At 59.6% G+C, this 56603-nt stretch carries 54 protein-coding genes and 4 pseudogenes (1 of these 58 running past the window's edge); 25 read left to right on the top strand and 33 right to left on the bottom strand.

Annotated features, from left to right (window positions below; all coding sequences use genetic code 11):
- From NKJ09_RS24155 to otnC, 11 genes are all read right to left on the bottom strand, one after another.
- Nucleotides 1–784 carry the 5' portion of a MurR/RpiR family transcriptional regulator gene (locus NKJ09_RS24155; RefSeq protein WP_352763973.1) on the bottom strand. Its footprint begins 167 nt before the window's first position, so the window shows 784 of its 951 coding nt (coding positions 1–784); it begins with the start codon at nt 782–784; its stop codon lies beyond the left edge, outside the window.
- Nucleotides 785–901: 117 nt separating this feature from the next.
- The gene (locus tag NKJ09_RS24150; RefSeq protein ID WP_051409654.1) at nt 902–1651 is read right to left on the bottom strand and encodes a GntR family transcriptional regulator; all 750 of its coding nucleotides are present in this window, start codon (nt 1649–1651) and stop codon (nt 902–904) included.
- 95 nt (nt 1652–1746) lie between these two features.
- Nucleotides 1747–2133: a Rid family hydrolase gene (locus NKJ09_RS24145; RefSeq protein WP_352494527.1), complete on the bottom strand. Its 387-nt coding sequence runs from the start codon at nt 2131–2133 to the stop codon at nt 1747–1749.
- Between the two features lie 104 nt (nt 2134–2237).
- Nucleotides 2238–2999, bottom strand: a complete 762-nt coding sequence (locus NKJ09_RS24140; RefSeq protein WP_023718645.1) for an SDR family NAD(P)-dependent oxidoreductase — start codon at nt 2997–2999, stop codon at nt 2238–2240.
- Nucleotides 3000–3035: 36 nt separating this feature from the next.
- Nucleotides 3036–3794: an amino acid ABC transporter ATP-binding protein gene (locus NKJ09_RS24135; protein WP_023718646.1), complete on the bottom strand. Its 759-nt coding sequence runs from the start codon at nt 3792–3794 to the stop codon at nt 3036–3038.
- On the bottom strand, nt 3791–4447 hold the full coding sequence (locus tag NKJ09_RS24130) for an amino acid ABC transporter permease (protein ID WP_023718647.1): 657 nt from the start codon (nt 4445–4447) through the stop codon (nt 3791–3793). Before NKJ09_RS24130 ends, NKJ09_RS24135 begins: the two co-directional genes overlap by 4 nt.
- Nucleotides 4448–4449: 2 nt before the next feature.
- Nucleotides 4450–5112 (bottom strand): amino acid ABC transporter permease, encoded by a 663-nt coding sequence (locus NKJ09_RS24125; protein ID WP_352494528.1) that lies wholly within the window; start codon nt 5110–5112, stop codon nt 4450–4452.
- 56 nt (nt 5113–5168) lie between these two features.
- The gene (locus NKJ09_RS24120) at nt 5169–5993 is read right to left on the bottom strand and encodes an ABC transporter substrate-binding protein (RefSeq protein WP_031193900.1); all 825 of its coding nucleotides are present in this window, start codon (nt 5991–5993) and stop codon (nt 5169–5171) included.
- Between the two features lies 1 nt (nt 5994).
- Nucleotides 5995–7143 carry an LLM class flavin-dependent oxidoreductase gene (locus NKJ09_RS24115; protein ID WP_352494529.1) on the bottom strand — a complete coding sequence of 383 codons (1149 nt, stop codon included), beginning with the start codon at nt 7141–7143 and terminating at the stop codon, nt 5995–5997.
- A 52-nt stretch (nt 7144–7195) separates the two neighbouring features.
- Nucleotides 7196–7705: a flavin reductase family protein gene (locus NKJ09_RS24110; RefSeq protein ID WP_023718651.1), complete on the bottom strand. Its 510-nt coding sequence runs from the start codon at nt 7703–7705 to the stop codon at nt 7196–7198.
- A 95-nt stretch (nt 7706–7800) separates the two neighbouring features.
- Nucleotides 7801–8466: a 3-oxo-tetronate 4-phosphate decarboxylase gene (gene otnC / locus NKJ09_RS24105; protein ID WP_023718652.1), complete on the bottom strand. Its 666-nt coding sequence runs from the start codon at nt 8464–8466 to the stop codon at nt 7801–7803.
- 154 nt (nt 8467–8620) lie between these two features.
- On the opposite strand from otnC, the gene ltnD reads away from it, so the two are divergent.
- From ltnD to NKJ09_RS24075, 6 genes and pseudogenes are all read left to right on the top strand, one after another.
- Complete coding sequence (gene ltnD, locus NKJ09_RS24100) at nt 8621–9550, top strand: L-threonate dehydrogenase (RefSeq protein ID WP_352494530.1); 930 nt, start codon at nt 8621–8623, stop codon at nt 9548–9550.
- A gap of 13 nt (nt 9551–9563) precedes the next feature.
- Nucleotides 9564–10346, top strand: a complete 783-nt coding sequence (gene otnI / locus NKJ09_RS24095) for a 2-oxo-tetronate isomerase (RefSeq protein ID WP_023718654.1) — start codon at nt 9564–9566, stop codon at nt 10344–10346.
- Nucleotides 10343–11609, top strand: a pseudogene (gene otnK, locus NKJ09_RS24090) (3-oxo-tetronate kinase). Before otnI ends, otnK begins: the two are co-directional and overlap by 4 nt.
- Before the next feature lie 160 nt (nt 11610–11769).
- A complete protein-coding gene (locus NKJ09_RS24085) occupies nt 11770–12525 on the top strand; it encodes an SDR family NAD(P)-dependent oxidoreductase (protein WP_352494531.1) in 756 nt (251 codons plus the stop codon).
- On the top strand, nt 12515–12763 hold the full coding sequence (locus NKJ09_RS24080; protein WP_023718657.1) for an SDR family oxidoreductase: 249 nt from the start codon (nt 12515–12517) through the stop codon (nt 12761–12763). Before NKJ09_RS24085 ends, NKJ09_RS24080 begins: the two co-directional genes overlap by 11 nt.
- Nucleotides 12688–12894, top strand: a complete 207-nt coding sequence (locus NKJ09_RS24075; RefSeq protein ID WP_084642602.1) for an SDR family oxidoreductase — start codon at nt 12688–12690, stop codon at nt 12892–12894. The genes NKJ09_RS24080 and NKJ09_RS24075 overlap by 76 nt, the downstream gene beginning before the upstream one ends.
- Nucleotides 12895–13498: 604 nt before the next feature.
- Here the strand turns inward: NKJ09_RS24075 and NKJ09_RS24070 are convergent.
- From NKJ09_RS24070 to NKJ09_RS24035, 7 genes are all read right to left on the bottom strand, one after another.
- Nucleotides 13499–14689 carry a recombinase family protein gene (locus tag NKJ09_RS24070; protein ID WP_352589624.1) on the bottom strand — a complete coding sequence of 397 codons (1191 nt, stop codon included), beginning with the start codon at nt 14687–14689 and terminating at the stop codon, nt 13499–13501.
- 8 nt (nt 14690–14697) lie between these two features.
- Entirely contained in the window at nt 14698–15204 is a 507-nt protein-coding gene (locus NKJ09_RS24065; RefSeq protein WP_352494532.1) for a recombinase family protein, read from the bottom strand.
- Nucleotides 15205–16016: 812 nt separating this feature from the next.
- On the bottom strand, nt 16017–16436 hold the full coding sequence (locus NKJ09_RS24055) for an aquaporin (protein WP_352515656.1): 420 nt from the start codon (nt 16434–16436) through the stop codon (nt 16017–16019).
- A 605-nt stretch (nt 16437–17041) separates the two neighbouring features.
- Entirely contained in the window at nt 17042–18685 is a 1644-nt protein-coding gene (gene groL / locus NKJ09_RS24050; protein WP_352494533.1) for a chaperonin GroEL, read from the bottom strand.
- Between the two features lie 54 nt (nt 18686–18739).
- The gene (hemA, locus tag NKJ09_RS24045; protein WP_502901319.1) at nt 18740–20098 is read right to left on the bottom strand and encodes a 5-aminolevulinate synthase; all 1359 of its coding nucleotides are present in this window, start codon (nt 20096–20098) and stop codon (nt 18740–18742) included.
- Nucleotides 20099–20168: 70 nt separating this feature from the next.
- The gene (locus tag NKJ09_RS24040) at nt 20169–20411 is read right to left on the bottom strand and encodes a hypothetical protein (protein WP_023718664.1); all 243 of its coding nucleotides are present in this window, start codon (nt 20409–20411) and stop codon (nt 20169–20171) included.
- A gap of 80 nt (nt 20412–20491) precedes the next feature.
- The gene (locus tag NKJ09_RS24035) at nt 20492–21097 is read right to left on the bottom strand and encodes an SCO family protein (protein ID WP_023718665.1); all 606 of its coding nucleotides are present in this window, start codon (nt 21095–21097) and stop codon (nt 20492–20494) included.
- Between the two features lie 196 nt (nt 21098–21293).
- Between NKJ09_RS24035 and NKJ09_RS24030 the strand changes: the two genes are divergently transcribed.
- The 9 genes from NKJ09_RS24030 to NKJ09_RS23990 all read left to right on the top strand — a co-directional run bounded on the left by NKJ09_RS24030 (nt 21294) and on the right by NKJ09_RS23990 (nt 30544).
- Nucleotides 21294–21992, top strand: a complete 699-nt coding sequence (locus tag NKJ09_RS24030) for a carboxypeptidase regulatory-like domain-containing protein (RefSeq protein ID WP_502897183.1) — start codon at nt 21294–21296, stop codon at nt 21990–21992.
- 90 nt (nt 21993–22082) lie between these two features.
- A complete protein-coding gene (locus NKJ09_RS24025; protein ID WP_023718667.1) occupies nt 22083–23228 on the top strand; it encodes a metallophosphoesterase family protein in 1146 nt (381 codons plus the stop codon).
- An 11-nt stretch (nt 23229–23239) separates the two neighbouring features.
- A complete protein-coding gene (locus NKJ09_RS24020; RefSeq protein ID WP_023718668.1) occupies nt 23240–23701 on the top strand; it encodes a c-type cytochrome in 462 nt (153 codons plus the stop codon).
- A 145-nt stretch (nt 23702–23846) separates the two neighbouring features.
- The gene (locus NKJ09_RS24015) at nt 23847–25289 is read left to right on the top strand and encodes a cbb3-type cytochrome c oxidase subunit I (protein ID WP_023718669.1); all 1443 of its coding nucleotides are present in this window, start codon (nt 23847–23849) and stop codon (nt 25287–25289) included.
- Nucleotides 25286–26950, top strand: coding sequence for a cbb3-type cytochrome c oxidase subunit II (locus tag NKJ09_RS24010; RefSeq protein ID WP_023718670.1), 1665 nt, complete (start codon nt 25286–25288; stop codon nt 26948–26950). The genes NKJ09_RS24015 and NKJ09_RS24010 overlap by 4 nt, the downstream gene beginning before the upstream one ends.
- A gap of 151 nt (nt 26951–27101) precedes the next feature.
- Nucleotides 27102–27326, top strand: a complete 225-nt coding sequence (locus NKJ09_RS24005) for a hypothetical protein (protein WP_023718671.1) — start codon at nt 27102–27104, stop codon at nt 27324–27326.
- Between the two features lie 153 nt (nt 27327–27479).
- A complete protein-coding gene (locus NKJ09_RS24000) occupies nt 27480–27602 on the top strand; it encodes a hypothetical protein (RefSeq protein ID WP_023718673.1) in 123 nt (40 codons plus the stop codon).
- A 30-nt stretch (nt 27603–27632) separates the two neighbouring features.
- On the top strand, nt 27633–28361 hold the full coding sequence (locus NKJ09_RS23995) for an urease accessory protein UreH domain-containing protein (protein ID WP_031193909.1): 729 nt from the start codon (nt 27633–27635) through the stop codon (nt 28359–28361).
- Between the two features lie 56 nt (nt 28362–28417).
- The gene (locus NKJ09_RS23990) at nt 28418–30544 is read left to right on the top strand and encodes a heavy metal translocating P-type ATPase (protein WP_023718675.1); all 2127 of its coding nucleotides are present in this window, start codon (nt 28418–28420) and stop codon (nt 30542–30544) included.
- 8 nt (nt 30545–30552) lie between these two features.
- Here NKJ09_RS23990 and NKJ09_RS23985 read toward each other — a convergent pair whose 3' ends face one another.
- From NKJ09_RS23985 to NKJ09_RS23970, 4 genes are all read right to left on the bottom strand, one after another.
- Entirely contained in the window at nt 30553–31821 is a 1269-nt protein-coding gene (locus tag NKJ09_RS23985) for an NAD(P)/FAD-dependent oxidoreductase (RefSeq protein ID WP_023718676.1), read from the bottom strand.
- Between the two features lie 6 nt (nt 31822–31827).
- Entirely contained in the window at nt 31828–32133 is a 306-nt protein-coding gene (locus NKJ09_RS23980; RefSeq protein WP_023718677.1) for a c-type cytochrome, read from the bottom strand.
- Between the two features lie 90 nt (nt 32134–32223).
- A complete protein-coding gene (soxZ, locus tag NKJ09_RS23975; RefSeq protein WP_084642623.1) occupies nt 32224–32526 on the bottom strand; it encodes a thiosulfate oxidation carrier complex protein SoxZ in 303 nt (100 codons plus the stop codon).
- Between the two features lie 39 nt (nt 32527–32565).
- Nucleotides 32566–33015, bottom strand: coding sequence for a thiosulfate oxidation carrier protein SoxY (locus NKJ09_RS23970; RefSeq protein WP_023718679.1), 450 nt, complete (start codon nt 33013–33015; stop codon nt 32566–32568).
- Between the two features lie 845 nt (nt 33016–33860).
- On the opposite strand from NKJ09_RS23970, the gene NKJ09_RS23965 reads away from it, so the two are divergent.
- From NKJ09_RS23965 to NKJ09_RS23955, 3 genes are all read left to right on the top strand, one after another.
- A complete protein-coding gene (locus NKJ09_RS23965; protein ID WP_023718680.1) occupies nt 33861–34634 on the top strand; it encodes a sulfite exporter TauE/SafE family protein in 774 nt (257 codons plus the stop codon).
- A 29-nt stretch (nt 34635–34663) separates the two neighbouring features.
- The gene (locus tag NKJ09_RS32530; RefSeq protein ID WP_023718681.1) at nt 34664–34909 is read left to right on the top strand and encodes a hypothetical protein; all 246 of its coding nucleotides are present in this window, start codon (nt 34664–34666) and stop codon (nt 34907–34909) included.
- Between the two features lie 94 nt (nt 34910–35003).
- Nucleotides 35004–35975 (top strand): oxygenase MpaB family protein, encoded by a 972-nt coding sequence (locus NKJ09_RS23955; RefSeq protein ID WP_023718682.1) that lies wholly within the window; start codon nt 35004–35006, stop codon nt 35973–35975.
- Nucleotides 35976–36062: 87 nt separating this feature from the next.
- Here NKJ09_RS23955 and NKJ09_RS23950 read toward each other — a convergent pair.
- The 3 genes and pseudogenes from NKJ09_RS23950 to NKJ09_RS23930 form a co-directional block, all read right to left on the bottom strand.
- Nucleotides 36063–37264: pseudogene (locus tag NKJ09_RS23950) on the bottom strand (IS256 family transposase).
- Between the two features lie 267 nt (nt 37265–37531).
- Nucleotides 37532–37654 (bottom strand): hypothetical protein, encoded by a 123-nt coding sequence (locus NKJ09_RS23945; protein WP_352495923.1) that lies wholly within the window; start codon nt 37652–37654, stop codon nt 37532–37534.
- A gap of 381 nt (nt 37655–38035) precedes the next feature.
- Nucleotides 38036–38509 carry an SDR family NAD(P)-dependent oxidoreductase gene (locus tag NKJ09_RS23930; protein ID WP_352495920.1) on the bottom strand — a complete coding sequence of 158 codons (474 nt, stop codon included), beginning with the start codon at nt 38507–38509 and terminating at the stop codon, nt 38036–38038.
- A 541-nt stretch (nt 38510–39050) separates the two neighbouring features.
- On the opposite strand from NKJ09_RS23930, the gene NKJ09_RS23925 reads away from it, so the two are divergent.
- From NKJ09_RS23925 to NKJ09_RS23915, 3 genes are all read left to right on the top strand, one after another.
- Nucleotides 39051–39302 carry a hypothetical protein gene (locus tag NKJ09_RS23925; protein WP_031193920.1) on the top strand — a complete coding sequence of 84 codons (252 nt, stop codon included), beginning with the start codon at nt 39051–39053 and terminating at the stop codon, nt 39300–39302.
- 66 nt (nt 39303–39368) lie between these two features.
- Entirely contained in the window at nt 39369–39620 is a 252-nt protein-coding gene (locus tag NKJ09_RS23920) for a helix-turn-helix domain-containing protein (RefSeq protein WP_023718689.1), read from the top strand.
- On the top strand, nt 39620–40810 hold the full coding sequence (locus NKJ09_RS23915; RefSeq protein WP_352495916.1) for a tyrosine-type recombinase/integrase: 1191 nt from the start codon (nt 39620–39622) through the stop codon (nt 40808–40810). Before NKJ09_RS23920 ends, NKJ09_RS23915 begins: the two co-directional genes overlap by 1 nt.
- Nucleotides 40811–41299: 489 nt before the next feature.
- On the opposite strand, the gene NKJ09_RS23910 is transcribed toward NKJ09_RS23915, so the two are convergent.
- The 5 genes and pseudogenes from NKJ09_RS23910 to NKJ09_RS23890 all read right to left on the bottom strand — a co-directional run.
- A complete protein-coding gene (locus NKJ09_RS23910; protein WP_352763963.1) occupies nt 41300–42361 on the bottom strand; it encodes a hypothetical protein in 1062 nt (353 codons plus the stop codon).
- Nucleotides 42351–44471 (bottom strand): ORC-CDC6 family AAA ATPase, encoded by a 2121-nt coding sequence (locus NKJ09_RS23905; protein WP_352763961.1) that lies wholly within the window; start codon nt 44469–44471, stop codon nt 42351–42353. The genes NKJ09_RS23910 and NKJ09_RS23905 overlap by 11 nt, the downstream gene beginning before the upstream one ends.
- On the bottom strand, nt 44468–45739 hold the full coding sequence (locus NKJ09_RS23900; RefSeq protein WP_352763959.1) for a metallophosphoesterase family protein: 1272 nt from the start codon (nt 45737–45739) through the stop codon (nt 44468–44470). Before NKJ09_RS23900 ends, NKJ09_RS23905 begins: the two co-directional genes overlap by 4 nt.
- 624 nt (nt 45740–46363) lie before the next feature.
- Nucleotides 46364–46708, bottom strand: a complete 345-nt coding sequence (locus tag NKJ09_RS23895; RefSeq protein ID WP_352763956.1) for a hypothetical protein — start codon at nt 46706–46708, stop codon at nt 46364–46366.
- Nucleotides 46708–46944 (bottom strand): annotated as a pseudogene (locus NKJ09_RS23890) (transposase); the annotation flags it as partial. The pseudogene NKJ09_RS23890 and the gene NKJ09_RS23895, both read right to left, overlap by 1 nt.
- 183 nt (nt 46945–47127) lie before the next feature.
- Between NKJ09_RS23890 and NKJ09_RS23885 the strand changes: the two are divergent.
- Nucleotides 47128–49896 (top strand): patatin-like phospholipase family protein, encoded by a 2769-nt coding sequence (locus NKJ09_RS23885; protein ID WP_352763953.1) that lies wholly within the window; start codon nt 47128–47130, stop codon nt 49894–49896.
- Nucleotides 49897–50261: 365 nt separating this feature from the next.
- On the opposite strand, the gene NKJ09_RS23880 is transcribed toward NKJ09_RS23885, so the two are convergent.
- From NKJ09_RS23880 to NKJ09_RS23870, 3 genes are all read right to left on the bottom strand, one after another.
- A complete protein-coding gene (locus tag NKJ09_RS23880; RefSeq protein WP_352763952.1) occupies nt 50262–51677 on the bottom strand; it encodes a mannose-1-phosphate guanylyltransferase/mannose-6-phosphate isomerase in 1416 nt (471 codons plus the stop codon).
- A gap of 55 nt (nt 51678–51732) precedes the next feature.
- Nucleotides 51733–51894, bottom strand: a complete 162-nt coding sequence (locus NKJ09_RS23875) for a hypothetical protein (protein ID WP_502901811.1) — start codon at nt 51892–51894, stop codon at nt 51733–51735.
- Nucleotides 51895–52047: 153 nt separating this feature from the next.
- A complete protein-coding gene (locus NKJ09_RS23870; protein ID WP_352763949.1) occupies nt 52048–53037 on the bottom strand; it encodes a nodulation protein NodZ in 990 nt (329 codons plus the stop codon).
- A gap of 796 nt (nt 53038–53833) precedes the next feature.
- Between NKJ09_RS23870 and NKJ09_RS23865 the strand changes: the two genes are divergently transcribed.
- From NKJ09_RS23865 to gmd, 3 genes and pseudogenes are all read left to right on the top strand, one after another.
- Nucleotides 53834–54238 carry a hypothetical protein gene (locus NKJ09_RS23865; protein ID WP_352479097.1) on the top strand — a complete coding sequence of 135 codons (405 nt, stop codon included), beginning with the start codon at nt 53834–53836 and terminating at the stop codon, nt 54236–54238.
- A 441-nt stretch (nt 54239–54679) separates the two neighbouring features.
- Nucleotides 54680–54996: pseudogene (locus NKJ09_RS23860) on the top strand (nodulation factor ABC transporter ATP-binding protein NodI); the annotation flags it as partial.
- A gap of 136 nt (nt 54997–55132) precedes the next feature.
- The gene (gmd, locus tag NKJ09_RS23855) at nt 55133–56203 is read left to right on the top strand and encodes a GDP-mannose 4,6-dehydratase (RefSeq protein ID WP_352503316.1); all 1071 of its coding nucleotides are present in this window, start codon (nt 55133–55135) and stop codon (nt 56201–56203) included.
- Nucleotides 56204–56603: the final 400 nt, after the last annotated feature.

Here is a 56603-nt window from a genome sequence, read left to right as displayed (position 1 = left end):
GCGGAGACAGCGTGCTGTCGGAAATAGCAATTATCGGAACTTCGCTGCGAGCGGCCTCTTCCACGACATTGACCACTTCATTGGCGTAGAAGCGAAAGGACACGGCAAACAAGACATCGGTCTTGCGGATCATGCGCGCCATATGCGTAGCAAGTCCGCCGCCGGGATCAAGCAGCACGCAACGTTTGCCCAGCATCGTCAAGATATAGCGGAGAAGTTCGACCACAGGCGTCGATCGCAACTGCCCGATCAGGTAGATCGCGTCGGCCTTTTCGAGAAGGGTCACTGCCTTGGCCAGATCCTCGGGTGGTATCTGTGTCAGCATGTCCTGAAGCGAGGCAATGTCGCGAACCACGAGGTCGCGCATGAATCCGACTTCGCTACGATCTGTTCGCGCTCCCAATTCGCCTTCCAGCGCCTTGATACGAGCCTCGAAGCCGGGCGCGGCGGTCGACAGGCGCTTCTGAAAGAGAGACAGGAGTTCCTTGAAGCCTTCATAACCGAGCGCCTGCGCAAAGCGCACGAAGCTTGAGGCATGCACTCCGCTGCTATCCCCAATTGCATTCACCGACCTGACAGCAACGTCGTTAGGATTCTGGGTGAGATAGAGCGCGATCTTCTGGTAGGATTTGCTCATTTCGTCGTAGCGGTCGTGGATGAGCCGGATGAGCTCTTCATAGTCACGCGGCGCTTCAGCGGTCGGTTTCATGTTGCACTCTTTCGCAATATTCATTGCACAATGACGCGTCTGCGTCGATTCTGCTAGTGAAATCAGGTGCAACATTGTTTAAGCAAAAGCGCGTGCATGTTGGCGATCAAGCCCGAGCCGCATCATGACCTAGATGCCGAAATCGGGAGGACAATCAACGCGCGAAGATGCTTCGTGCGAGGCCGTCCCTTGCTACCGACGTGAGGGTCGACCGGTCTTCACGCTGTTGCGGCTCGCCCCATCTGATTCACTGTCGGCAATCAGCGAAAGGTAGCGCTCGAGAGCCTTCGAGAACTTGGCTTGCCAGATCTCATGCGCAGTGCGGAGATCTCCGTCGCGCAAGCTTTCGAGTAGCTTGACGACATACTTCTCGGCGTCGCCCTTTCGGTCTGTATAGACAACGCCCAACTGATGGTTGAAGCGCCTCACATCTGCGGTCAGCTCGGAAAAGTAGCGGATGGTCCGCTGCAATCCCGTCGCGTCAATGATCGCTTGCTGGAACTCAAGATCGTTGCGAACGGTCTCGACCTGGCTATCGAGGTTAGCAAACTTGACGGCATTCTCAGCCAATTTTTCGAGACGCTTGAGGTCAACCGAAGCTAGGCGACCTGGTTCCGCGAGCAGATGGTCCAGGGCAATTTTTCCTAGAGCCATCCGGATATTGTAGACTTCGATGACGCTGTCTGCGTCCACCGCCCTGACAGATGCTCCCTTGTTCCGCTTGATCTCGACGAACCCCTCGCGAGCAAGCAGGCGCAATGCTTCCCGGACCGGATGCCGGGAGACGTTCAACATGTCGGTAAGCTGTTGCTCGACGAGCCGGTCGCCGGGCTTGAAGTGCCCGGCAATGATCGCGTTCCGGATTTGCTCCGCAGCGAACTGCGTGCTTTCCATCTGCGTCATGGGAGCCAGAATGGCGCCTGTTTCATTTGCGTGTCGCATCAGGATCCTCATAAGGCGACCGCAGGAGATCGGCTGCACAGGCATTCGGAATGTAGACTATATACGAATGCGATAATCTAATGAGAAGCCTGCCACTAAGCTATCCTTACGGAATAAGTGGAAAACGTTCTGTCCCGCCTGACTTGCTGTTTGAGCGAGACCACCAGGTTCTTCGCCGGAAGGGAGCCAGCACCACGATACGCAGTGAGCTCTATTTCGAAGAGATACTCAGGTCCGCCCAACGGACCACAGCTGACGCAGCTTGCCGGAGAGATGTCCCGGAACTTCTCGCCCATATAGGCCATGACTTCCGGGACGTCTTCCTGGCGCGGAATGAAGATGCGTCGCCGCACAACATCCGCAAGGCTGCTGCCGACCGCCTCAAGCGCGCCTTCGACGTTCTTCATCGCTTGCCTTGCCTGCTCGACGGCCGTCTCAGGCATCACACGGGTCTTGTAGTCGCGTCCTGCGGTCAGGGACATGAAGATCCAGTGTCGAGGGCGACGATCCGCGAATAGCCTTCCTTCTCTTCCAGGATGCTGCCGGACTTTAGCTTCACGAGTTCCATGCCGTTCTCCAGTGCTGATCAGATCGAGATGCCGCCATCGATCGCCACCGTCTGACCGGTGATCAGCGCGCCGGCGAAACCGAGGAAGACGATAAGCTCCGCGACATCCGCCGTGGTGCAGACTTTCTTCAGAGGTGTGCTGGCGAGGGTGCTCTGGCGACGCTCCACCGACCATTCAATCGCCCACGAACTTTCGACGACGCCGGGCGCCACCGCGTTGACCCGCACATCGGGCGCGAGCGCACGCGCCAGGTTCTTCGTCAGGTTGATGACCGCGGCCTTGGAGCCGCTATAGGCGATGGTGCTGGCCACGGCGCCGAAGCCGGCGATGGAAGCGGTGTTCACGATCGAACCTTTGGCCACCTTGAGAGCAGGCGCCGCGGCCTTCGAGCACCTGAAAACGCTCATCAGGTTGACGTTCAGCAGATTTGCCCAAAGCTCCTCCGTTATGCTGTCCAGGTCGTTGATCGGCACCGGGACCTTCACGCCCGGTATTCCCGCGTTGTTGACAAGCAGATCGAGACGGCCGAGCTTCGCCACCGCCTCGAGCACCATTGCCTTGGCCTGCCCGGCGTCGCCGACATCGCCTGGAGCACCGATAACGTCGAGCCCCTCTCTTTGGAGCCCAGCGAGAGCAGCCTCGCCCCTCTGGTCGGCCGGTAGATAGTTGATTGCGACCTTGGCGCCTGCCTTGGCCATCATGCGCGCGGTTTCGAGGCCGATGCCCGACGCGCCCCCGGTGACAAGCGCCGCCTTTCCCGTGAGATTGAACGAGATCATGAGTTACCCTTCGATGCTGCGTTTGGATGGAATTCGCTAGGCGACTGAGCTTCTGACGATTTCAAGGGGCTTGCGATTCTCGCGCCGCAGGAACTTCTGTGTCTGTTCTTTGCGGGGATTGTCGATCACCTCTTCGGCCGTGCCGATTTCGCAGACTTCGCCCTGGCAGAGAAAGGCCACGCGGTCCGCCGATTCCCGAGCGAAATTGATGTCGTGCGTGACAACCACCATCGTCATTCCTTCGCTCTTCAGGAGGCGCATGGTCTCAAGCACTTCGCCGACAAGTTCGGGATCCAGGGCGGAGGTGACCTCGTCGAAGAGCATGTAGCTCGGCTCCATTGCAAGCGCTCGGGCGATGGCGAGACGCTGCTGCTGGCCGCCTGAGAGCTGAGACGGCAAGCTGTCGCCCTTGTCGCCCAGCCCCACATGCTCGAGGTGCTTCTGCGCAAGTGCGCGCGCCACAGCGCGGCTTCGCTTTGAGACCACCCGGGGTGCCAGCGCGACATTTTCCAGCGCCGTGAGGTGCGGGAAGGCGTTGTACTGCTGGAAGACGATGCCCAGCTTGCTGCGCAGCTTGTTGATATCCGTCTTCGGATCGTGGACGCTGATGCCGTCTACGAGGATCTCGCCACCCTGGATCGGTTCGAGCCCGTTGATGCATTGCAGGAGCGTAGATTTTCCCGACCCGCTCGCGCCAATGAGGCAGACGAGTTCGCCCTTTTCGACCGTGAGATCGATGCCCTTGAGCACGATCACCGATCCGAAGGCCTTCTGGACGTTGCTGATGCGGATCATACGCGGACCTTTCTTTCGAGGTGCCGGCTGTACCGGGAAACAGGATAGCAGATAAGGAAATAGAAAAGCCCCGCACCCATCAGCAGCAGCCAGGTCTCATGTGTCCTGGTGATGAGTATCTGGGTGGAACGCATATATTCGATGTATCCGACCACGCCTGCGAGAGCGCTGTCCTTGATCAGGCTGAGGACGAGCCCGATCCACGGAGCCAGACCCGTCCTGAATGCCAGGGGCATGGATATGTACAAGAGCTCCTGGTAGCCGTTCATGCCGAGCGAGCGAGCGCTCTTGCGGTATTGAACCGGGACTGAGAGCAGGCTCGCCCGGACCACCTCGGCAGTTACTGCCGACATCCAGGCACCAAGTGCGACGGTACCGAACCAAAAGGGTGAAGTGCCGAAGCCCAGGATCGATAGAAGGCTGTTCGCGAGTATCAGCTGGATGATCATCGGCACGCTGCGCAGGATGTCGATGAAGGGGGCCGTGGCGATCCTCACGGTCATTGACACGGTGCGCAACCAGCCAAGGACGATCCCGGCAAGGGTGCCGACAAGGGTTGCTGCGGCGGCCAGCCTGACGGTGTTGAGCAGCCCCTGAGCCAGGAAATAAGCATCCGACCAGGCGAGGCCTTGGTTTGCGAACTGAAACTGCACGCCTAGCTCCTGTATATGAGGCGGAAGGCCAGGTGGGACGAGAACTGCAGCCCTTTGGCGATGAGGTAATAGATCAGCGCCGTGACCAGAAAGAACTCGAATGTCCGGAAGGATGCGGACTGCGCGTACTGCGTGGCGCCCGAGAGCTCCTGCAGTCCGACCAGCATGCCAAGCGAGGTGTTCAGCATTCCCCAGATGCCTTGAGTGACATAGGCGAGGAAGATCACCTTGAACATCTGTGGAAAGATCACATGGATGAAGCTCTGCGGGCTGGTCATGCCGAGTGAGCGCGAAGCCGACAGCTGCTGTCGCGGGATGGCGTTGAGACCACCCCTGAAGATTTCTGTCATGTATCCGGCGTTGTTGAAGGAAACGGAGATGAGGACGGCGGCGTAGCTGGGGATGTTGATGTGGAAGGCGCCCAGCCCGAAATAAAATAGATAGAGCTGAAAGACAGCAGGCGTGTTGCGCGACAGCTCCACCCACCAGGTCGAAAACCGGTAGGCCCATCCCTCGCCCTGCTGGCGCGCGACAGCCATGGGCATCGCAATGAGCGTGCCGATAATGAAGGCGAGAATGGTGATCTGGATCGTCACCCAGGCTCCGGCCAGCAGCAGGGGCAGTGAATCCCAGACTATGGACCAGTAGAACTGATAGCCGTTCATGCCAATCATCCCATGCTCATGCCGGCAGGGTTTTCCTGCCGGCATAAGCTCTATGCTTAGAAGTTAATGCCTTCAGCTGTCAGCGGCGGCAGCGGACCATTGCCGTAGTACTTGTGGTACACCTCGGCCCAACGCCCGTTCGAAACCTGAGTGAACACGAAAACCCGCGCCCAGTTCAGGAATTGTTGGTCGTCACGTTTGACGGCAATCGATCCGAAGTCGGCGAGAGGGGCAAGTCCGGCCATCACGAACTCTGGGAACTGACCACTTTGCGATAGCGAGTTGAAGACGGCGACATTGATCACGATGGCGTCGATCTTGCCCTGCTGCAGAGCCAGGAAGGTTTCCGCATCGCTCGCAAAGCCGGTGTAGGTCGCACCCGTACCCTCCCAGCCCTTGCCCAGCTCATCCTTGAAGAGTTGCTCAGGCGTGGTGCCAACGACACCACCAAGCTTCTTGGATGCCAGGTCAGAGTATTTGGCGATGCCGGTGTCCTTGCGGGTCACGACCGCCATGACGTTGTTGGTGTATGGCTGGGTGAACGCCACGGTCAGCGCACGTGCCGGGGTCGGCGTAGTCGAGGCGATAAGGACGTCGATGCGGTTCGAAACCAGCGCCGGGATACGATCCGGCGAAGGCGTCTCGATGATTTCCGGCTCTGCGCCAAGCGCCTTTGCCATGTCCTTGCAGTACGTCACGTCATACCCGTCGGGCTCGTTGTTCGAGTCGCGGAAGCCGGCAGGCGGACTGTCCAGCATGATGCCACAACGCAGCTTTTTGTTCTTGATGATCGTGTCGAGCGCGGAGTCGGCATGCGCCTGACCAGCCAGCGTGAATGTGGCGACCGCCGTAGCCAGCAGAGCCCTCATAACCATTTTCATTTCATTCCCCTTTTCTTTGTTGCAGACCAAGTAGTTTGTTGGCTGAGCAATTGAGACCGCTCAACTCGCCTTTCTCGCCAGCCTGGGTGTCACGCCGAGCTTCGATAGGTCCCACTTCCTTCTCGATCAGGGGCACGACTTCGTTCTTGAATCGAACGAGCGAGCGATGCGCCAACTCGATTGGCATGCAGCCGAAGGAGAAGTTGCAGGTGTAGTTGCTTGGATTGAGACGTTTGATGTCCGCGACCATCTTCTCGGCAACGGCGTGCGGATCGCCTACCACCATGTTGTCCGCATATTGGTCGAGCGTGTACTCGCCTTCGAACGTCTGGTTGCTGATGTAGCTGTTGTCGTCCAGCGGCGGCGAGGCTTGGCGCAGATAATGCGCCATACGCCCCACGTACCGGGCCCGCTCCGCCACGACCAATGCCTCGCTGCGGCTGTCGGTTATGGCCAGGTACTGCATGATCGCCAAGGGCTTGGTCGAAGGCTGCTCGCCGATGGATGTCCAGGCGTCGTTGAGCCCGTCGACCATCTTGTAGAGCACGGGCGATCCGAGCGTGCTGGCTGCAAGGAACGGGACCGCCTTCCACTTCTTGAAGCGATCGAGAAGCTTCGGGTGGGAGGAGGTCACAAAAATCGGGGGAAGAGGCTTCTGCTGGGTGCTGATCGCGAAGCTGGTCTTGGGGAGGGAAATGTACTTTCCCTTGTACTCGACCTCGCCATCGACGAGCGCTCTTTCGATGACGTCCCAATACTCAAGGAAAACGTCGACCCTGTCGTCCAGCACGATGTTGTAGCGATCAAACTCATAGCGCTGATAGCCGGTACCCAGGCCGATGACGAGGCGGCCCTCGGTCTGTGTGTCGGCGACCGCGATCTCCTGGGCGACACGAAGCGGATTGTAGAGCGGCAGCACGATAACGCCCGGGCCTAGCTTGATCCGCTTGGTCCATCCGGCCGCGTAGGAACACATCATCAGCGGCGACGGCGAACTCGAATAGTTGGCGAAATGGTGTTCGGCGAACCACGCGACATCGAAGCCGAGCTCATCGGCGGTCTCCACCATTTTGCGGGTATCGCGCATCACGCCCTGGGCACCGTCGGGATGATCGCGAAGCGTCATCAGGTTAAAAAGGCCAAGCTGCATTCATTTGCTCCTAAGATCCCTCGGCGACGGCTGTCGACGTTGGTAAACAGTCCTATCCAGCCTTCTGCAGGACCATGGGTGAAGTCAGCGCGTAGGCGCCGTTATGGTAGATCAGCGGGTCGACATCGGAGGCAAATGCCACCCCTGCGACCCGCCCGATGATGATGTCGTGCGTGGCATAGGAGATCGCCTGATCCATCTCGCAAAACAGGTTCGCCTGCGCGCTTGCCAGGTAGGGGATGCCGTCCTTTTCGGTCCACTCGCCAATGTCGAAACGCCTCTCGGACGGCCGTCCGCCACTGAAAGAGTTGGATATGTCAGCCTGCGAGGCCCGAAGCACGTTGATGCAGTATTGCCCCTCTTCCTTGAGCGGCACATTGATCGACGAGTTGCGGTTGACGCACGCAAGGATCGAAATGGGAGCGAAGCTGAGCGGCGTGACCGACGTGACGGTAATGCCATATCGGCGCCCGTCGTGCCTGCACGAGATCACGCAGACCGTCGACGCCACGCGCCGCATCGATTGCCGGAAATGCTCGGTACTCAGGTCCTGCGAGAGCATTATTTGCTTCCTTGTTCCCATCTTCAAAATTGCAGATTGTCTACAATCTGTCAATGTGTTTTTGGACCACCCCGCTCCAGACGAAACTGCCTTGTTTAATGGTGGTCGTGCGCTCCGTCAGGGCCCGGGAGCGGGAATTGCCTGGCCAGATCCTCGACTTGCTCCGCAGATAGATATCGCGGGTTGAGACCGCGCAGCAGAAGGTACAGCTTTGCTGTTTCCTCGAGTTCCTCGATCGCAAAGACGGCGCCCTCAAGGTCCTTGCCGGTCACGACCGGCCCATGGTTGGCCAGCAGGACCGACGTATATTTGCCGGCCAATCCCTTGATGGCCCCGGCGACCGCCGGATCGCCCGGCCTGAAATACGGCACCAGCGCCGTTCGGCCAGCGCGCATGAGATAGTACGGCGTCATCGGCGGCAGCACCGACTTCGGATCGATCTCGGGAAGCATCGTGACGGCGACCGAATGCGTCGAATGCAGATGCACCACAGCCCGAGATCCTTTGACTGTGTCGTAGAGCGCGGAATGCAGGGGGATCTCCTTCGTCGGCTTGTCGCCCGAGACAAGATTGCCCTTTGCGTCAAGGCGGGAAATGGACGCTGGATCCAGAAATCCGAGCGACGCGTTTGTCGGGGTCACAAGCCAGCCGCCTTCGTCGAGCTGAACAGAGATGTTTCCCGAGGAACCGGGGGTGAGTCCGCGATCGAACAGCGACCTGCCGAAGCGGACAATCTGTTCACAGAGTTTCGTCTGATCCATATCACCCGAGATTCTAGGCGCATGGCACGAAGCCAAACGCACTGAGCTTACCCACGGACGCCAACCTGAAAATCTCAAAAGTGCGGCGACAGCCCGTTGCAGATTGTAGATAATCTGCATTATGATTGGATTGAAAGCAAGAGGTTGGATACGCATGTCTGCTGGCAAAAGCGCGGAAAAATCAAACGTCGCCGTCATCGGGTTGGGCTCGATGGGGTTTGGCATGGCGAGTTCGCTTGTGCGACGCGGACACGCGGTCGTCGGCTACGATCCCTCCGCGACCGCTGCGGAAAGGCTGGTTGCAAGCGGCGCGCGGATAGCGGAATCACCGAGCGAAGCTGTTGCCAATGCGAGCGTCGTCCTCTGCGTCGTCGTGAACAGCGCGCAGACCGACGCGGTGCTTTTCGGCGACGGCGGCGTGTTCCCGGTGATGCCACCGGGCTCGGTATTCATTTCGTCAGCGACCATGGCGCCGTCGGAGGCAAAACGCCTGTCCTCGCGCCTCGCGGAGCGCGAAATCCTCTATCTCGACGCCCCGATCTCGGGCGGCGCAGCGAAAGCCGCGAACGGCGCCCTGACGATCATGGCGTCGGGCAGCCCGAATGCCTTCGCACGGGCGCGGCATGTCCTGGATGCGGTCGCGGCGAAGGTCTATCGCCTGGGCGACGAACCCGGCATCGGCGCTTCGGTGAAAATGATCAACCAGCATCTGGCAGGAATCCATATCGCGGCCGCATGCGAGGCCATGGTGCTCGCATCCAAGCTCGGCTTGGACCTCTCCACTGTCTACGAGGTCATAACCGCGTCCGCGGGAAACTCCTGGATGTTCGAGAACCGTGTCCCGCATATCCTCGATGGCGACTACAGGCCGCTGAGTTCGGTTGAAATATTCGTCAAGGATCTGGGCATTCTCCAGGACATGGCTCGGGCCGAACAATATCCCGTGCCGCTCGCAGCGGCGGCCCTCCAGATGTATCTCGCGACCTCGGGCGCAGGCATGGGACATGACGACGACGCGTCGGTTGCACGCACCTATGCCAAGTTGTCCGGCGCATCGCTGCCAACAGCCAAGGCGGCATCATGATCGATCTCGCCGCATGATACGCTTCGCCGCCAACCTCACCATGATGTTCACGGAATGGTCGTTCCTTGACCGCTTCGAGGCTGCCGCGGAAGCCGGCTTCGGAGCCGTGGAATTCCTGTTCCCCTATGAATTCGCACCCGAAACCGTAGGCAGCCGACTGAGGGCATGCGAACTCGAACTGGCGTTGTTTAATCTTCCTCCCGGAGACTGGGCTGCGGGCGAACGCGGCATCGCTGCCCTGCCGCATCGCTTCGAAGAGTTCCAGTCAGGCGTCGACAAGGCGCTGGACTACGCCCCGGCGACTGGCGTGCGCTCCCTCCACATGATGGCCGGCCTTGCGGACCCGTCAGACGCAGAAGCGTTGAGAAGCTACAGGCGTGCCGTGGACTTCGCCGGATCGAAGCTGGCCGCCCAAGGCCTGAACCTTCTGTTGGAACCGATCAACGGCCGCAGCATGCCCGGTTATTTCCTGAACGACTTTGCGCGTGCCGCAGCATTTATTGAGGAACTCGATCACCCGAACGTCAGGCTTCAGTTCGACGTGTTCCATCGACAGATCATGCATGGTGACATCACCGAGAGCTTCCGGCATCTGCAGCCGCTCATCGGGCACGTCCAGATAGCTGGGGTGCCTGCACGGCACGAGCCGGATACCGGCGAGGTCAACTATCGGCACTTCTTCGAACAGCTTGAGACGAGCAATTATTCCGGTTTTGTCGGCTGCGAGTATCAGCCCGCTGGCGAGACGAAAGCTGGCCTTGGCTGGTTTGCGCCGTATAGGGGGCGCAGGCAGTGACGGTCATTCTCGCAGCCATAGCCGACGACTACACCGGGGCCTCAGATCTTGCGAACACCTGGCGCAAATGCGGCCTTCGAACCGTCCAGACCATAGGAGTCCCGGTCGATAGCCGTCTGTTCGAAACGATTGATGCGCTTGTGGTCTCGCTGAAGATCCGTTCCGTGCCGGCTGTCGATGCGGTCGCAAGTGCGCTCGCCGCCGAGGAATTGCTCCGGCGGATCGGCGCCCGCCACGTCATGTACAAGATTTGCTCGACCTTCGATTCGACCGATGCGGGCAATATCGGTCCGGTTACCGATGCGTTCATGGAGCGGGCTGGACAGGACTGGACCGTGGTTACGCCGGCGTTTCCGGAAACCGGACGCACCGTCTACAAGGGGCACCTGTTCGTCAACGATGTCCCACTCAACGAAAGCGCCTTGCGGCACCATCCTTTGAACCCGATGCATGACGCCAATCTTACGCGTGTTCTTGCGAGGCAATCCAAGCACGCTGTTCACAGTCTCGACTGCCAGACGGTCGCACTTGGCCTGGAAAGCTGCAGAGCGAAGATCGCCGCAATGCCTGGCCGGCGCAAATCGATCATCGCCGACGCCATCTGGGACAGCGATCTCGATGTCCTCGGCCAATTGGCGTCCGGCGGCGCCGTTTCGACGGGTGCGTCCGGACTTGGCTACGGACTCGCAAGGGCCGCTCTGGCCGCACGCCCAGCCCGGGGATCAATGGAACCTTGCTGCTGTCGGTGGCCGATCGGCGGTCATTGCCGGCAGCTGTTCCGCCCGGACACTGGAGCAGATCGATGCCGCCGAAAGACATATGCCGGTGCTACGCCTTGATCCGCAGCGCATTGTCTCCGGCGGCGGCGGCGCCGTCGAAGAGGCCCTTGAATTCGCTCGACGGCAGCTCGCGGCTGGGCCAGTGCTCATCGCGTCCTCCGGCAGCCCCGATGCGGTTGCAGCCCTCCAGCGGCAGCACGGCAAGCACGAGGCCGGGCAGACGATCGAGAACGCCTTGGCGGAAATCGCCATCGGGCTCGTCGACGCCGGCGTTCGGCGGCTCGTGGTGGCGGGAGGCGAGACCTCGGGCGCCGTGGTGGACAAGCTGGCGATCGGCTCGTTCGAGGTCGGCGATGAACTTGCCCCCGGCGTCCCGATGCTGCGCACCATCGGATACCCGGGAGGCGAACTGATGATGGCACTCAAATCCGGCAATTTCGGCGACGTAAACTTCTTTGCGGAAGCGCTTGCGAGGCTCGATTGAAAACGAAGAGAGGATACGACGGCCGAAAGGAACGTGGGTCGGGCTGATCCGTCGGTTTCGGCTCTGGCCGCCTGATAGACAGGGTTGCTTTCTCTCTGTGAGCGACCCCCGAGCCAGCCGCTTACAATTTAGTACCAACATCAACGATCGGAGAACCATCATGACCAGTAGCTTTGAGGGCAAAACCGTCGTCGTGTCAGGAGCGGCGGGAGGTGTCGGCCGGGCTGCAGTTTCACTTTTCATCGAAAACGGTGCCAAGGTATGCGCAACAGATCTTAACCCGGCCGTCGACGAACTGGAACGAGACTCGCCCGATCATGTCGTCGCGGTTGCCGCTGATGTCACCAAGGTCGCTGACGTCGAGAAAATATTCACGACGGCAGAACAGCGGTTCGGTCCGGTCGACGTGCTCGTCAGCAACGCCGGCTTCATCATTTCGAAGTCCGCTCACGAAACCAGCGAGGATGAGTGGGACGCTGTCATGAATGCGAACGCCAAATCCTTCTTCCTGATGTCGAGGCGCGCGCTGCCTTCGATGCTCGCGCGTGGCCACGGTTCGATCGTCGCGACGGGATCCATTTCAAGCGTCGTCGGCTTGCCGGAACAGGCAGCCTATTGCGCGGCCAAAGGCGCCCTGCTTCAACTGGTACGACAGATGGCCGTAGATTATGCTTCCCGAGGCATCCGTGTGAACGCTGTTGGAGCAGGATCAATCAATACGCCGTTCCTGACTCGCTACCTCGAAGGCCTGGACGACCCAGCCGCAGGCGAGGCGGCCATCAAGAGCGCCCATCCCATTGGCCGCTGGGCCGAACCTAGTGAAATCGCCGATGCCCTTGTCTATCTTGCTGGTCCGAACGCGTCATTCGTGACAGGGCATATCTTGATGGCCGACGGCGGCTACAGTGCCCGGTAGCATCATTGTCATCTCAAGCCTCGCCGGCCTGCGTGGTGGCGAAGGTGCGGGGCAGAACATCAGCTACACCGTCGCCAAGCATGCGCAGGTCGGCGTGGTCTGCGCGGCGGCCCGGGCGCTCGCGCCGCGCGGCATCCGCGTCAATGCCTCAATCCAGGTCCGATCCACAACACGTTCCAGCACGAAATCGAGAACCGCATCAGCGCGATCAGCGGCGTCAATGTCACGGAGGCGGTGAACAAGGCCGTTCCGTTGCAGCGCCACTCCGACCCTGACGAGGTGGCCAGCGTCGCCCTCTATCTGGCATCCTCAATGAGCAGCTACGTTACCGGCCAGGTGCACGTGGTGGATGGTGGCCTGGGGAGTTGACCCGATGCGAGCGGGAACGGCCGATAGTGAACCTCACCATCGGGTGCGCACGACACTCCCATCGCTGACCTTGGATGCAAGAATTCGGAGAGCAAGCCCTGCCTCCCAAATTTGTAGTTGGATGGGCTCTCTATTGCGCGAATGGCTGGAGACGAACGCCTATCTCCCGGTGCGTCCCATCGAGGAGAGAATCGACGGGAGCGAATAGTAGCGATGACGCCGTCCTCATTCGTCTTTCCAAACGACGCACCGCGTTGATCTTCGCGCCGGCGGTCGTCGGCGCTCTAAGAAAGATGGCGTATAACCCGCAGTCCTGCGCGCGTCCGCAACAGTGGACAGTTGTCGCGCGCGGGACGGAGGAAATTCGCCCCCGCCGCGGGCGGTGAACGGGACAGCCGTAGGAGCGTCAGCATAGCGCCGGCCGCAGACCGAGACGCGGGACCGACTGTACCCGTCCGCGGCGGTCCGCATTTTTTGCGTCACGATGGAAGCCGACCGGGCGAAATCGCGCACAGTTCCAGTTCTCGACAAGTCCGGCGGCTGATCGGCGACGACGGTCTGCCTTCGGCGACCAAAGGCATTGTCGCCGCTCGACTTATCTCGCTCAGCCGCAGCAACGAAGCCGGAACTGGTGGTTCGATGAGTGGGGGGAAAGGCGGTAGCGCTCTCCCGCTACCACCCTAAACCCACTATCGTACGTAATAGTGGGATCTTGCCTGTGGCGCTCCTCGGCCACCGCGCGTTCTCCAGCATACCGCGCTTGGGGGAATGTGTTGCCGCCGATGAGGGCGGCAAGCTTGCCTTTGACCTCGATCTCAATATCCTGTCGCGGCCCTTTGGGATGAACCGTCACACAATGAACGAGCGCGCGGAAGCTCTTGACCAGCACGCCCCGATCGTCATCCGCCTCGGCGTGATGAGCTAAGACCGAAGCGAGCTCATCGACCGTTTTGACATACTTCTCTATCGCTGCCGGATGCAGAGTAAGGGTCGATGGCGCCTCTTCAAGACTGGCAAGTTCTGCCTCCGCCTCGATGCGTCGATCTTTCAACTCGGCGATACGCTCTCGGGCGTCGTCATCACCAATAATTCCCTTGACCACCAGGTCAATGCTGCGTTGTCGCTCGGCTTCAATCCGTGCGATCTTTGTCTCAAGGGTGACCCGAACGTTGGACGCACGGGCTGCTAGCCGTTGACGCTCTTCATTATAATTCCGGACGTAGATCTCAATGAGACGCGGGTCCTTCAGCTCGTCACGCATTCCATCCAATACAGCATTCTCCACGCTCCGCAGGTAAACTATGCGACGATTGGGACAGCTGCCGCTCTCACGAACTGTCGAGCAGCGGATTCGTGTTTTGCCAGTCTTGTCGCGATCGTGCACCGACATGCCCGAACCGCAGCAGCCACATCGCAACAGGCCCGAGAGGAGATGCGGTGGCCGACGTTTCACGTTCAATTTCAGACGAGATCTTTCTGTCTTCAAGTCCTGCGCGCGTCGCCATATCTCTTCGTCAACGATACGCAGGTGTGGGACATCAATCGTCTGCCACTGGTCGCGGCTATTCGGACGGGACAGACGCCTGCCGGTATCTGGGTCCTTAACCATCCGAACCTTGTTCCAGACGATGCGCCCAAAATAGAGCTCGTTCAAAATCAGCCCCGCGCCGCGTTGTGCGTTTCCGTTGATGGTAGAGGCGTTCCAACGAGTGCCGCGAGGCGGACAAACCCCCTCGCGATTGAGATCTTGTGCGATTTCGCGTGGTGGCCGGCCAGAGGTGTAGGCCGCAAAGATCCGGCGAACTACCTCAGCCTCCTCTTCAACGATCTCCAGTCACCGGGACGCCCAAGAACTGCCCGATACCCGAATGCGCGACCGCCGGCGTGGCGCCCGTCGCGAACCACTCCGGCCATTCCTCGACGTACCTTTTTTGCGCCATCCTCGCCCACCAAACCTCGTATTCCGATCAAGATTGCGTCAGCTGTGCCGTCGTGAACAGCTTGGATCTCGATCCCTAGGAATGACAGTCGTTTGTGCAGTCCAGCGAGATCCTCCATGTCGCGCGAAAGGCGATCGAGTGCCTCAACAATGACGACATCAAACTTTCGTTCGCGCGCCGCATCCATCAATCTCATGAGGCCGGCACGGCCAAACATCGAAGCTCCCGAGCGAGCTTTGTCCTCGTAAGCCGCAACCACATCAAGCTGATGCCGTGCTGCATACGCGCGACAAAGGACGATCTGGTCATCGGTGGATTTCTCGTTCTGCAGCTCGGTCGAGAACCGGGCGTAAATGGCTGCGCGTATCATTCACGAACCTCGCCGTTGCAGCCAATTGCTTCGACGACATCCAAGTTAGGTGTCGAAGCAGATAGCCTCACAGCGAGATGATCGCGCCTAGCGTCGGCAATCGCAAGAGCTTCCACGAACTGAACTAACGTGGGATCGAGCGCATGCTCCAACGCCTGACGCATGCAAGCACTTGGCCCCGCAGCATTCCGTTTGTTCTCCGACTGTTTCATCGGAGTGAAGGATGTGAGGCCGTGCGGTGCTAAGGAAGAGGGCCAGGCGCATGGTCGTACAGATCGGATGCGACGACGTGTGAAAAGGACAGCCGCCAGCAAGATCATCTGCTGAGTTTGTTGGACACTTGCCACCTGGATGCGGCCAACCCGCTGATTGTCGATCCGAAGCCATAGGTTCAAATCACGGACTGGCTTCGACCGTTGTCCTAGCTCGCCCCGACGGGTCGCACTGCGGCCGTCAGCCGGCAATTGCTATGAACTAGGAAACCATCATGCCTGAAAATATCAGACTAACTTCGAGAGACGTCCCCCTCATTCAGCTAGGCCTCTATCAGTGCCGCTTCCCGGTGAGCGAAGACCCGTCAGTACCCGGCGGTTATCGTTTTTGTGCTGGGCCAACTTCGCCGGATCGCGTCTACTGCGATCATCACCACAACATTGTGACCGCCGTGGACCCTCGTCGAGCCCGCTCGGGTCTCCACCTCGCTCAACGACGCGTCGCGTCAGTCTGACTGGCGGCGGCCTCCCGGCCAGGCGCTATGCGCCCCAAGGCCTTGGCTACGACCTTTCCGTCGGCTCGGTCTGGCCCATCCTCCCTTATGCCGTCTTCGCCGATGTATCCCCGGTCGCCCGATTGAGAACGACGACTTCTCGCCGAAGCGATCGCTTCGGAATGCCGTCGTAGCCCGACCGGAAGCTCAGTGTGCTTTTGTAGAGGTCGAGGTCCAATCCAACGTCTGGACTCCACTGGAGTGCCTGCACTCGAGAGCGATTGGCTCTGCGGCAGCCGATAAGGACCAAATGCGCCATCTGTAGACCTTCGTTGAGGACTGCGGCGATGTGGGAAACAGGATACAAAGTGGCCCTTGTGGGAGGCGTCCACGGCGTGACGGCCGGATTGAGGTGCGCGCCCGAGAGTGGCCCAATCGCGTAAGCCAGGGCGGTTACAGCGATGCCGAAGCTGAGGCCGATGCCAAGCGACCGAGCCGGCAGCAGCCCGCCAAAACCGCCTGTCACCACTGACGCGCAGCCGAAGACAAGAAGGTGCCGAAAAGCTCGGCGGCGACGCTTTCATGAGCATATCCCCTTGGAATTGTGAGGCCTCACTCTTCACGACTTGGAGCCGAATGCAGTGCGCCGCTGCGGCCATGGACCGGATTTGTTTGCCGCAGCGCAGCGGGTAGCCACTGCGCGCGCGGACAACCGTCCGCCACGACAGTAAGCGGAAGATGCGGCTGTGTGCAGCTAGATCTCTACCGCACACGGACGGATAGGATACCAAGCGACGCGCTTGCCGGGTGGCGTCAGACGCGGTTGGGGGGATTTTTTCGATCGAGACCCGATGATCCTGAACTTCGCGCAGGCCCGCGATAGTCTCGGCCAGAACGCGCGATGCAGCCCGGTCCTCTTTGGACGATAGGCACCCCAAAATTGAACCACCCCGCCTGTCACCGTCACGTCGGAATCGCCGACCGATGATCATGGCTCAGCCGGGAGTGCCTCCAGGAGTTGATCCCGAATACTGCTGTGTTGGCCGCGGTTCGGACGAGTGGGCTTTCTCTAGCAGTCGCCAGCGGCGATCCAGTCCGGACACTTCGGTGCTTCCGCCGCCCGCAATGCGCTCAGAAATCCATATCCATGTCGTGATGATGATGCTCGTGACCGGGAAGCTCCGGCGGCGGCGGGCCAGGCACTTCGGCCACCATGACTTCCGTTGTAAGGAGAAGACCCGCAACCGAGGCCGCGCCCTGGAGCGCCGTTCGCACCACCTTGGCCGGGTCGATGATGCCCTTTGACACCAGATCCCCGTACACGCCCGATTGGGCATCGTAGCCATAGGCGTTGTCGTCGTTTTCGAGGATCCCGGCGATGACGACCGAGCCTTCCAGGCCGGCATTGATCGCGATCTGCCGAGCCGGCCAGGTGATCGCCTTCCTGACGATCGCGATGCCGACCTGCTGGTCCTCGTTGCCGCCCTTGAGCTTCTTAAGCGCCCTGCCGGCGCGCAGCAAGGCGACCCCGCCGCCCGGGAGAATGCCCTCTGCGACCGCGGCTCTTGTCGCGTTCATCGCGTCATCGATGCGATCCTTCTTTTCCCTGACCTCGACTTCGGTGGCACCGCCGACCCGGATCACGGCGACGCCACCGGCGAGCCTGGCCAGCCGCTCCTGGAGCTCCTCGCGGTCGTAATCGGAGGTGGTTTCCGCAAGCTCGAGCTTGATCTCAGCGATGCGGGCCTCGATGCTTGCCCGCTTGCCGGCGCCGCCGACGATCGTGGTGTTTGCCTTGTCGATCATCACCTTCTTGGTGCGCCCGAGCATATCGAGGGAAGCATGCTCGAGCTTGATGCCCAAATCCTCCGAGATCACCGTTCCGCCGGCCATCAGCGCGAGATCCTGCAGCATCGCCTTGCGGCGGTTTCCGTAGGCCGGCGCCTTGACTGCTGCAACCTTGAGAGCGCCGCGCAACTTGTTGACCACCAGCGCCGCAATCACCTCACGCTCGACATCCTCGGCGATGATGAGCAGCGGCTTGCCGGCCTGCACCACCTTCTCCAGCAGCGGCAGTATTTCGTTCAGGCTGGACAGTTTCTTCTCACTGATGAGGACATAGGCATCCTGCATCTCGACCCGCATCTTTGCGCGATTGGTGATGAAATGGGGCGAGATGTAGCCGCGGTCGAACTGCATGCCCTCGACGAATTCGAGTTCGGTTTCGAGCGACGTCCCGTCCTCGACAGTGATCAGGCCGTCATTGCCGACCCTCTTCATGGCGTCGGCTAGGCAGCGGCCAATCTCCCTATCGCCGTTGGCCGAGATGGTGCCGACTTGCGCAATTTCGATGTTCGAGGTGACCTTCGTGGCGTTGTTCTTGAGTTCCGCGACGACGGCTTCGACCGCGAGATCGATGCCGCGCTTCAGGTCCATGGGATTCATGCCGGCGGCCACCGCCTTGGCGCCCTCCCGGACGATCGCATGCGCGATCACGACGGCGGTGGTCGTGCCGTCGCCGGCCTGATAGGAAGTTCTTGTTGCGATCTCGCGCACCATCTGGGCGCCCATGTTCTCGAACTTGTTGTCGAGTTCGATTTCTCTGGCGACGGTCACGCCGTCCTTCGTGACCCGCGGCGCGCCGTGCTCCCTACCGATCGCGACGTTGCGCCCTAGCGGGCCAAGCGTGACGCTCACCGCATTCGCCAGGGTGTCAATGCCGCGCAGCATTCTGTCGCGAGCCTCGAACGAGAACATGATTTCCTTGGCAGCCATTTCCTTGATCCTTAAGACCCAATTTTCGGGAACGGCGACGCCTCATTCGGCCGCTCAGGCGAGATTGTCCCGTGGCAGCCCGAGCCGGTTCCAGACATCGAACAGAGCTGCCGCGAGCCGATCAATCATGATGTCCTCATGACAGGGTGTCGGCGTGATGCGCAGCCGCTCAGTTCCCTTCGCCACGGTCGGATAATTGATCGGCTGGATATAGATGCCGTGCTCGCTCAGGAGCAGGTCGCTCGCCGCTTTGCAATGCGCCGGATCGCCGACAGCCACCGGAACGATATGGGTGTCGCCCAGGATGACCGGCAGCGCAGCGGCCCCTAGCGCCGCCTTGACCCGCCGGACGCGGTCCTGCTGGCGCTTGCGCTCCCACTGCGAGGCTTTCAGATGCCTGATCGCCGCTGTGGCCGCGGCGCAGATCGCCGGCGGCAACGCGGCGGTGAAGATGAAACCCGGAGCATAGGAACGAATCGCATCGATCAGCACAGCACTTCCCGTGATATAGCCGCCGAGGCAGCCGAAAGCCTTGGCGAGCGTGCCTTCGATCACATCGATCCGGTTCATGGCGCCGTCGCGCGCAGCGATGCCGGCGCCGCGGGGGCCGTAAATGCCCACAGCATGGACCTCGTCGAGATAGGTCATTGCGCCGTAACGATCGGCGATGTCGCAAATGCGATTGATTGGCGCGACGTCGCCGCCCATCGAATAGAGACTTTCGAAGACGATGAGTTTTGGCCGATCCGGACCCGCCGCCTTCAACAATTCCTCGAGATGATCGACGTCGTTATGGCGGAAGATGCTCTTCTCCTTACCGGACTGGCGGATGCCCTCGATCATCGAATTGTGGTTGAGCGCATCGGACAGGATCAGACAACCGGGGATCAGCTTGGCGATGGTCGAGATGCCAGTCTGGTTCGAAACATAGCCGGACGTGAGGACCAGTGCCGCCTCCTTGCCGTGGAGATCGGCAAGCTCGCCCTCGAGCTCTACGCGCGGATGGCTGGTGCCGGAGATATTGCGCGTCCCGCCGGCCCCCGTTCCCAGGCGGGTAGCAGTCTCCACCATGGCGGCGACCACCTTTGGGTGTTGCCCCATCCCGAGATAGTCGTTGGAGCACCAGATCACGACGTCCTTCGGTCCACGCGGGGAATGCCACACGGCATTGGGAAAGCGTCCGGCGATGCGCTCCAGGTCCGCGAACACACGGTAGCGCCATTCCCCCTGCAGACGCGCGATCGCATCCGCAAAGAAACCGTCATAACTCGTAATGCCTGGCTCCAAGATACCGCCTTGCCCATCGGCCGTATCGCCCGCATCTCCGGTCATCGGAGGTCCAAATCGTCGCGGCGCAATGACGTTCTTTACGCCGCCAGATTTGCCGGTGTGCAACGCTGTGGGTTCCGCCATCGCCGATTCCCCTGCTTGCATACGAATTATGTCGAAGCGCGATCCACGCCGATCCCGCTCGCATCGTTCCTCACGACCCGCGTTCAGGAAGGTCGAAGTTGAGCTGCAACATTCGCGCTATGTTTATCAGAATCGTCTCGCAGACCTTATCTTGATTAGGATCCAGATATTTGACAGTCCAGTTTGCCCCGTTCTCCTTGGTTTCGAGCCGCTGAATCACAAAATCGGTGACGTCCCCGCATCCCGGCTCCTTATGAAGATCCGCGAGGATCAATGCCTTAAGCTCCGAAGCTTCCTTTGTATGTCTTTGCATGGCCGCTCTCCTTCCGGAAGACAACTTTCTATGGATCGATCAACTGCATAATCGTGATCTGCGTCATCCCAGGGATCGTGTCATCGCACCAGTTCACCCAACCTAGCGGCAATGCCGCTGCTTGGTGTGTCAGAGTCTAGCCCCTCCACGAATTGCCCCTGTGGGTTCATGATGTAGATGTAGGTGCCGTGATCCATTAGGTAGTCGTCACCGCCCGCTTCGCCCTGGCGCGCCACGCCGTAGGCGCCATATGCCTCCGAAACCGCAGCGATTTGTTGTGCGCTGCCGGTCAGCCCTACGATGCGCGGATCGAACGCCGCGGTAAAGCTTCCCATCACCTCAGGCGTGTCGCGTTCGGGATCGACGGTGATGAAGAGCGGTTGCAGTTTTGCGGCGTCGGGGCCGAGTTCCTCAATCGCCGCGGCGATTTCGGACAGAGTCGTCGGACAGATGTCGGGACAAGACGTATAGCCGAAGAAAACCAGCAGCCATTTGCCGCGATAAGTCTCATCGGTGACCGTCGTTCCGTCCGGCGCCGTGAGCGTGAATGGGCCACCGACCGTCACAGGCGCCGTGTCAGCTCGCACGAGCGGTTGGCAGATCGACAGGGCCGCTGCGAATATGATGCAGAAGAGGGGATGCGGACCGTAGGCCCAGGGGCGGAGGAGTCGATGCCGTCGCTTCATCAAGGACCTCCGGCACTTCGAGAATGACGCGCCAAAACCCCCGCGTGTGTTTGTGATTAACAAACTCGCCTAAACCAACCCACTTTATCATATTTTGTTGCTGGATGGCTAGACATGGCACTGGTTTGGCTCTATTTTTGAGAGTTGCCCCTCATCTCTCTTGAAGGAGGTGGCTTTTATGATGATTCGCGAATTGATGAGCGGACTAGCGGCGATCTCTTTCGTTGCGATAATGTCCGCGTCTGCGCAAGCCTACGAAGTGGGTCCGGTCACGGGAGGCGGAACGATCGAGGGTACGATCGTCTACCGCGGCGACGTGCCGACAACAAAGATCATCCCCACCAAGAATATCGAGGTGTGCGGCGACCCCCGCGAGGAGCCGCTGATCGAAGTCGGCAGCGATCAGGCCGTGCTGAACGCGGCGGTGCAGCTGGTCGACGTGGCACAGGGAAAGGCCTGGCCGCAGCCCGGAAAGCTGCCTGAACTTAACAACCTCAAATGTCGCTTTGAGCCCGCGGTGCAGATGATACCGGCCGGTTCGTTGGAGGTGGTCAACAGCGACCCAGTGCTCCACAACACCCACGGCTATTATGGCAAGCGCACCGCCTTCAACCTGGCGCTGCCCAATAAGGGCCAGCGCATACCGGTCGAACTGAAGCGTGCCGGCACTGTCCGCATCGATTGCGACGCGCATGGCTGGATGGAGGGCTGGGTCTATGTGGTGGACAATCCCTACTACGCGGTCACCGGCGCCGATGGCAAATTCAGCATAACCGATGTTCCGCCGGGGGACTACAAGCTCGTGGCGATCCATCCCTTCACCGGGCCCATCGAGCAGCCCGTCACGGTAGAGGAGAATAAGGCCACCAGTCTGACGATTGAACTGAAAAAATAACAAAATGGGCGACCCACTGATTCAACAGGGTCGCGTTCCTGCGAGAAGACCGACGCTTTAAGAAACGGTCTGCACTGAGGAGGAACCCTGATGTCTGACGAGCTTGACCGCATTCGGCGCGAAATGCATGCGGTGCTGCAGCAGCCTGGCGTACGCCCCGACGACTCGCTCCAAATCACCCGCCGCACCTTCATTCACAGATCGCTGCTGTTCGGCGCTGCTTCCGTCGGCCAGACCTTCGCGTGGTGGCCGCTGCTCAACACCATCGACGTCGCTCACGCCGCCGAAGCGCCCTTCAAGTTTGCCTGGATTTCGGACACCCATCTCTACGAGAGATCCCTCAACACGCGCTTCGTCGACAAGGTGGTGCGCGCCGTGCAAGAGGTCCAGGCCATGGATCCGCCGGCCGACTTCCTGATCTTCGGCGGCGACCTGGCCCAGCTCGGAAAGATCGAGGAACTTGAGCTTGGCGTTGAGCTCCTCAAGGATCTGACGATCAAGAAATACTACATCCCGGGCGAGCATGACTGGTATCTGGATATGGGCCAGAAGTGGGGCGAGTTGTTCGGCCAACCCAACTGGACCTTCGATCACAAGGGCGTGCGCTTCATTGGGCTCGATACGGTCAGCCGGGGACCGGACTACTGGACAGCGAAGAAGATGACGCCAGAGGAGCGCATGGGCCATATGGCTACCCTCGACGGCACGGTTGCCGGCGCGTGGGCCGGCGTCGGCCGCGACCAGCTCGACTGGATGCAGAAGACACTCGCCGACTGGGATAAGTCCAAACCGATCGTCATCTTCAGCCATAATCCGCTGTACGAGTACTACCCGCCCTGGAACTTCTGGGTGCGCGACTGGCGCGAAGTGAATGACGTGCTGAAGCCTTATACCAAGGTCACCAACATCCACGGTCACGTGCACCAGGTGCTCTACAACGAGATCGGCAGCATGCGCTCGATCGGCATGCTGGCGACCTCCTGGCCGTGGCCGTATGCGCCGGAAGGCTTGCCCAAGCTTACCAAGCCGATGATCCGTGTCGATCCGGGCGATCCCTTCGACGGGGTCGGTTGGGAAACCGTGAACGTCAACGCCGACGATAAGGTCGATGTCGAGTACATCATGTGGGGCCGCAAGGAGGTGTTCGTCCAGTCGCCGGAGGACCACGACAAGAGCATTGCGGAGGTCATACGGTCACGCATCGCCGACAAACAGTACCCATGGGCAAATCCATAACGGTGGTGGCTATGATAAACACATCGACATTCCTCTGCATTCTGAGGCGTTCCATCGTCGCCGGAGCAGTCGTCGCAGCTGCCGTCGTCGGGCCGGCCAGTGCCAACAAGGATCCGGTAACGCCAAAGCAGCTGAAACTCTATCAAGAAGCGTTCATGGAGGAGGTCAGGAAAGGAGACCTCCTGTTCCATGGTGATGCGGCGATGAAGGAGCAGTTGGGCGTCAAGCTGTCGACCACCGGGTGGGCCTGCGCCATGTGCCATCCGATGGCCTCCGATACCCACCCGCAGGCGTTCCCGAAGTTCCAGGCGTCGATGGCCAAGTTCGCGACACTGCGCGACATGATCAACTGGTGCATCGAGAAACCGAGCCAGGGCGAGAAGATCGATCCCGAATCGGAGGCGATGAAGGCGCTCGAGGCGTACATCACCTGGTCGAACAGCGGCTCGGTGTTGGTGCCAGGCAAATACTAGTCTCGTCGATAGCCGGGGCACCGGCTTCAGGGAGCGCGAAGCGAGTCCGCCATCGGAGTGACACCTCGATGGGGAACGGTGGGCTTAAAGCAGTCGTGCGGCCCTTGAACCGCGCGGGGAGGGCCATGCGTTGGCAGAGACTGCGATGGAGTTGCGCGGCAAGTTCGCGAATGTGGACCTGGATGCGCTGGTCGACAAACGGGTCGTGCGGACCTGGCTTTATTTCGGCATGTTCTGGCTGATGGTGACGCCATCCGTCGGCGTCATGATCTCGGGCACCTTCAACTACCCCGACTATCTCGGATCGGGGAACCTCGAGCTCACCTTCGGCCGGCTGCGCCCGGTCCACGTCAACGGTGTCATCTTCGGCGCCTTCTCGACGCTTTTCATCGGCCTTTGCTACTATCTCGTGCCGCGTCTGTCGGGGGTGCGGGTGATATGGTCGGAGTGGTCGGTTCTTCTCGCATGGGTCTGGAACGTCGCAACGCTTGCCGGTTTGGTCGGCTTGCTGCTCGGCGACAGTGACGGTTTGGAAGCCGGAGAGCTTCCGCTCTACGCGAAGGTCGCATTCTTCATCGTGGTGGCTGTTGCTACCGCGCAGTTCCTGATCACGATCAGTCGAAGGCTGGAGCCGGCGATCTATGTCGCGCTATGGTACCTGATCGCCACTTTCGTGTGGACGACGATGAACTTCGTGCTTGGAAGCTTCATCCTGCCATACACGATCTCGGGCATCAACAGCGCCGCCTTCCATGGCCTCTATCTCCACTACATCGTCGGGCTGTGGATAACGCCCGCGGGCTACGTGATCATCTACTATTTCCTGCCGGTCAGCGCGCGAAATCCGCTCTATGCCCATAAGCTCTCGCTGGTAGGCTTCTGGTCCCTGGCACTGTTCTACCCGTTCGTCGGCATCCACCATTACCTCTACAGCCCGATCGCGGACTGGGCCGAGACCTTGGCCGTCGTCACGTCGATGCTGCTGATCATTCCGGTGTGGACGGTGCTGGTGAACTTCTTCGGCACCATGATGGGCAGGTGGCATGAGTTCGGCAGGAACTTGCCGGCGAAGTTCCTGATCATGGGCTCGCTCATGTATCTCGTCGGCTGCTTCCAGGGCTCGACCGAGGCGCTGCGGCAGCTGCAGCAGCCGACCCATTTCACCGATTTCGTCATCTCGCATTCGCATCTCACCGTGTTCGGCACCTTCGTCGTCTGGGCGATGGGGGGCCTCCTCTATACTTGGCCGCGGCTGTTCGGGCGCGAACTCTGGTCCTTCAAGCTCGGCAACTGGTCGTTCTGGCTGATCACCGTCGGCATCACGACCATGGGCCTGGTCCTCACAGCCGGCGGGCTGCAGCAGGGTTATCAATGGATGAATGGGGTCGAATGGCTCGACTCGCTCGTCTGGGTGAAGCCCTACTGGCTGGCGCGGACCCTGGCAGGCATCAGCATGGATATCGGTATGTCGCTGCTGGTGGTGAATCTGATGCTGACCGCACTGACCAGCCCGGCGGCTGAGGCGCGACGCGCCCGCGGGCCGGTGGAGGCGCCTATCCCGGCCCCGGCGGGAGGGCCCGCGCAGTGAACGTTCGCTTCTTCGCGCTGTTCGCCGGCGTCTTCTGCATCACCCTTGCGGTGATCACGCAGGGCGTGCTGCCCTTCGTGGAGCCGTCCTCGCGAACTACGCGCGTGACCTCGGTGGTGCGCACGGATTTCGGCCAGCTGAAATGGACGGTTTCAGAAGCGACGGACTACACCGAGCAGCAGCGTCGCGGCCGCAACATTTACCTGCGCGAAGGCTGCTGGTACTGCCATTCGCAATTCGTGCGGCCGGTGACCGGCGAGATCCGCCGCTGGGGACCGGTCAGCGAGGCGGGCGAATACGCCTATGACGTGCCGCACCTGTTAGGCACACGCCGGATCGGACCGGACCTGACGCGCGTCGGCCTGAAATACAGCGACGAATGGCACCTGGCGCACTTCTACAATCCGCGGATGCTGGTGCCGGACTCGATAATGGCGCCGTATCGCGGCCTCTTCCACGAGCCCGATGCAGCCGTCCGTATCGTTGACGACGGCGCTGGCAATCGGACCCTGGAAAGGACAGAGGTCACCAAAGGCCTGTTCGACTTCGACAGCAAGCAAGCGATCCAGCTGACGCCCAATGCGTACGGGTTGCTGTTCGTGCCGCTGAAGGCGCGCGAAAGAAAGCCGATCATCCTGACGCCGAACGACGAATACACAGGCGAAACCGTCAGCATCGCGGCGGAGACGGAATCGCTGGCGGCGCTTGTTTCCTACGTCCAGAAGCTCGGCACGAACCGGGGTAAATGGCGCGATCTTTTCGAGCCGCAAAGCCTGGAGGTCATGGATGCGACGATGCCGCGCTCCGAGGAATGGATTGCTTATGGCAAGGAAGTCTATGAGCGCCGCTGCATCGGTTGCCACGGTGCCAAAGGCGACGGCAACGGGCCGGCCGCCACCTTTATGTTTAACCAGCGGCCCAGGAATTTCACGTCCGCAGTCTTCAAGTTCAGATTGACAAAGGAGCCCCTGCCCACGGACGGCGACATGCTGCGCACCATTACTCGCGGCATCCGCGGCACGGCAATGCCCCCTTGGTACGAACTGCCGCTCAACGATCGCCTGGCGGTGATCCAGTACATTAAATATGAGCTAGCGGTTGACCGTTCCAATCCCGCCAGTCCTTACGCTTTCTTCGTCGAGGAACCGCCTGGCCCACCGTTGTATATCGGGCGCCCGCCGACCCCGTCCCAGACGATGCTGGACCGTGGCAAGGAGGTTTGGCAGGTGGCGAAGTGCTGGGAGTGCCACGGCCAAGCTGGCAAGGGCGACGGCGAGAAGGCGGCGGGCCTTAAGGATGATATCGGGTTCGCCACCGTGCCGGCCGACCTCACCAGCGGCCAGTTCAAGTCTGGCCCGGCCGTCGAAGACATCTTCCGGACGATAACTACCGGCCTCAGCGGCACGCCGATGCCGTCCTATCGGGATGCCTTTCCGGACGAGGACCGGTGGGCGCTTTCCTATTTCGTGGTGGCGCTTTCCGCCTATAAAGACCCGCTCTCGCTGCAGCCGCTGTCGATCAAGAAGGAGACCCGCGCGGCGCTGAACGATCTGAAACTGGTCGCTGACAAGCCGGAGCGAGCCTATGTGCCCGATCCGTCGGTGCCGGCGTCCGGCCCGCCAGCTCCGCCTGGCGAGGAACAGGCGCCCACCGGAGGTTAGCGCATGCTCGGTTTTGAAGTCACCGGACCCTATGCGGGCGCCATGCTGATGAGCCTGGCGGCCCTGTTCTTGTTCATCTGGGGCGTCCTATCCGGCGCGTTGAGCGGCACCGATAAAGCCGCCAACGGGTTTTTTGAAAGGGAAATGGAGAATGAGCGATCTGCAGAGCAGCGATCCGGAGAGCCCGACGCATCCGGAACTGGATGTGCGTCAAAGCTCGCACCCTGAACTGGAGGACTATGCCGGCGGCCTGATACAGGCGCGTGTGGGATTCATTCCGCTATGGCTTCTCGTCGTCTACGTGCTGCTGTTCGCCTGGGGGCTGTACTACATGTATGTTTATTGGGGCGGGCTCGGGCCCGGCCGTCTGTTCTAAGTAGACGGTCGCAAGGGCTAGCAAGACAGGAGTGATGGAGACGATGATAGCCAAAATTCTCCTTGGGGTCGCCGCATTGAACCTCCTTTTCCTGTGCTTCGAGGTGGCGATAAACGTGCTTCGTCTTTATTTCGGCTGACATAGGAGCAGCGGATGCTACATGATACCGTCTTCAAGCTTGCTGACGCCGGCTTGCCGCAGATGCTTGGCTTCCTCATCTATGGCGGCTGCACCGTCGGCTTTATCCTCTTTCTTTTGTATCTTGTGCGGCAATAGCGCCGCGTCCGCGCCACTGCGCAAACGCCAATGATGTACTACCTCGTGATCTTCGCCGCTGGATTTGCAGGCAGCTTTCATTGCATCGGCATGTGCGGCGGCTTTGCCTGCGCGCTGGGCCGCGATCAGCGAGGGGGAGGCGCAACCGTCCTTCGCCACCTGCTCTATAATACCGGCCGATTGACAACCTATTGCTTTCTGGGCGGGCTCGCGGGCGCGATCGGTCAGGTCATCTGCACCACGCAAGGGCTAACGGCGGCGCCGCTCTTGAACGGCTCCCTCGACATCGCCCAACGAATTCTCGCGATCGTCGCTGGCCTGCTCATGATTGCCATGGCGTTGCAGTTCTTCGGCTTGCTGCAGGTCTTTCATCGCCTTGCGATCGGATTTGGCGGCAGCACATTTGCATTGTCCCTGCGCGGTCTGTTGACGGCCCGGAGCAGCGCCGCACCGCTCGCCTTTGGCGTTTTCAACGGCTTCCTGCCATGTCCCTTGGTCTATGCCTTCGCCGCTCAGGCGGCGAGCACCGCCGGAGCGCTTCCCGGGTTTCTCGTCATGGCATCGTTCGGACTGGGAACCTTCCCCGCGATGTTGATGATGGGCGGCGTTGGCCGGATACTCGGGCCAGCCTGGCGGCGGCGCGGCGTGCGGCTGGCTGGTGGCTTTATTCTTTTGCTCGGTCTCATCACGCTCGGCCGTGGTCTCCTGCCTTCCGACGCGCATATCGGCCTTGCCTGGCCGGGCGGGCATCCCGCATGACTGCGCATGGCGATATCCTCTGTAGCCATTGTTCGCTCCCCGTCGGTCTGCGCCCGATGGAGCGCAGGCTCAACGGTGAGGCTTGCGCGTTCTGCTGCTACGGCTGTTGTATCGCCTTTCAGGTGAAGAGCGGCAGACACGAAGAGTGGGAAGCCGCCTGGCTTCTGATCCAGCTCGGCGTCGGAGGCTTTCTCTCCATGAATATCATGATGTTCAGCCTCCTCCTCTATTCGGACGCGTTCACCGGCGTCGATGCGGGCGTGCTGCCGTGGATTCACTTTTTGCTCTGGATCTTCGCCACGCCGGCGGTGGTGATTCTCGGCGGACCCTATCTGCGCGACATGTGGCTCAATGGCATTCAGGGACGAGTGACGTCGTCGGCACTCATCGTGCTTGGCGTCGCTGCCGCTTACCTCTATTCGGCATTTGCCGTGTTCGAGGGCAGCACGCATGTCTATTTCGACACCGCCGTGATGGTGCTGATGCTATTCACAGTTGGCCGCTATCTCGAGGCTGTTGGCCGCGCCAGGGCGGCGCGCGACCTCGAACCTCTTCTGGCCGCAGAAAGCGAGAGCGCGACCGCGGTCGATGGCGCGGCAGAGATCCGCCGTCCGGTGCGGGAGGTGACGGCCGGCATGCTGGTGCGGGTCCGGCCAGGCGAGCGCATTCCGGTCGACGGCGTGGTTGTCGAGGGGGAATCGAACACCGATGAAGCCGTGATTACCGGAGAAAGCCGGCAAGTGACAAAGCGCGCCGGCTCCAAGGTGATTGCCGGCAGTATCAATATCGACGGCCCGCTCCTGATCCAAAGCAGCGGTGACGGAACCGCAACCCGCTGGGCACGGATTTGCCGGTCGGTGCGCGAAGCGCTGGGCCGTCGCAGTCCAACCCAGCGCCTTGCCGATCGCGTCGTTGGCGTGTCCGTGCCGCTCGTCCTCGCCCTCGGCGGGCTGACGATCGTTTACTGGGCCCAGTCATTGCCGTTCGATCGGGCGTTGCTGATTGGCCTCTCGGTGCTGGTGGTTGCCTGTCCTTGTGCAGTCGGCCTCGCTGCTCCGATGGCGATATCGCTCGGCATCGGCCGGCTGGCGCGGCACGGCTGCCTCGTCCGCGACCCCGGCGTGCTCGAGACCCTGGCGCGTGTACGGTTGCTCGCCTTCGACAAGACCGGCACTCTGACGGCGGGCAAAGCGCGTCTCGTCGGCGTCGACCGCGAGGAGGTCGGCATCGACGAAGTACTGGCGCGCGCCGCCGGTCTGGAGCGCCATTCCGAGCATGGTCTGGCGCGGGCCATCGCGGCAGCCGCCGCTCAGCGGGGCATCACGCCGCTCGTCACCCGCGAGGTCCGGATGGTTCCCGGCCGTGGCATCCGCGGCAGCGCCGAAGGCCGGCCCGTGGCGGCAGGGAACGGCAGATTGATGAATGATCTGGGCTGGCCGCTTCCCCCGTCGCTGGCCGAGCGTGCGCGGTCGCTGGAGGCGAGCGGTCATTCGGTGGTCTATGTCGGTTGGGGCGAGCGGGTTCACGCCGTGCTGTCGCTCGATGATTCGCCGCTTCCCGAGGCGCAGGCCGCGATCGCGGCCCTGCGTGAGCGCGGGCTCGACGCCACGCTGTTGACCGGCGACTTGGCGCAAGCGGCGGAGCGGATCGCGGCCCTGGTCGGGATCAAGGACGTCCAAGCGGGCCTTTCGCCGGAGGCCAAACGGCTGGCCCTGGATCGGCTCCGCCATGACCACGATGCGGTGGCAATGGTCGGCGATGGACTGAATGACGGGCCAGTTCTGGCCGCCGCAGATGTCGGTATTGCCGTCGGCTCCGCCACCGATCTCGCCCGCGAGACTGCGGCGCTCGTGCTGCCTGCGGACGGATTGTGGATGCTGCCCTGGATCGTCGACGTGGCCCGCGCGGTGCGCAGGACCATCTTGACCAACCTTATGTGGGCGTTCGGTTACAATCTCGTCGCCCTGACGTTCGCAGCATTCGGACTTCTGCAGCCAATCCTTGCGGCGGCGGTCATGGCCGGCTCGAGCATCCTCGTGGTGGTGAATTCGCTGCGGCTGGAGCGGCTGCCCGATCCTGTTGCAACGCTGATCCCGGAGCAACGATCCGGCGCCGAGGCGGAGCGCGCCCAGAATGGTGCCGGCATTTCCGCAATGGCCGGCCCGGCCGTCGAGCGGAGTTGAGTTTCGTTTCAGCCAAACACGTCGTGCGTGAAGGCGTCGTACCAGCCTTCCGCCGCGCGCGCTGCCTGCCGGCGGACCTCGGAGCTTTCCTCGACCTTGCTGACGAAGCTGATGACGCTCTTGAGCTTTCCGTCGACGGGCTTGAAGCTGATGGCGTTGCTGAACGCATCGTCGGGGGCGAGATAGGTGTAGCAGGTGTTGAACAAATGCGCCGGGAAACGCGCTGATCCGGTGAGATCGGCCGCGATGGCAAAGGCGCAGGCTTTGGCCTGGCTGTTGGCGCAGAAGGCGGATTTCGGCATATCCCCGCCGATGATCGCGTCGCCGACCAGATGGACGCCGGGCTGCAGCGCCGATTCGAAGGTGACCGGATCGACCGGACACCAGCCCGACTGATTGGCGAGCCCTGCCTGCTGCACCAAGCGCCCGGCCATTTGCGCCGGGATGACATTGGCCACCGCGGCCTTGAATGTTGCTCCCTCGGTGATCACCGACCGGGTCTTCGCGTCGATCGCCGTGACCCCGCCAGTGAACTGGGCCGGTAGCCATTCGATCATTCCCGGATAGTGGCGGTTCCAAGCGTCCTGGAACAGGTCCTGCGCGTTGAAGCTGTCTTTCGAATCGAGGATCAGAATTTTGGCCTTGGGTTTGCTGCGCTGGAAATAGGAGGCGATGAGCGAAGCGCGCTCATAGGGGGCGGGCGGACAGCGAAATGGATTCGGCGGGACGACGATGACGAATAGGCCGCCGTCCTCCATGCTTTCCAATTGCTGGCGCAACAGGCTGGTTTGCGGCCCTGCATTCCAGGCGTGCGGCATGATCTCCATCGCAGCTTCGTCATAGCCCCTAAGCGCCCGATCCCTGAATGCGATGCCTGGCGCAACAACGAGACGGTCGTAGCTGAGCTTCGAACCGTTGTTCAGCGCAACGGTTTTCGCCGCCGGGTGAATCGCTTCAGCGGACTCATGAATGACGGTGATGCCATATTGTTTTGCCAGCGCTTCATAACCATGACTGAGCGATTTGAACGGGCGGAGCCCGGCGAGATAGAGATTGCTGAAAAAGCAGGTCGTGTAGCTCTGTCGCGGTTCGACCAGGGTCACCTCGATAGCCGTGGCGCTGACGGCGAGATATCTGGCGACCGTTGCGCCGCCGATGCCGCCGCCGATCACGACGACACGCGCCTTGGCCTGGCCCCGCGCCTTCGGCTGGTTGAGCGCCGTTAGCAACGCTGCTCCAGTCAGGCGGCCGAACTCGCGACGCGTCCAGAATTTCATGGCGCGCTACTTTCCCTGCGCTGCGACATAGCGCGCGACGCTCGCGATCTCCTCGTCGCTGAGCGACAGCGCGATAGCGTGCATGATGTGATTTGGACTCTCGCTCGCCCGGTAGGCAAGCAGGGCGTTGGTGAGCCTCTCCTCACCAAGCCGGATGATGCTGGGAATGCCTGTGCCGCCGCCATCGAGGCGATGGCAGGACGCACAGGTCGCGGCGAGTTGAGCGCCTTGATCGGCCCCCGCCGCCGCGCCGGATTGGCTGACGAGAAGCACGAGGCCCGTGGCAATCGCAGATCTCGCGACGGGACGCATGCTGAATACCCGTCTGTTTCGGAGTTTTCCGGTCACGCTCCCACTCAACTTGTCACGCCATAACTCGCGCAGCTCGATTGCGTCGCCACCTCAACCGACCGTGAGCCGGTGCGACAACGTGTAGACGGCACCGCCGTCCTCCTCCCATACGAAATCGAGCCGGCCGCTCTCCGTCGCGCGCAGGGAAAATTCGAAGAACGGGTTAGCCGAAATCGCCTCGTGGAGATCGACGCTGAACACCACGGATTGGTTGTAGCGGCAGACAAACCTGTTGATGATCTTGCGCGGGATTACATTGCCTTGATCATCATGGCGCAGCCCTGTTTCCATCTCATGGCTGATGATGGTCTTGACCTGAAAAAACTCTCCCTTCGCCGCAGCGCTCGGCACGATCACGCGTGGTGTTGCGGTAGTCACTGTCTCTCTCCGTTCTCAGGCACAGCCATCTGTGGCGACACGGACCCACGTCGTGGTCATCAGCAAATTGCCGTCATTCATTTCGGCGACAGCGATGACATGCTGCGGTTTGGCAAGGCGGATGCGGGTCGACACGCGGGGCAGGCTGCGTTGGGGGACGAAATGGAAACTGGCGACTTCGATAAGCGGGTTCCGCGGCGCGAACACGCGCATTTGCCTCACATGGTCGGCCTCAGTCATGGGGCTGTCGATGTAAAGACTCATGGGCACGGTATAGCCGGTCGGGAAGTATGTCGGCATTATCAGGTGAAGGCGATCCGACACCGTGGCTGTCCGTCCGGTGAACTGTTCGACGAGATCCAGCGCTTCATCGTTCGCACGCGCGCTCTGCGGCGATAAGAGCGCGACTCCGGCAAACCCTGCACTCCCGGCGATCAACACATCCCGGCGCGTCAAGCTCATCATCCCGGTCTCCGCCTTTTTTGCGTCACTCCGAAGACACACATCAACAGCGGCAGGAGGCGGCGCAATCGGACACATCAGTGCGGCAGCTTTGAAGTTTAGCACCGCCAACCGCTGCGAGCAAATCTCTTAGAAGTGCCCAAGATCTCTTAGCCGCCCTCAAAACGGTCAAGACATTGCAGGAAAAGGACGCTCCTGCGTTTGTCGGATTTCTAAGCACGCTCTTGCCCGGCTATCAGACGCTCAAACTAACTGGAGCGCTCTGAACAGCGCCAGCGCAATGTCGGATTTACAAGCATGTGCGACATTCATGATAAGGCTGAAGAAGGACCGGTTAAGGTCATAAATTCCGGTTCCGGACTAATGGGTCGCACCGCACGATGTCGCGGCGTCGCCGAGCGATTTGGACCCACGCGCTGGCTCGTCTCAGTCTCGGCTAGTCCGACTAGAGATCAGGCGCACAACATTTCGGAGGACAACGTGCACCAGAAGCCGACATTGCACGTTGAAGGTCAGGTCAGCGTCTTGCTAGTGACCTTCAATTCAAGAAATGCCGAACTCTCGGTTGCTTATTATCCCCTGTCGCAAGAACGGGAATGCCCCTGAAGCCAGGTCATCGCCATTGCCACCAAACCGGGCGGGATTGGCGTCATTCATGGGCCTTGCGGCCATTATGCTATTAGGCCCGCGCTAAGGGCTGAGTTTCGCGGAACAAGCCGACGCATGGGTCCGTTTCCTGCGTGCCAAGAGCATCACGACTGCAGCTTGGTCGAGCTATAAAGCCTCGGTGTGCCACTGCACATGTGAGGCTTCGTTATGCGCGACGCTACTCATGCGCGGAGCCACTCATGGAAGAGTTCCTACTGTTCGCAGCCGTCGGGTTTCTGGCCCAGGCGGTCGATGGTGCTCTAGGGATGGCCTATGGCGTGATCTCTTCGACGGTGCTCCTCACCTTCGGGGTGCCACCGGCACAAGCATCAGCTTCAGTTCATGCTGCGGAATTGTTCACCACCGCCGCTTCCGGATCGGCTCATCTTTATCATCGCAACATCGATTGGAAACTGTTTTGGCGACTGATCCCCTTTGGTGTCGGCGGCGGTATGCTCGGCGCTTTCGTACTCACTTCGTTTGACGGAGATCAGGTCAAGCCATTCGTTACAGCATATCTCGCGGTTATTGGGAGCTGGTTACTATATCGGTCGTTTCATCGTATCCCCACCAACCCCGTGAAGCTGAAAATCGTGGCGCCGTTGGGCGCAACCGCCGGATTCCTGGACGCCGCAGGCGGTGGGGGCTGGGGTCCTGTTGCCACCACCGGTCTACTCGGCGCGGGTGGACAACCGCGATTCGTTATCGGCACGGTCAATGCGAGCGAGTTCCTGATTGCACTTTCAGTGTCGCTGAGCTTCCTCGCCACGATTGTAACCGGCCATTGGGAGCAAGCCGGCGAATTCCGCGACCTAACATCTGTTGCCGGACTGATCGTTGGAGGCGTTTTAGCGGCGCCGCTGGCGGGAAGGATGGTCAAGACATTGCGGGAGAGGACGCTCCTGCGGCTTGTGGGATTTCTGATCACGCTTTTGGCCGGCTACCAGACACTCGAACTAACTGGATTGCTCTGACCGTGAGACAGTCGAACGGAGGCAAGGAAATGAGCACTTCGACCAGGATCGGCATCGGAGCGGGCTGGCTGGGCGGCGCGATCGCCGGATTCATGCTCGATGCCGGTGTCGTCAAGCCACAAGATCTTGCCTTCTCCTATCGGCAGACGAGGCCCGACTGCGGCGGAAGCTCGCGCTGGATCGAGGTGACATGGATGACCACGCCCGAGCCTTGCTCCATCATCATTGGCAACAGGGCAGATCAAGCAGGGTTCATCGGCTTCGCGCGAGGATGATTTGGAACGACGGGAAGACCAAAGACGTTCGTGCATATTGCATCCGCTAGCCACAGGTCTAACGCTTGCTATTCTCAGTAGTTCGAGGCGTACCATGTTTCGCAACTCGGGCATCATTTCTCTGCCTCGCCCGCTTGAGCGTCGTGTGGACACTCTTGCCCAGTCGTTCATGCGCCAGCGGCTCGGATCTCAGATGGACTTCTCGACTCCGGAAGGCGAGCCGGCGCTGTTACCACCCAACTCGGTGTCCTGGCGCATTTTTAAGAACCCTGTTGCGCTGTTCATCGGCGGGGTAACGGCGGTGCTGCTCGAATTGGCAGAGCCGCGGGTTCGCGACGCCATTTGGCAGCACAGCAGCTTCCGCTCCCTCGCGCTCCGACGATTGCAGCGTACGGGCCTCGCTGCTTTGGTCACGGTCTACGGCCCCCGATCCAAGGCTAAGGCCATGATTGAAGATGTGGTCAGGATGCATGGGCGCGTTTCGGGTCGAACCAGCGAAGGCGAGCCATACCACGCCACCGACCCGGAGCTGCTGGACTGGGTGCAAGCGACGGCCGAGTTTGGTTTCATGGAGGCCTATCACGTCTATGTGCATCGTCTGCATTTTTTCGAACGGGACGCGATGTTTGCTGAGGCTCGCCCCGTGGCGCTTCTCTATGGTGCGGTCGGCGCGCCCACGTCTCAGGCCGAGCTTTACGCGCTGTTCGACGTGATGAGGCAAAGACTCGTCGCGTCGCCGATCGTGTCGGAGTTCCTGGAGATCATGGAAGAAGTTCCCGCCTTGCCGGGAGTTGCTCGACCCCTTCAGCGGCCGCTTCTGAAGGCGGCCGTCGAGATCCTACCCCAATGGGTCCGCAAGCGGTTGGAACTCGGCGACCGCTGGACCTTGAAGCCGTGGGAGCGTGCTGTTGTGAAGACGACGGGTGCAATCTGCGACAGCACCGTGCTTCATTCATCACCAGCCGTCCAGTCGTGCCGCCGCCTCGGCCTTTCCGAGAGCTATCTCTATCGCCGAACGGCATCCGAAAACCTACACAGAACCGGACAGTGTTCGTTCCTTGACTAAATGTCAGGCACGCGTCGTGATCGTGTCCCAGGGAGTGGTGTAGCTGACGGCTTGGTCGCCGCGCTCTCCGGCATGGGGCCGGGCTGATCAGCCTGCCACGGCTGGCAGGCTGATCAGAAGGATCATCGCTCATTTGGCTGATGGTTTCCAGCGTCATGTATCTGGCGCGCTGCACGGCCCATTCGTCGTTCTGTTCGAGCAGGATCGCGCCAACCAGGCGGACGATGGCGTCATCATTTGGGAAGATGCCGACGACCTCGGTGCGCCGCTTGATCTCGCCGTTGAGGCGCTCGATCGGGTTGGTCGAGTGCAGCTTGGCGCGGTGCTCCTTGGGGAAAGTCATGTAGGCAAGCACGTCGGGCTCGGCGTCGTCCATGATTGTCGCCAGCTTCGGCACCTTCGGCCGGATCTGGTCGGCGACGGCGCGCCATTGCGTGCTTGCGGCCCCGGGCGTTTCCTGGGCGAAGGCGGTGGCGATGAAAGCGGAGACGACGCGGCGCCCGCTCTTGCCGGCATGGGCCAGCACGTTCCTCATGAAGTGGACGCGGCACCTCTGCCATGTCGCGCACAGCACCTTGGTGACGGCCGCCTTGATACCTTCATGGGCATCGGAGACGACGAGCTTGACGCCGCGCAGGCCACGGCGGGTCAGCTTGCGCAGGAACTCCGTCCAGATCGGCTCGGCCTCAGACGTGCCGACCTCCATGCCCAGCACCTCGCGCTGGCCGTCCGCGTTGACGCCGACAGCGATGATGACGACGACCGAGACGATGCGGCCGCCGCGGCGCACCTTCAGGTAGGTGGCGTCGATCCACAGATATGGCCAGTCGCCCTCGATGGGACTTTCAAGGAACGCTTTGACCTTGCCGTCGATCTCTTCGCACAGCCGGCTGACCTGGCTTTTTGGAGATGCCGCTCATGCCCATGGCCTTGACCAGGTCGTCGACCGAGCGGGTCGAGATCCCCTGGACGTAGGCCTCCTGGATGACGGCGGTCAGCGCCTTCTCGGCCATGCGGCGCGGTTCGAGGAAACCGGGGAAGTAGGAGCCCTTCCTGAGCTTGGGGATGCGCAGCTCGACGGTGCCGGCGCGCGTGTCCCAGTCGCGCTCGCGATAGCCGTTGCGCTGGGCCGTGCGCAACGGGCTCTTCTCGCCATAGGCGGCGCCGGTGGCGGCGCCAACCTCCAGCTCCATCAGCCGCTCGGCGGCAAAGCCGATCATCTCGCGCAAGAGATCGGAATCCGGAGTCTTCTCCACGAGCGCGCGCAGGTTCATCATGTCGTCGGTCATCGATGGTTCCTTCGAATCAGGTTGGTGTCAGCAACCCGACCTTACCGGCGAACTGTCGATGACCACCGCAAAGCCGCTCGCTCGCTACAGCGCTATCGAGGGCGCGCCCGCGAGCGGCTTCGCTACCGCCGAGCTACACCACCTGTGGGGACGCGACCCGCGTCGTGCAGACGTTCAGCTTCTAGTTAACGCGTCTTGAAGGCACGAACTCGATAGCCCACTGGACGGCGGGGCGTGACGCAGGCCCGCCAAGCAGACGCGAACAAACTACCGGGCGGCTGCCGGCAACAGTGAAGCCGTCGTACCGTCAAAACCGGCATGGGCCGGCTCGTGGCCGGAGCCGCCGCCCGAGATGACCGTGTAGCCCTTCTCGGTGACTGTCAAAGTCACGATCCTGATCCGCGGGTCCAAAAGCGCCTCCAGCAGCTGAGCGGGGCCCGCCGGTGCGACAAGAATATGGCCGATAGAACCGACTATCCGAAGGCTCGTCTGTTCATCTTGACGACTGACAACTGTGTACAAACCATCTTGGGGAGCAAGCGCGTCCCGCGTGTCCGAACTCCGGAGCAGGCTGCAATCATGCCCCAATCGAGTTGTCCCGCGGCCAGGCAATCATCCGTATAGATTGCCTGATGGGCCCTGTGCCAGTTGCCGATACCGAGATGCACGATTCCGGGCGTCACACTCCGTCGATCGTACCGAGGAATTTGGACACCGGCTGATGCGAGCGCCAAATTGGCGTGAGAAAGACGATTTTCCATTGTATGCAGCTCAATCGAAATGGAGACCACCGTTCATATCGATAACCTCGCCCGTGATGAAACCGACTAGAGGAGACGCGAGGAATGAAACGGTGTGGGCGACTTCTTGAGGTTCGCAAAATCTCCCGACCGGGATTTGAGCAAGCTGGGCCGCGCGCTGTTCGTCGTTGAGCTGTTCGGAAACCATCGGCGACATTACGTAGGCGGGCGCAATTGCATTCGAGGTCACGCCCTGGCCAGCGGTCTCGCGGGCAATTGAAAAGGTCAGCCCGATCATCGCGCTCTTCGAAACTGAATACGCCGTCCCTGCGGTCAAGCCTCCGCTTTTGGCGGCATAGGAGGAGATATTGATCACCCGACCCCACCGTTTCGAGCGCATCCCTGGAAGAAATATCTGGGCGAGAAGGAATGCGGCTTCTACGTTGACTATGTTGACCCTTCGCCATTCCTCGATCGAGGTATCTGCCATTTTGTGGTTCGACAGAATGCCAGCATTGCATTATCAATCAGTGCAAACAATATATAATCCTGGCATCACTTTTGTGAAATTATCAGCTTTATTACTTACCTCTACTTTCCAATATGCTTTCTGCGTGGGTGAGCGCTTCAAAGGCACCAGGCTTAGGCCAAAACTCCTGGTCCTCAAGAATCGGGACTTGCGGCTAAGTGGCGTGACGCCAATAGTAGAAGAAGGCATCCTCGATAGTGGGTGTCGCGATGTAGCGGTCTAGCGACTTGAACCCCCGACATCTGCACCGGAACATTCTGCCGCATCTTACCCTGTCCGATTTGCAGGTCGCTACTCGCCTTTTCCGAACGAGCCGGCGAGGCAGCTTCCGCACCACGCAACATCTCTTATCTAGGGCAACACGATCTCTTCATTACCGGATGGTGCGGGATGTGGATTTGTTGTGCCAACTGCAATATGGCCCCGTTTATCGGGACTGAGGCTTGTCGAAACAGTCAACCGTCTGGATTTGATATCGTTGTGCTGTTTCGATGCCGACGTTGTCGAGGCCGCGTCTATGAAGAGTGACACGCTTTCGTACCCACCCCGCGGCCTCTCTCGTGAGGAAGCAGCGCGCTATGTCGGTGTCGGATCGACACTATTCGACGACATGGTTGCTGACGGCCGCATGCCGAGGCCTAAGCACGTCAACAGTCGCGCGATCTGGGATCGTGTGGCGCTCGATATCGCTTTCTCCGCCCTGCCAGACAAAGACAATGGTCTGCAACAACTATTGGAGCGGAGCAAACGAGAGCCGACAAGGAGATAAGCAACTACGCACATTGCGTATACGCTGCAGGCGTAGTACAGTCACCGCCTGAGCGGATGAGATGATGTGAACGACAATGAAAAGCTCGCGCGAGAAGTGAAAGCCTGGCGGGCGAAGGGAGGATTCACCGCCGAGAGTGCAGCCAACGTCTTGGGAATACCGAAACGCACTCTTGAAGGTATAGAGCAAGGTCGTGGCTTCCCTTACCCGGTACTTCTGCGCGTTGCTATAGAAAGCAAGACCCTTTCGCTTCAGGCAATGCTGGAGGATTCCTCGCCTGTGAAGCAACGGCAGCGGAAAACTCAAAGTGAGATCTAATGGCCAGATCATTCAAAGATGTCCGCTACCCCGGCGTTTCGTCGCGCATCAAGAACGGAAAGCTCGTCTATCGCTATCGCGGCAAAGGAATGCCCGAAATTCGGCTTCCTGGCAGACCAGGCGATCCTGAGTTCGAAGCCGCCTATGAACAGGCAACGCAAGGCCAAGGTCAAAAGGCCGTCATCATTGACTTGCCCGGTCTGGCGTTGCCAAAGACATTTGGTCATGCTGCGCGCCGACTTGAAGCGACGATGGAATGGCTGGACTTCGACGAAGCGACGCAGCAGAAGAATGCCCGGCTTATTGAACGTTTCCTTCGGATGCAGGTCGATCCTGCCTATCCGCTGACTTGGCGCAACACGCCGGTGGAACATCTCGATGCCGACCATTTGCGTGCGATTATCGAAAGTGTCTTTGCCACCAACCGGACGGTTGCCAAGCACCTGCTGGTGGCAATCAAGAAGCTCCTATGGGTGGCGATCGAAGTTGAGAAATGGATCAAGCCGCAGGACGATCCCTCGCTGTCGATCCGTGTCCGCATTCCAAAATCGACTGCCAATCCCGCCTGCCCGATCGCCATTCGTGAAAAGTTCGAGGCGCACCATCCAATCGGATCAGCGCCGCGCACCTGCTATGCGCTCGGTTTCTGGCTCGGGAACCGACGCGGCGATATCGCCTCACTGGAGTGGGACGATTTGGTCCTCGAGGAGATCGAATTGTTCGATGGCTCCTTGGAAACAATCGAAGCCTTCGACTTCCGACAGCAGAAAAATCGCAACCGTCATGGCGGGCGCGAGATGTTCATCCCTGTTGTGGACAAGCTGGCGCAAGCTTTAGTGCCATTAGATCGCTCTAAGGGTGGGACGGTATTGAAGAACGCCTATGGGCGTCCGTTCTCCAAAAAGAGCCTCACTGGCATGATGGCACATTGGAACAAGCAGGCCGGCATCCCGGAGGGCTACACCCTGCACGGGCTGCGCCGTACCTTCGGCACGTATCTCGCCGAATGCAACATCCAAGCCCGCGCTATCATGGAGGCGATGGGGCATTCTTCAATGACGGTAACAGACCACTATGTGCGAGAGGCCAATAAGAAACGGATGGCTGTCGATATCGCCCGCGCCATCAACGAGCGGGAAGCCAAACGCGACGCCATGAAGCAACGGATACCTCTGCGCGTCATCAAATGAGTGAATCAACCCGACCAAGCGGAGGGTGGCACATCGGCCGCCCTTTTTTGGGCCCATAATAGGCCCAAAACGTTTTGGGCCGAGGCGTATTTTCCTCAATAAAATCAATGGTTATGGTGGGCCCGGAGGGTATTCAGAAAGCCATCCAAATCAATTGGTTAGAGATCAGTGGGACTTAAGAGTATTCAAATCTTTTCCAATGTTTTTCGATGTTGTTGTCCCACTCAGAAGTGCCTCAATCGACCAAGCCGACGCACTGAGCGCCTCACTCGGAAGGGAGGTTTGCGCAAGGCGAAAGGAAGATCGCGTCGGTGTGCAGCCTTCCTGAGAAAGGTCGCGGTAGCGCCAACTGCTGACGCTCAGCGCGAAGACAATCAACGTCCTGTTATGGGGCCGTTTGCGTCCGGCAGCTTCGCGACAGGAACAGGGCCAGAGCGGACGTTCGAGGGTGACGCTGCTCGGTAGAGCTGCCACTGATTTGCAAGCTGTTCAAGGCACGTCGATATAGCTGCATGGATCGAAGCGATCTTCTACCTGCACAAAAAGCATACGGCCGCTCGGCTCGACATCGACAGTCTTGTACGAGACCGGCACGCGCGTGAGCACTCCCATCTTCGTTTCAGCGAGCGCGGCGACTGCCAGTGCAATCGCGTGCGGTTTGGAGCCGAGTGCCATGCCGGTCGTCCCGGCACTGGGACCTGACCTACAGAACGCGACGGCTTCTTGCGCGACGCCGATAACGTCGCAAAGGCCATGGTCAGTTCGTGTTACGTTGGGTGCAGACATGAGATCATTCAGCGCCGAACGTTCGCTCGCAAGCATGGGAAGATTATCGTTCGGCGCGGTTTCTTCAATGAAGATGAGCTTTAGCCTTCCCGGTTCAACGCGTTCAATGAAAGGCAGGGACAATCCCAATTCGCCGCCCATCGCCACGATCAGGTCAATGGTTCCCGGCAGATACTGCCCCGCAGTCAGGTACGGAATCAGAGTTGAGCGCCAATCCCCGAGTGATATAAGTGAGCGCGGACCACCAATGGCTGGCTTTGAGCCTTCCAGTGAGGACGCCTCTTGGTTGAGATCGTATTTTCCTCCCGCATAGATGCAGTCAAAGCACGCAAAGTAGTCTCTCGTAAAACCTAACCCAATTAGGAAAAGCAAATAGCTCTTCGGAATGCACGTTATGTCTATCAGAATCCGCAGTGGGCGCTTGACAGCTACATATTTCTCGCGAATCCAAGCCTCCAAGGTCGAGAAATTCTCCTGAGAGTCCGTTGAAGGCGCTAAGCTCACTGTCTCGGCAATCGTCGCAAACTTCCTGATTTCTGCGAGCATCGCCAACTTCCTGTCTTCGATCGCGTCGTTCCATGACTTGAACTTGATTAAGCTTAAGCGGGGCAGGTCGCCCGAAAGTGTGGCCAATGCCGCTGTTGCGCGCGTCTCCCAACTGAGCGCGGCGATCAGCAGGTCATATTTGCGCGGCGGCCTCCAGTCGACAGTCAGGTCTTGCTGCCGAACGGTCAGCGATCCGATCGCTGCCTCTTTAGAAATCATCGTGCAATTCTCTAAATGGGAGGGCAATCTGCGCGTCACCGAACTTCCCCGCCATTCCTGCCATAATCTTCGCCCAGGCGAAGGGGCTCAGTTCCTCCGGCTTCAGACATAACTGACTGATCTCGTTCGGAGTTAGCCGGACCGCCTCATAGGCACCACGATACGAGAAACGGAAATGAGGCGCGAATCGCCTATGGAGCCGGAAGGCGAGCGCTTTCGAAACATTGTCCGCTTGGACTGCGCGTACGGCCCTAGGCGTCTCAACTATCCGGAAATAGCCGGCCAGAACGGCCTGTTTGAAAGCGGCTTGTACAAACGCATATTCGTCTTCTCGGGTTTGACTGGAGGCAGGGGGATAATCAATCAAGAAGACGCCACGTTCTGCTGCTCCAAACACGCGAGGGTCACCGGGATTACTTTGGAGAAAGGCGGTTAAGTAACCTAGGCCGTTAACAAGGCGCCCAACGACGTCCGAGTCAATTTCTGATCTTGCTGCAATTCCGTCCAAGTACTTCTCACTCGCGGAATAAATGCCATCATTTTGAATCTGCGCGGATATCTGCGAGCGTGAAGTTACGAAGCGTGCGAGGTTTGCTGGATCATTGCTGTCGAGCTTGTGGAAATCACCGTACTTCTCAAAGATCTCGCCCATAACCTCGAGGAAATCTCTAATCGAACTATCGGCAAGCGCGATCACAACGTTCGCGCCGGCTAGCGGGATACGACGCGCACGCAGGCTTGCCGCAAAATGGAGCAAAGCGTTTTGTTGTTTGCGACGAATCCAGGCATTGAACGCCTGGTCTGAATAGATCGTTCCGTATTGGTCGAGTCGAGCGATGTCCTCTGGCCCGAAGCTGGCGCTGAAGGCTTCCTCGCGTCCCCGCCAATGAAGCAGAAGATAAGCCTCGTAGTAAGGCAGGCGTCCACCTTTGATGTCGAATTTGCGCGCAGTCCGCGGATCTATCTTTCGGACGGCTCGTAGAAGATGCTCTGCTGCGGATTTCACTTGCGCAGCCAACGGGCGATGTGACCGACTGACCAACTGTCCCATCATCTCGTTGACGTCTCGCGATCCCAGTCGTTGGTCAAGATCGAAGAAGCGCGAAATCTCTTCCTGGCTGGTGAGCGTTCGCTGATCCTTGGGAAGGGAGAAAAGCAATCGCAGGCTCACTACAGACTGACAGAGTGCTTTGAAGTCGATGGTATCGCGACTGTCGAGTGACAAAACTCGACGGTCTGCATCGGTAAGTGGCTGCGCTTCAATGAACGTGTCGCTGTCGTCCTGAACCGAGCCCACAGAGCTAACTACCCAGGAAATCGGCGCGCGGCTGAGCCTCACCAGCGTGTTGAGACTCTTCCGCTGGATAAAACTCAATGCTTCACAATCATCAAGACAGAATTTGAAGCTGATTGACCGAGGTTCGAACTGAGTTACCAGATGGACCGATTCCGCGAGGCGCTCCATCAGGAAAGAGAGCAACTGATAAGGTTCACGTGCGGGCAAGGTCTCGACGAACGCAGCCACTGATCCACGCCCGCAAGCCTCATTCATGCGTCGTACAATTATGCGGAACACGCGAGCGAGTTCAAGAAACGTCCTCGGCGCTTGGTTGGAGAAGGTGGCAATCTCAGGATATTCGGTCGCGCAATCCTCTACGATGCGAAGCTCTTGGCTGGGCTGATAGATTACTGACCCCAAGACGCGCAGCGAATGGCAGGCATCAAGTGCTCGTTCGGCGCATGTTAGTTCCACAGCCAGTGAAAAGAAGCGATGATATTCGAGTACCGGATTTGGCGACCTCGGAAACTGTGCTTCCCATCCGTGATGAGACATTGACGCCGAAACGTGATCCGGAAAGCGGACGTAGATACCCAGGTGCTGGAAATCCGCCAGCTTACGCTGCAGACGGAGCGACTCATTCTGCGACAGGTCTTCCCAGCAGATCGCCTTCAGCAGCGTTGTCTTGCCGACTCCTCGCCCACCATAGACGAACACCGATTTGTCTCCAGCCAGCTCCTCAGCAGTAGAGGTGAACCATATCAAGGGACGACCATCACGGTGGTGTTCCCAACGCGTGGGGCGAAAAGGGTTCAAGCCATAGTCGTTCATATCTTGGCCCGTACTATCCAGTGCGAGGCATCGAATTCATAATTTTCGACAGCTATAGATTCGTCTGCTAGAAGAAGTTCTATCGCTTCTCGCAGACTCTCTTCGAGATCAATGGAGAAGAACGCCGGATTGTGATTGACCAAGTCACTCCAATAGCTTTCGCCAACCGACAGAAGATGGCTGTATATCCTCCCCAAGCTAGGATCATGTGAACGTCTGCGGTGCCCAAGAAGAGGGATCGTACAGGGGCTGCCTCGATGCAGGACGCCCGACGCATTGAACCGCCAAGGGTAAATCCGGCACGAGAGTGGCAGCCCCTTCCTGGTGTAGTTAATCTCGATCATGTTAAACCCATCTGTTGCCGCGGGGGCAGAGATGGTGATTAGACATTGCGATGACGGCGTCGACAGGATCTCGATCGGATCCTCGTGGATGTGACCGTGTAGATACAGGATTGGACGACGTGTCTCCAGTAGAGAGGCACGAAATGCACCCGAATTCACCAGTTCAGTATACGGAGCTAGGCGAGTGAGCCTCTGTGGAAGCAAATTGTGGTGCGCAGCGATTATAAGTAGCGCTTGAGGTTCGGCGGTTGCGGCGTGTTGGACGATTTCTCCAATGCTCTCGTTGGAGAAGGCAGGCGTGTCAAACTGCCGATCATAATAGGCTTGCAGCGCCGAAGCGCCTCCCGCTGCAATCGCCGTCTCAATAGCCTTTCCGATCCCTTCCCTGAACTCAGACGGTATGTATTCCGCCGCGCCACAACCCCAGCAACTGTTCATCAGATTGATATCCGCAACAGAATTGCCTTTGCGCACCGCCATCGAGATGGTCCGCTCAACGGGGAGCATGGGCAAGCCGTTCTTACGAAGATGATCGTTCAGCGGCGCAAATTTCGTCGCCAGGCCTGGCTGTTTCGCGAGATCCCGGTTGATGTCGTGATTTCCCGGCACGATACCAATCTTAACTGCGGCATGATTTCGGTTGCCGCCGATCTGCAGCGAATTGGCAAGAAAGGCAGACGAACGTTCGTAGTGGTCGAGCGCGCCACGGTCCGTGAAATCGCCCATGAAGATCAGTGCGTCTATGCCGCTCTCATCAAGCAGCTTGTAGATCTGTTTGAAAACCACCTTCGTTGGTATTGCCGAGATGACGTTTCGTAACTCGACGGAAAACGCAGAATCCTTCTGGTCGACATTTCGCTGCGCAAGCGCAGCGGTTGGAAGATGGACATCACCAACCTGCAATATGCGGATTTTGGAAAGCATTAAATAAATTTCTGTCTTGAACTATGCCGTATCACAATTGAGCATCCATCCTCGCCGTTCTGTACCTAATGTAGGTCCGACCCCAGCATCGGTTCAGAAGTGCCACAGAAGCGGCAGCGTTTGATACGCACGGGGATAGAATGTAGATCGGGTAGAATTCGTTAGGAAGCCACTTCAACGTTTATGTCGGCGAACGACTGATAGATGCCGTACGGCAGAATGCTACCAAGGGCAACACAGGGTTATGATTTCCGGTTCATCGCCGCTGCAATAACCGATGGGTCACAGAGCTGGCACTTCGCGCTAGACTGCAGCTGCGGCATTCTCGATCATACGCTCAACTATCCTGTTCGCACGTCGTTGCCGCCGTTCGCCGCACCTATCGATCGGAGGCCCAGCCTCGCGGTAGCCGCTATGTGTGGCTGCACGCAACCTTGACGAGGAACAGGAGCAAGAATAGACGATAGAAACAGGCACAAGATCGCCCTCCCCTGTCCTTGGATCGTGTTCATGCGAGAACAATCAACTGAGTGCTGCGGGTAGCGATTGGTCCACTTCAGAGCGAAGTTGGTCAAGTGGCTGATATTAAAAGATTTTGGTGGGCCTAGCAGGCCGTTGAAGAAGTCAGGCTCTTTCGCAAACGAAGCCGGAATCGTCGGCGTTGTGGATGTAGAAGTGGCCGACGAGGCGACCTGCAGTGCCAAGGACAACCCAGCCGCGGCCACAGGCTGGGTCGTTCTCATCATGCCCCTCCCACGAGAATTCCGCGCAGGCTGAACGATCGCGGGTGCCATAGCGGACATCGAGGAAGCCCTTGAGTGCGCCGAAGGCGATCTCGCCATCCGCCGAGCCTTTGAATGTCAGATGGGCTTCCTCGACGAGATCGAGGAAGTCGTTATCCCAAACATCCATCTCGATGATGCGCCAGCGGCCGGCGAAGGCCTTGGCGAAGCCGGGAACCTTGGCCATCAGCCGGTCTCCGCCATGAGCTTTGGCAGTCGCACCAGATTGTAGGCAGCGGCTGCGAAGGTGAAGGCCCATCCGACACGGTCGCGGCCGCGGAACCTGGTCTTGTGCTGGCCGGCCACGACCTTGATCCAACCGAACGCCTCTTCGATGCGCTTCCTGATGCGCTGGCTGACGGCATAGCCGCCATGTCGCGTCGTGCGCCCGTCGACCGCGGAACTGCGGCCGCTCGTGTTCTGCGTCCGCATCCGCCCTGGTGATGTAACACCGACCGGCGACGAGCGAGACCCGGGCCCGCCTCCTGCGATGATAGCTAGGCGGGTGCTCGTCTGGGCGTCCCAAGTCTCGCTCCGCGTTTTCGGGACGCGACGCAAGAATCCTGCTATCGTTGGCAACATGGCGATCCTCCTTCTGCTCTGATGATGATGCCGGTCGACAACGGTGATCAAACTGTCTTCGGGGAAGATGACGTCCTGAAAGAAGAACTGATCGTCCTCCGCGGGCGCGAACTGCGCACAGATAGCAAGTGCGAGGGGTCAACCGCCTCCGAAAAGCGTCGCGACTACCTCATTGGACTGGGCCTTTCCGGCGGTGGTATCCGATCTGCCTGCGTGTCGCTCGGGGTTCTACAGGTTCTCGCCGCGCACAAGATGCTGAAGCATTTTGATTATCTGTCCACCGTCTCGGGCGGCGGCTACATCGGTGCCGCCCTGGCCCTGCGATATGCACAGAAGGCTCACAAGGAGAGCGATCCCGACGCTGCCTTTCCCTATGCCGACGAGAGAACGGGCGAGATCGAGCACCTTCGTCATCACGCCACTTACCTCGCCCCTCGCGGCGTGCGCAGTTTCGCGACTGGCTTCGTCGTCGTCGCCCGCTCGCTCATCCTGAACACCTTCATCTGGATAGTGATCGGCGGCATCGTGCTCGCGCTGCTCATGCTGCCGTTGGACGAAGGTCGTCAATGCTGGATTCTTCCCGATACTTTGTGCACCGCCAAACCGAACGCCTTCTTTGACTGGCTTCTGGTGCTCGCCGCGGGACTGGGGCTTGTGCTCCTCGCATTGATGGCGGGCGCGTCGCTCTCGAGCTGGTGGGTGAAGGGCCACAGGCAGCCACAGCGCGCCTGGTGGATAAAACACGTTTTGCTTCCGGCCGTCATAAGCGTTCTGCTGTTGATCATCTGCTATGCAGTGCTACCGCAAGATGCCTTTCTGAAGCCCTCCTCTGCCATCAAGGGACACCATGTCGTCTTGCTGGTCATCCCCGTCGGCCTCCTTTTGGCGATCGTGGTGCCGTTCCTCGGTCCCAAGTTCCCACGATGGTTCCTGCTACTTTTGTTAGGAACGGTGAGCGGGATAGCGGCATACCACGGCAGTAAGTCTCACGCATTATGGGCACTGGCGCTTACCAGCGGCGCGGCGACGGTATTCGTCCTGTGGAATATCATACCCGCCAACAACAACAATCAGGAGGTTCCTCACGAGTCAGTCCCTGCGGACACTGACGAGTTTACCAACCAGGTCCCCTCGCACAAATACATGCGCCGGCGGTTTCTCGATTCTTGGTCGGGAGCACTCGTGGTGGTCGCACTTGCCTGCGGTGTCGTCGGCCTAGTGCCGATGACAGGATGGCTGCTGCAAAAGCTATTCGGCGGCGAAGGCACAGACGAAACCAACTATGACGAGAGTCTCATATCGCTAATCAACTATATGGGGGCCGCGGCCTCGGCGCTTTATGGTTATTATCAAGCGCACCTGAGAAAGAATTTCGGGATCGGCACCGCCTTTGTAGTGGTTGTAGGCTCGGTCCTTCTTTGCTTCGCGACCCTGGTTTTCGCGCACCGAGTCGCGCTCGACTTGGTTGATGCCTCTCGCAGCCTCAGGATTAACTTATGGACGCTCCCCTGGCACCAAGGGGTCCCGCTGGCGGCGGCAATCGCCGCACTGGCACTTGGTTTTTTTGTCAATACAAACGACCTGGCATTGGGACGTTTTTACCGTGACCGCCTGATGGAGGCCTTTATGCCGAACCTGAGGCAAGGAGTTGGAGGCGCTGTGCAGGTGGGCCATGACCAACCCGCCAGCACTGCCGACCGCTATCGGCTGTCGGCAATCGCGCATGATCACCCGCTCCTTGGCCCCTACCCGCTGATCAATACCAACGTCCTCGCACGCAGGTCGCCCGACTTCCGGCAGCGGCGACGTGGCGGGGCGAACTTCGTGTTGAGCCCGCGCTACTGCGGCTCAGACTTAACTGGCTGGAAACACACAAGTGAGGTGCTCGACGATCAGCTCACCGTCCCGACAGCGATGGCAATCTCTGGCGCCGCGGTTAATCCGGGCGGCGGTCTGGCGGGTCAGGGCGTTACCACGAATTATGGCGTCGCCGTCGCGATGTCCCTGCTCGGTCTCCGCCTGGGCTACCACTTCAGGTGGCACGACAAGGGAGGTGTTGCGCACGTCGCCCGACGCTTCCTGAACCCGTTCGGCAATCACTTCATCCCGGCTGCCAGCGAGATTGGCGCCGAGTTGCTCGGGATGCGCTCGCACCATCCCAACTTCGTCGAGCTGTCTGATGGCGGTCACTTCGAGAATCTTGGACTCTACGAGCTCGTTCGTCGGCGCTGCGGCCTGGTCGTAATTGTTGATGGCGGCGAGGAACCTGGGGCCTCCTACGCCGCCTTCACATCGGCGATGACGCTCATTCGCGAGGATTTCGGCGCCACCATTGAGCTCGACCCGAGGGCAACACCTGCCCAGGTGGTCGCCCGGTCGGTCGACAACGAATATCCTCGCGCGGCCGAGTTCGCGAACCGGGGTTACTTCCTCGCCTCGATTCGCTATGCCGCGTCGGATCAGGTCGGCACCGACGCGGGGTGGCCGCAAACAGGGCTGCTGATCTATCTGAAATCAGCGATGATCAAATCCCTGCCGATCTCGGTGCGTGGCTACAAGGGGGCAAATCCGGACTTTCCGTACCAGTCCACTGCGGACCAGTTCTTCTCGCCCGAACAGTTCGAGGCTTACCGGCAGCTCGGTATAGGAATCGCCGAGCAGATGCTCGACGAGACCAAGCTCGGGGAGCTCTTCGCGCCGGAAGAGAGCAGCCGTCCGACGTTCGGGGATCTAACTGCCCGCTTCGTTGAACAGCCGGACCTCTGCAAACCGCCGATTGCAGACCCAGTTTAAGCCAAGACCAACGGCTGCTCTGGGTCATGAATACCGGTTCCGGCGAACGTCCGCTCTCCGGGAGCAAAATCAGGCTGCGAATGTCTGCCTAGGGTCAGGAACGCTGGTTGCGGTGAACGTCGGCTATCGGGCAGCGAAAAGGGCTGGTGAAGGGCGGCTTAGGGTCATGATTTCCGGTTCATCGCGCTGCAATGACCGATGAGTCACAGACGCTGCATTTCCTGGGCGCGGAAGGTGCTTGGAAAGTCAGAAATCAAAGGCTTATTCCCGATTCCACAAGCATCCGGTCCTGAGTGGGCAGACGGCCTTCCTAATGGTAATTAGCCAGCGACACGTTGACCGTTCTCGTCATGCGCGGGTGAAATCTACGTTCGACCATATACGTCGTCGAAGCGAACGATATCATCCTCGCCGAGATAATCGCCGCTCTGCACTTCAATGATCACCAGGTCAATTCTGCCTGGGTTCTCCAGCCGATGCTTATGGCCGCAGGGGATGTAGGCTGATTCGTTTGTCGCCAGGAACAACTCTTGCTCGCCATTGACGATTTTCGCGGAGCCGCTGACCACGACCCAGTGCTCCGAACGATGATAGTGCATCTGCAGGCTCAGCCGCCGACCGGGCTTCACCTCGATGCGTTTGATCTTGAAGCGCTCGCCTTCCTCAAGAACCGTGTAGGTACCCCACGGTCGGTGTACCGTGCTATGGACCAGGTGAGCTTCATGTCCTGAAGCCTTGAGGCCCTCGAACAGCTTCTTGACGTCCTGAACGTGGTCGCGGGATGCGACAAGCAAAGCGTCCGGGGAATCGACGATCACCAGATCGCTGACACCGACCGTGCCGATGACGCGCTTGTCGGAGCTCACATAGCTGCCGGTCGTGTCGACCATATGCACATCGCCGCGTATCCTGTTCCCGCTTTCGTCGGGGGCGATCAAATCGGCCATTGCGTTCCAGGATCCGATGTCGTTCCAATCCATGTCGCAGGCAACCACGGCAAGTTTGTTCGTCTTCTCCATGACAGCGTGGTCGAGCGAGATTCGCGGGGCGGAGCCGAAATGCTCAGGCGCGAGTTCGATTTTGGCAAAGCCTTCGCCTTGACTGAAGCGGCCGTTCTCGTAGCTGTCGGAGACGGCCTGGATCACCGCGGGGCAATGCGATGCCATCTCGTCGAGCATGGTTTGTGCGCTAAAGCAGAAAATGCCGGCGTTCCAGAAGAAGCGCTTGGACACGACATAGGCTTTGGCTGTGTCCAGATCCGGTTTTTCAACGAAACGAACGACTTTCTCACCATCCGCTTCGATATAGCCGAATGCCGTGTCCGGTCTGGTTGGGGTGATGCCCAATGTGGCGATCCGCCCGAGCTTCGCATGTTCGATGGCCCGGCACATGACGTCTAAAAATGCAGGCAGCTTGCCAACCATGTGATCGGCTGGGAAGACGCATAGAATCGCGTCAGGGCCTTGCGTTGCCTTGGCATGGATGGCGGCTGCCGCAACGGCTGCGGCCGTATCCCGGCCTTCAGGCTCGAGCAGAAAGGTGCGTGGCAGGACCACGGAATCCAGTTCGTCGAACGAGTCCTTCGTAACGAAGAGGTGTTCCCCGGATATCACACCGACGAGTTCCACTACGCCCTCTATCGAAGCGGCGCGCAGCACAGTGTGCTGAATGAGAGAATGTCCATCTGCTACTTTGAGGAAAGGTTTGGGGTGCGATTGCCTCGAAGCGGGCCATAGCCGCGATCCGGCTCCACCGCTGATGATGACGGGAACCACTTTCATTAAACAACCTCGATTTCGTCTCTGGACGTCATTGCCCGCGCCCTTAGCGTCAGCGTCACGACCGCCATCGCTCTGTGATGGTCTTGCGGCGCTCCGAGTAACAGCGAAGTTCTGGCGCGTTGCCGGACGGCCGCAGATGAATGATCTCGCCATTCTGTATTCGTGCCCTAAGGCCGTCGGTTTCATCGACGTCGGCAACAGTCCCGAATGGAGCCAAGAACTGCTGCAGTGTGTCCGGATCCTCGAGCCTGCGGATCAAGCTGAGCAGCTGCGGGACATTTAGCGTATGCCATGGCCCGCCTCTCGTGAATTGCGGTCGATGTCTCTATGCCTGTTCGTTGCATCTGCCGAATTGCCCCGGTAGCGGGCCCTAATCAAGATGAGAGATTCTTTGGCTGCCTTCTATCAAAATCAAACGACTTGGGTCCTTCAGATCGAACTCAATTACCCGCGGTACGAAAAGGCGTGCATATCGTGTAAAGGCGCTCGTCGGAGGAAACCGAATAACGGTATCGCAGCGCCCGAGAAGATACATCTCAACGAGGGCGGAAATTGCGCCGTCCATCCCAAGTGCTGCAGTGTGCAAGGGGCCGTCTTGATCGGATCGGAAATGCTTGGGGACGGTGAGAAGATCGGGAAACCTGGCCGACAGGTGATCCAGGATTTGCGCGCTGTCCGTGCACAAGAACAGCCGCACAGGCTTGGGGTGCGGTAACGCTTTAGCCTTATCAACCGCAGTGCACACTTGTCGAACGGCGAACTCCGGATCGGCCCAGTAGGGCGCATGGTCCATGATGTCTTCACCGTTACCATGTCGAACATGAACCCCGATGATGCTGTGCCCCTCAAAACATTCTTGGTAAATGGCATCTATGCGTGTTTGAATTTCAGACCGAGGCTTGACACTCTGGAAGACCTGCCGCTCGGCATCCTCATCGCAGCGCCACATTAAGCAAGCGTCACACACTACTGTGTTCGCTTCGACATCGTGTTCGGCCTGAAAGAGCTCGCCCAACTCGTCGCGCTCTTGGAAAATCTGCTCATGTGGGCGGTAAAGGCAGTCGATCGCTGGCCTATTCCACCACTCTGGGAAGAATGGACCCGGGAAGGAAAAGTCGTTGATCCGGTCGTCGCAAATAGCCGGTACGCCAGCGATGTCATTGATCGGTTGGAAGAACACCGGAAAGGCATTTGCGAAGGGTTGGTCGAGATAGCAGGACCCGCGCCAGTCGACGGCTAGCGTTCGTCCCGACCGCTGAGCGTAGCGCCAAGCGGCCGCCAGCGACCACAGACAATCACCGAACCCCGTACGCCTCTGAGAGACGACGAACCTGCGCTTTACCAATCCACTGACCTGCATTTTCGGAAATCTCGTTTCAGAGACGAGGTTGCATCTGGCTTGGGATCTCTTAATCGCTACTAGTCGACCGTTACGCCGGGCGATTTGGTAGAGGCTGCGCGTGGGGCAGAAGAGCTCCCTCAGCACTGCCTATCCTTATCTCTTGACGCTCGCAAATCTTGACGCCGGGTACACTCGCTTCCGGTTTAAATTCAGCGTTCTCTAATGCGCCCGGCGACATGTGTAAAATTGATTGCGTGAATGTGACCCATCCATGTAATGGATACTAAGGCGTTCCTTGACCATGAGCCTCTGCTGACGTGGGGCCGCGCTTTGCTAAGCGAAACAGCCGGTCGAGGCAGTCCACAAAGTCCCTTTTTCAAGTCCAATTCTTAACTGCCTCAACGTAACATGTCATTTGCGGGCGTTTCCGGAAGGACGGATGTGCAGGACCCGCCAGCCGTCGAATGTCAGGCGCAGGCCACCCACGTCATTTATGGCCATCATGGCGTCCGGTCCCATCGAAAGATGCGACACGGCGCCCTCTGACGCTTTCAAGTGCGCCAACATGGCGCAAGTCCTGCCGGATAGCTTTCGAGCCGGCTGGACTGAGCGACTGGCACGCGATGCTGTGCGACGATGGCCGAGAGAGGAATTTTGGCGTCTGCAGCCATGTGGAGGATCGTTCCGACGGTTCCGCGGGTTCTCGGTGTCAGAGCCGACACCTGTGCGAACCCGCTCTCGTCCGTTTTCGACAGGCCCTTGAGGTTCATGACCCTGTTGTTCGCCGAGATCACCCGCCAGTTCAGCGATCCAGGTGAAGATCGGCACGCCTGTCGATGCGGCGATCATCGCCTCGGCCAGCGAAGATGATGAAGAGGGCCATTGGGTCAAGTACAAGCGCCGACCAGCGTTTCATTGCTTCAAAGCCCATTTCGGTGCCTACGCCGATACGGCCCTTGTCGAGGAGATCGCCGTCACGGCGCCCACACCGAGGACGGCAACGCCGTTCCTGATGCTCTGCCCGACAATCCCGGCGAAGTGTTTGCCGACAGCGCCTACCGAGGCAATCATCTCGGCGACGCGGTGCGCGCCAAGGGTGGAAGGCCGCGCATCGTCGCAACCGCTATGTGGGGGCGCGACAAGGCCGAAAGCTCGACGCCTGGAACCAACCGATCCACAGAATTTGTACTCGGATCGAGAAGATCTTCGGCACCTGTAGCCGGATGCGATGGCGAGGGCTGGCAAAGGCGGCCGTTCAAATTCGCCGCACTGCGATCGCCTGCAGTATGAAACACAGTTGGATGGTCGCCTCGTCCCGCCCATCGTTGAAGCCCAGCCACCGTTTTCGGGCTAGCGCGCCCGAAATTCCTTGGAGGTCAATACGTAATGCCCTACCCGGCTTTTCGCCGCCGTCTCAGATGTGCGGTTCGCCCGAAGCCCCCGACTGCCACGAACTTTGTCTTCGCGCGGAGCGAAACCTCGCGCCCACGACTTTGTGCCGCCGATGGTGCCGCGCTGCCCTGTCAAACAATCCATTTTATGGATGCACCTCATCCAAACAATCGATTTCACTGATCAAAACAATTTCCATTAGAAGACTCGCTGAAGCAGGCAAAGATTACTTGGTCAGCGCAAAAGAGGGATGGTGGAGTGCTAGTGTGGGTTGGACCCACATGCTCGCCATTTTATCTGGGAACGGTTACGTGCCCTGCTGGCGCAGGGCAATACGATTCTACTGGCCACCCACTTCGTGGAAGAAGCGGAGCGGCTATGCAACCGACTGTGCGTGCTTGAGAACGGATGTAGAATCCCAGAAGGGCGTCCTAACTCGCTGATTGATGAGCAAATCGGGTGCGACGTGATTGAAATCTATGTCGCTCACCCCGTGAGCTGAGTTCGGCACTCAGGCCGCATGTGCGACTTAGGCAGGTTAGCGGCGAGACTCTGTTTTGCTATGCCTCGAAGCAGGAGCAGGTGTGCTCGCTGGCTGACACTGTCAATGACGAGCTCCGCGCCGCATCTGTCGAAATCCTACCATAGGGCGTGAGGCGGGCCGCAGTTTGCTGGCGGTGTGGCGAGCCAGAAACTTCAATTACCATAGAGCAGGAAGAAAATGGGCGAGAACAGGAAAGTTGCTCTGGTTACGGGCATAACGGGACAGGATGGTGCCTATCTCACGCGTCTTCTGCTGGAAAAAGGCTACGTCGTTCATGGGATTAAGCGACGTTCCTCTTCCTTCAACACGGGTCGCATCGAAGACATCTACCAAGACCCGCACGATCCCGATCCGCGCCTAATTTTGCATTACGGTGACCTCACTGATGCGACCAATCTCATCCGAGTAGTTCAGGAATCCCAGCCAGACGAGATTTACAACTTGGCCGCTCAGAGCCATGTCCAGGTGTCGTTCGAAACGCCGGAATACACAGCAAACGCCGACGGTATCGGAACATTGCGACTTCTTGAGGCGATCCGCCTCCTCGGTCTGAAGGACAAGACCCGCTTCTATCAGGCCTCGACTTCAGAGCTCTACGGCCTCGTGCAATCCGTACCGCAGAACGAAACAACGCCCTTTTATCCGCGCAGCCCTTACGCCGCCGCCAAGCTCTACGCCTACTGGATCGTGGTCAACTATCGCGAGGCCTATGGTATCCATGCTTCCAACGGCATTCTCTTCAATCATGAAAGCCCACTGCGCGGCGAAACTTTTGTGACGCGCAAGATCACCCGCGCCGCCGCTGCTATCTACCTCGGCAAGCAGGACAAGCTTTATCTCGGCAATCTCGATGCTCAACGCGATTGGGGCCATGCGCGTGAGTACGTGCGTGGTATGTGGATGATGATGCAGCAGGATCAACCGGATGATTACGTGCTGGCGACGGGCAAGACGACCCCTGTCCGCCAATTCGTCGAATGGGTTTTCGAAGATGTCGGCGTCGAGCTCGAATGGCGTGGTGAAGGAGTCGACGAAAAGGGCTATGATGTCGAGACCGGCAGATGCCTAGTCCAGGTAGACCCACGCTACTTCCGCCCCACGGAAGTCGATCTTCTCCTGGGCGATGCCACCAAGGCGAAGGAGAAGCTCGGCTGGGTGCATGAGACATCCGTGCGCGAGCTCGCCGCGGAAATGGTGCGGGAAGACCTCAAGGTCATGCGGACATCGGTAATCATGAAGGAAGCATAATGTACGATCTGAAGGGAAAAGCCGTGTGGGTCGCGGGCCACAAGCATGGTGGGCAGCGCTGTCGTAGGCCGCCTCGCGTCTGAGACTGCAAAGTTATGGCCGCCCTGACGTTTCCCCCAAATTTTATCCAGTCGTGAGTTCGTTTCCGGGGGTGGATTTGCCCTGATGGCCGGTGGACGCGACGGGTGCTGGCGCGGAGCGTTTCACGTTGCGCAGCGCGAGCGACCGTCGCGGGTTGAAGGTCGATGCACATTCGTTGGGTGTCTGCCATCCGATGTGCGAGTGCGGACGCGCGCCGTTGTACAACACGACGAGAGAACGCCCACGGGACCGAGGAACGCAAGTTTCTTTATCCATGGCATCCCTGGGCCGGGCGTTGTGTTCACGTTCATGAGGTGAT

The organism is Mesorhizobium sp. M0189, assembly GCF_040322135.1.
In the GTDB taxonomy this organism is placed as follows: domain Bacteria; phylum Pseudomonadota; class Alphaproteobacteria; order Rhizobiales; family Rhizobiaceae; genus Mesorhizobium.
Note: the sequence above shows the minus strand (reverse complement) of the source record. Positions and strands in the feature narration are given on the sequence as shown.

What these genes read in the sequence shown, in the direction of transcription:
- NKJ09_RS23870 (WP_352763949.1), bottom strand. Translation starts at nt 53,037, where the DNA reads ATGCAGGTCAGTGGATTGGTAAAGCGCAGGTTCGTCGTCTCTCAGAGG.
- NKJ09_RS23985 (WP_023718676.1), bottom strand. Translation starts at nt 31,821, where the DNA reads ATGAAATTCTGGACGCGTCGCGAGTTCGGCCGCCTGACTGGAGCAGCG.
- groL (WP_352494533.1), bottom strand. Translation starts at nt 18,685, where the DNA reads ATGGCTGCCAAGGAAATCATGTTCTCGTTCGAGGCTCGCGACAGAATG.
- NKJ09_RS23915 (WP_352495916.1), top strand. Translation starts at nt 39,620, where the DNA reads ATGGCCAGATCATTCAAAGATGTCCGCTACCCCGGCGTTTCGTCGCGC.
- NKJ09_RS23990 (WP_023718675.1), top strand. Translation starts at nt 28,418, where the DNA reads ATGGAGCGCAGGCTCAACGGTGAGGCTTGCGCGTTCTGCTGCTACGGC.
- otnC (WP_023718652.1), bottom strand. Translation starts at nt 8,466, where the DNA reads ATGGATCAGACGAAACTCTGTGAACAGATTGTCCGCTTCGGCAGGTCG.
- NKJ09_RS23880 (WP_352763952.1), bottom strand. Translation starts at nt 51,677, where the DNA reads ATGAAAGTGGTTCCCGTCATCATCAGCGGTGGAGCCGGATCGCGGCTA.
- NKJ09_RS23970 (WP_023718679.1), bottom strand. Translation starts at nt 33,015, where the DNA reads ATGATGAGCTTGACGCGCCGGGATGTGTTGATCGCCGGGAGTGCAGGG.
- NKJ09_RS24120 (WP_031193900.1), bottom strand. Translation starts at nt 5,993, where the DNA reads ATGAAAATGGTTATGAGGGCTCTGCTGGCTACGGCGGTCGCCACATTC.
- NKJ09_RS23905 (WP_352763961.1), bottom strand. Translation starts at nt 44,471, where the DNA reads ATGAACGACTATGGCTTGAACCCTTTTCGCCCCACGCGTTGGGAACAC.
- NKJ09_RS24135 (WP_023718646.1), bottom strand. Translation starts at nt 3,794, where the DNA reads ATGATCCGCATCAGCAACGTCCAGAAGGCCTTCGGATCGGTGATCGTG.
- NKJ09_RS32530 (WP_023718681.1), top strand. Translation starts at nt 34,664, where the DNA reads ATGAGCACTTCGACCAGGATCGGCATCGGAGCGGGCTGGCTGGGCGGC.
- NKJ09_RS24030 (WP_502897183.1), top strand. Translation starts at nt 21,294, where the DNA reads ATGAGCGGACTAGCGGCGATCTCTTTCGTTGCGATAATGTCCGCGTCT.
- NKJ09_RS24035 (WP_023718665.1), bottom strand. Translation starts at nt 21,097, where the DNA reads ATGAAGCGACGGCATCGACTCCTCCGCCCCTGGGCCTACGGTCCGCAT.
- ltnD (WP_352494530.1), top strand. Translation starts at nt 8,621, where the DNA reads ATGTCTGCTGGCAAAAGCGCGGAAAAATCAAACGTCGCCGTCATCGGG.
- NKJ09_RS23925 (WP_031193920.1), top strand. Translation starts at nt 39,051, where the DNA reads ATGAAGAGTGACACGCTTTCGTACCCACCCCGCGGCCTCTCTCGTGAG.
- NKJ09_RS24065 (WP_352494532.1), bottom strand. Translation starts at nt 15,204, where the DNA reads ATGATACGCGCAGCCATTTACGCCCGGTTCTCGACCGAGCTGCAGAAC.
- NKJ09_RS24015 (WP_023718669.1), top strand. Translation starts at nt 23,847, where the DNA reads ATGGAGTTGCGCGGCAAGTTCGCGAATGTGGACCTGGATGCGCTGGTC.
- NKJ09_RS23980 (WP_023718677.1), bottom strand. Translation starts at nt 32,133, where the DNA reads ATGCGTCCCGTCGCGAGATCTGCGATTGCCACGGGCCTCGTGCTTCTC.
- NKJ09_RS24140 (WP_023718645.1), bottom strand. Translation starts at nt 2,999, where the DNA reads ATGATCTCGTTCAATCTCACGGGAAAGGCGGCGCTTGTCACCGGGGGC.
- NKJ09_RS24115 (WP_352494529.1), bottom strand. Translation starts at nt 7,143, where the DNA reads ATGCAGCTTGGCCTTTTTAACCTGATGACGCTTCGCGATCATCCCGAC.
- NKJ09_RS24125 (WP_352494528.1), bottom strand. Translation starts at nt 5,112, where the DNA reads ATGAACGGCTATCAGTTCTACTGGTCCATAGTCTGGGATTCACTGCCC.
- otnI (WP_023718654.1), top strand. Translation starts at nt 9,564, where the DNA reads ATGATACGCTTCGCCGCCAACCTCACCATGATGTTCACGGAATGGTCG.
- NKJ09_RS24005 (WP_023718671.1), top strand. Translation starts at nt 27,102, where the DNA reads ATGAGCGATCTGCAGAGCAGCGATCCGGAGAGCCCGACGCATCCGGAA.
- NKJ09_RS23885 (WP_352763953.1), top strand. Translation starts at nt 47,128, where the DNA reads ATGATGCCGGTCGACAACGGTGATCAAACTGTCTTCGGGGAAGATGAC.
- NKJ09_RS23955 (WP_023718682.1), top strand. Translation starts at nt 35,004, where the DNA reads ATGTTTCGCAACTCGGGCATCATTTCTCTGCCTCGCCCGCTTGAGCGT.
- NKJ09_RS24085 (WP_352494531.1), top strand. Translation starts at nt 11,770, where the DNA reads ATGACCAGTAGCTTTGAGGGCAAAACCGTCGTCGTGTCAGGAGCGGCG.
- gmd (WP_352503316.1), top strand. Translation starts at nt 55,133, where the DNA reads ATGGGCGAGAACAGGAAAGTTGCTCTGGTTACGGGCATAACGGGACAG.
- NKJ09_RS23895 (WP_352763956.1), bottom strand. Translation starts at nt 46,708, where the DNA reads ATGGCCAAGGTTCCCGGCTTCGCCAAGGCCTTCGCCGGCCGCTGGCGC.
- NKJ09_RS24145 (WP_352494527.1), bottom strand. Translation starts at nt 2,133, where the DNA reads ATGTCCCTGACCGCAGGACGCGACTACAAGACCCGTGTGATGCCTGAG.
- NKJ09_RS24150 (WP_051409654.1), bottom strand. Translation starts at nt 1,651, where the DNA reads ATGCGACACGCAAATGAAACAGGCGCCATTCTGGCTCCCATGACGCAG.
- NKJ09_RS24000 (WP_023718673.1), top strand. Translation starts at nt 27,480, where the DNA reads ATGCTACATGATACCGTCTTCAAGCTTGCTGACGCCGGCTTGCCGCAG.
- NKJ09_RS23965 (WP_023718680.1), top strand. Translation starts at nt 33,861, where the DNA reads ATGGAAGAGTTCCTACTGTTCGCAGCCGTCGGGTTTCTGGCCCAGGCG.
- NKJ09_RS23900 (WP_352763959.1), bottom strand. Translation starts at nt 45,739, where the DNA reads ATGCTTTCCAAAATCCGCATATTGCAGGTTGGTGATGTCCATCTTCCA.
- NKJ09_RS23995 (WP_031193909.1), top strand. Translation starts at nt 27,633, where the DNA reads ATGATGTACTACCTCGTGATCTTCGCCGCTGGATTTGCAGGCAGCTTT.
- NKJ09_RS24040 (WP_023718664.1), bottom strand. Translation starts at nt 20,411, where the DNA reads ATGCAAAGACATACAAAGGAAGCTTCGGAGCTTAAGGCATTGATCCTC.
- NKJ09_RS24025 (WP_023718667.1), top strand. Translation starts at nt 22,083, where the DNA reads ATGTCTGACGAGCTTGACCGCATTCGGCGCGAAATGCATGCGGTGCTG.
- NKJ09_RS24110 (WP_023718651.1), bottom strand. Translation starts at nt 7,705, where the DNA reads ATGCTCTCGCAGGACCTGAGTACCGAGCATTTCCGGCAATCGATGCGG.
- hemA (WP_502901319.1), bottom strand. Translation starts at nt 20,098, where the DNA reads ATGGCGGAACCCACAGCGTTGCACACCGGCAAATCTGGCGGCGTAAAG.
- NKJ09_RS23910 (WP_352763963.1), bottom strand. Translation starts at nt 42,361, where the DNA reads ATGATTTCTAAAGAGGCAGCGATCGGATCGCTGACCGTTCGGCAGCAA.
- NKJ09_RS24020 (WP_023718668.1), top strand. Translation starts at nt 23,240, where the DNA reads ATGATAAACACATCGACATTCCTCTGCATTCTGAGGCGTTCCATCGTC.